49 protein-coding genes and 1 tRNA gene (2 of these 50 running past the window's edge) are annotated in these 57,554 nt (G+C 72.3%); 29 read left to right on the top strand and 21 right to left on the bottom strand.

Annotated elements, in window-relative coordinates; all coding sequences use genetic code 11:
* From ACFWV2_RS22055 to ACFWV2_RS22005, 11 genes are all read left to right on the top strand, one after another.
* A protein-coding gene (locus ACFWV2_RS22055) for a ubiquitin-like domain-containing protein (RefSeq protein WP_384406806.1) crosses the window boundary here: on the top strand, positions 1–816 show its 3' portion. The gene continues 459 nt to the left of window position 1, outside the view; 816 of the gene's 1,275 nt are visible here — the last part of the coding sequence; its start codon lies off the left edge, out of view; its stop codon occupies positions 814–816.
* A 28-nt stretch (positions 817–844) separates the two neighbouring features.
* Positions 845–1,717 carry a 16S rRNA (adenine(1518)-N(6)/adenine(1519)-N(6))-dimethyltransferase RsmA gene (gene rsmA, locus ACFWV2_RS22050; RefSeq protein WP_384406804.1) on the top strand — a complete coding sequence of 291 codons (873 nt, stop codon included), beginning with the start codon at positions 845–847 and terminating at the stop codon, positions 1,715–1,717.
* On the top strand, positions 1,714–2,625 hold the full coding sequence (locus tag ACFWV2_RS22045) for a 4-(cytidine 5'-diphospho)-2-C-methyl-D-erythritol kinase (RefSeq protein ID WP_384406802.1): 912 nt from the start codon (positions 1,714–1,716) through the stop codon (positions 2,623–2,625). The genes rsmA and ACFWV2_RS22045 overlap by 4 nt, the downstream gene beginning before the upstream one ends.
* 124 nt (positions 2,626–2,749) lie before the next feature.
* A complete protein-coding gene (locus ACFWV2_RS22040; RefSeq protein ID WP_384406800.1) occupies positions 2,750–4,555 on the top strand; it encodes an ABC-F family ATP-binding cassette domain-containing protein in 1,806 nt (601 codons plus the stop codon).
* A gap of 113 nt (positions 4,556–4,668) precedes the next feature.
* On the top strand, positions 4,669–6,504 hold the full coding sequence (locus tag ACFWV2_RS22035; RefSeq protein ID WP_384406798.1) for a PQQ-binding-like beta-propeller repeat protein: 1,836 nt from the start codon (positions 4,669–4,671) through the stop codon (positions 6,502–6,504).
* Between the two features lie 13 nt (positions 6,505–6,517).
* On the top strand, positions 6,518–8,338 hold the full coding sequence (locus tag ACFWV2_RS22030) for a PQQ-binding-like beta-propeller repeat protein (RefSeq protein WP_384406796.1): 1,821 nt from the start codon (positions 6,518–6,520) through the stop codon (positions 8,336–8,338).
* 216 nt (positions 8,339–8,554) lie between these two features.
* Positions 8,555–9,238, top strand: a complete 684-nt coding sequence (locus ACFWV2_RS22025) for a LuxR C-terminal-related transcriptional regulator (protein ID WP_360793571.1) — start codon at positions 8,555–8,557, stop codon at positions 9,236–9,238.
* A 121-nt stretch (positions 9,239–9,359) separates the two neighbouring features.
* Positions 9,360–10,406, top strand: a complete 1,047-nt coding sequence (galT, locus tag ACFWV2_RS22020) for a galactose-1-phosphate uridylyltransferase (RefSeq protein WP_384406794.1) — start codon at positions 9,360–9,362, stop codon at positions 10,404–10,406.
* Positions 10,403–11,383 (top strand): UDP-glucose 4-epimerase GalE, encoded by a 981-nt coding sequence (gene galE / locus ACFWV2_RS22015; RefSeq protein ID WP_384406792.1) that lies wholly within the window; start codon positions 10,403–10,405, stop codon positions 11,381–11,383. Before galT ends, galE begins: the two co-directional genes overlap by 4 nt.
* Positions 11,380–12,519: a galactokinase gene (galK, locus tag ACFWV2_RS22010; protein WP_384406790.1), complete on the top strand. Its 1,140-nt coding sequence runs from the start codon at positions 11,380–11,382 to the stop codon at positions 12,517–12,519. The genes galE and galK overlap by 4 nt, the downstream gene beginning before the upstream one ends.
* 242 nt (positions 12,520–12,761) lie before the next feature.
* The gene (locus ACFWV2_RS22005) at positions 12,762–13,541 is read left to right on the top strand and encodes a LuxR C-terminal-related transcriptional regulator (RefSeq protein WP_384406788.1); all 780 of its coding nucleotides are present in this window, start codon (positions 12,762–12,764) and stop codon (positions 13,539–13,541) included.
* Here ACFWV2_RS22005 and ACFWV2_RS22000 read toward each other — a convergent pair.
* Positions 13,500–13,997, bottom strand: coding sequence for a MarR family winged helix-turn-helix transcriptional regulator (locus tag ACFWV2_RS22000; RefSeq protein ID WP_017241145.1), 498 nt, complete (start codon positions 13,995–13,997; stop codon positions 13,500–13,502). The two genes, ACFWV2_RS22005 and ACFWV2_RS22000, sit on opposite strands and share 42 nt — an antisense overlap.
* A 163-nt stretch (positions 13,998–14,160) precedes the next feature.
* On the opposite strand from ACFWV2_RS22000, the gene ACFWV2_RS21995 reads away from it, so the two are divergent.
* The gene (locus ACFWV2_RS21995) at positions 14,161–14,994 is read left to right on the top strand and encodes a trans-aconitate 2-methyltransferase (protein ID WP_384406785.1); all 834 of its coding nucleotides are present in this window, start codon (positions 14,161–14,163) and stop codon (positions 14,992–14,994) included.
* Between the two features lie 75 nt (positions 14,995–15,069).
* On the opposite strand, the gene ACFWV2_RS21990 is transcribed toward ACFWV2_RS21995, so the two are convergent.
* The 3 genes from ACFWV2_RS21990 to ACFWV2_RS21980 form a co-directional block, all read right to left on the bottom strand.
* On the bottom strand, positions 15,070–16,782 hold the full coding sequence (locus ACFWV2_RS21990; protein ID WP_384406783.1) for an FG-GAP repeat domain-containing protein: 1,713 nt from the start codon (positions 16,780–16,782) through the stop codon (positions 15,070–15,072).
* A 220-nt stretch (positions 16,783–17,002) separates the two neighbouring features.
* A complete protein-coding gene (locus ACFWV2_RS21985) occupies positions 17,003–17,686 on the bottom strand; it encodes a TetR/AcrR family transcriptional regulator (protein WP_318210955.1) in 684 nt (227 codons plus the stop codon).
* Positions 17,686–18,669 (bottom strand): acyl-CoA desaturase, encoded by a 984-nt coding sequence (locus tag ACFWV2_RS21980; protein WP_384406781.1) that lies wholly within the window; start codon positions 18,667–18,669, stop codon positions 17,686–17,688. The genes ACFWV2_RS21985 and ACFWV2_RS21980 overlap by 1 nt, the downstream gene beginning before the upstream one ends.
* 236 nt (positions 18,670–18,905) lie before the next feature.
* Between ACFWV2_RS21980 and ppc the strand changes: the two genes are divergently transcribed.
* Positions 18,906–21,635, top strand: a complete 2,730-nt coding sequence (ppc, locus tag ACFWV2_RS21975) for a phosphoenolpyruvate carboxylase (RefSeq protein ID WP_384406779.1) — start codon at positions 18,906–18,908, stop codon at positions 21,633–21,635.
* A gap of 69 nt (positions 21,636–21,704) precedes the next feature.
* On the opposite strand, the gene ACFWV2_RS21970 is transcribed toward ppc, so the two are convergent.
* From ACFWV2_RS21970 to ACFWV2_RS21940, 7 genes are all read right to left on the bottom strand, one after another.
* Entirely contained in the window at positions 21,705–22,484 is a 780-nt protein-coding gene (locus ACFWV2_RS21970) for an LPXTG cell wall anchor domain-containing protein (RefSeq protein WP_384406777.1), read from the bottom strand.
* Between the two features lie 124 nt (positions 22,485–22,608).
* The gene (locus ACFWV2_RS21965) at positions 22,609–23,052 is read right to left on the bottom strand and encodes a hypothetical protein (protein WP_384406775.1); all 444 of its coding nucleotides are present in this window, start codon (positions 23,050–23,052) and stop codon (positions 22,609–22,611) included.
* 42 nt (positions 23,053–23,094) lie between these two features.
* On the bottom strand, positions 23,095–23,694 hold the full coding sequence (pth, locus tag ACFWV2_RS21960; RefSeq protein ID WP_384406773.1) for an aminoacyl-tRNA hydrolase: 600 nt from the start codon (positions 23,692–23,694) through the stop codon (positions 23,095–23,097).
* Between the two features lie 109 nt (positions 23,695–23,803).
* A complete protein-coding gene (locus ACFWV2_RS21955) occupies positions 23,804–24,391 on the bottom strand; it encodes a 50S ribosomal protein L25/general stress protein Ctc (protein ID WP_384406772.1) in 588 nt (195 codons plus the stop codon).
* A gap of 265 nt (positions 24,392–24,656) precedes the next feature.
* Positions 24,657–25,631 (bottom strand): ribose-phosphate diphosphokinase, encoded by a 975-nt coding sequence (locus ACFWV2_RS21950; protein WP_360793352.1) that lies wholly within the window; start codon positions 25,629–25,631, stop codon positions 24,657–24,659.
* A 121-nt stretch (positions 25,632–25,752) separates the two neighbouring features.
* Positions 25,753–27,183, bottom strand: coding sequence for a bifunctional UDP-N-acetylglucosamine diphosphorylase/glucosamine-1-phosphate N-acetyltransferase GlmU (gene glmU, locus ACFWV2_RS21945; protein WP_384406769.1), 1,431 nt, complete (start codon positions 27,181–27,183; stop codon positions 25,753–25,755).
* Positions 27,184–27,346: 163 nt separating this feature from the next.
* Positions 27,347–27,418 (bottom strand) — tRNA-Gln (locus ACFWV2_RS21940).
* A gap of 134 nt (positions 27,419–27,552) precedes the next feature.
* On the opposite strand from ACFWV2_RS21940, the gene ACFWV2_RS21935 reads away from it, so the two are divergent.
* On the top strand, positions 27,553–28,842 hold the full coding sequence (locus ACFWV2_RS21935) for a sensor histidine kinase (protein WP_384406767.1): 1,290 nt from the start codon (positions 27,553–27,555) through the stop codon (positions 28,840–28,842).
* 132 nt (positions 28,843–28,974) lie between these two features.
* Here ACFWV2_RS21935 and ACFWV2_RS21930 read toward each other — a convergent pair whose 3' ends face one another.
* Both ACFWV2_RS21930 and ACFWV2_RS21925 read right to left on the bottom strand, forming a co-directional pair.
* The gene (locus tag ACFWV2_RS21930) at positions 28,975–29,466 is read right to left on the bottom strand and encodes an SUKH-3 domain-containing protein (protein ID WP_360793358.1); all 492 of its coding nucleotides are present in this window, start codon (positions 29,464–29,466) and stop codon (positions 28,975–28,977) included.
* Between the two features lie 10 nt (positions 29,467–29,476).
* Positions 29,477–29,989 (bottom strand): YwqJ-related putative deaminase, encoded by a 513-nt coding sequence (locus tag ACFWV2_RS21925; protein WP_384406765.1) that lies wholly within the window; start codon positions 29,987–29,989, stop codon positions 29,477–29,479.
* Positions 29,990–30,256: 267 nt separating this feature from the next.
* On the opposite strand from ACFWV2_RS21925, the gene ACFWV2_RS21920 reads away from it, so the two are divergent.
* The 3 genes from ACFWV2_RS21920 (at position 30,257) to ACFWV2_RS21910 (ending at position 34,940) form a co-directional block, all read left to right on the top strand.
* The gene (locus ACFWV2_RS21920) at positions 30,257–31,255 is read left to right on the top strand and encodes an SMI1/KNR4 family protein (protein WP_384406763.1); all 999 of its coding nucleotides are present in this window, start codon (positions 30,257–30,259) and stop codon (positions 31,253–31,255) included.
* A 7-nt stretch (positions 31,256–31,262) separates the two neighbouring features.
* Positions 31,263–33,875, top strand: a complete 2,613-nt coding sequence (locus tag ACFWV2_RS21915; protein ID WP_384406761.1) for an SUKH-4 family immunity protein — start codon at positions 31,263–31,265, stop codon at positions 33,873–33,875.
* Positions 33,876–34,022: 147 nt separating this feature from the next.
* Positions 34,023–34,940 (top strand): cellulose-binding protein, encoded by a 918-nt coding sequence (locus ACFWV2_RS21910; RefSeq protein ID WP_384406759.1) that lies wholly within the window; start codon positions 34,023–34,025, stop codon positions 34,938–34,940.
* Between the two features lie 180 nt (positions 34,941–35,120).
* Here ACFWV2_RS21910 and ACFWV2_RS21905 read toward each other — a convergent pair whose 3' ends face one another.
* A complete protein-coding gene (locus ACFWV2_RS21905; protein WP_384406757.1) occupies positions 35,121–36,662 on the bottom strand; it encodes a glycoside hydrolase family 6 protein in 1,542 nt (513 codons plus the stop codon).
* Between the two features lie 31 nt (positions 36,663–36,693).
* A complete protein-coding gene (locus ACFWV2_RS21900; RefSeq protein ID WP_384406755.1) occupies positions 36,694–37,203 on the bottom strand; it encodes an ATP-binding protein in 510 nt (169 codons plus the stop codon).
* Between the two features lie 103 nt (positions 37,204–37,306).
* Between ACFWV2_RS21900 and ACFWV2_RS21895 the strand changes: the two genes are divergently transcribed.
* Together ACFWV2_RS21895 and ACFWV2_RS21890 are read left to right on the top strand one after the other, a co-directional pair.
* The gene (locus ACFWV2_RS21895) at positions 37,307–38,167 is read left to right on the top strand and encodes a helix-turn-helix domain-containing protein (RefSeq protein WP_384406753.1); all 861 of its coding nucleotides are present in this window, start codon (positions 37,307–37,309) and stop codon (positions 38,165–38,167) included.
* A complete protein-coding gene (locus ACFWV2_RS21890) occupies positions 38,164–38,352 on the top strand; it encodes a DUF397 domain-containing protein (RefSeq protein WP_384406751.1) in 189 nt (62 codons plus the stop codon). The genes ACFWV2_RS21895 and ACFWV2_RS21890 overlap by 4 nt, the downstream gene beginning before the upstream one ends.
* 65 nt (positions 38,353–38,417) lie before the next feature.
* Here ACFWV2_RS21890 and ACFWV2_RS21885 read toward each other — a convergent pair whose 3' ends face one another.
* Positions 38,418–39,641, bottom strand: a complete 1,224-nt coding sequence (locus ACFWV2_RS21885) for an erythromycin esterase family protein (RefSeq protein WP_384406749.1) — start codon at positions 39,639–39,641, stop codon at positions 38,418–38,420.
* A 72-nt stretch (positions 39,642–39,713) separates the two neighbouring features.
* Between ACFWV2_RS21885 and ACFWV2_RS21880 the strand changes: the two genes are divergently transcribed.
* Entirely contained in the window at positions 39,714–40,424 is a 711-nt protein-coding gene (locus ACFWV2_RS21880; protein ID WP_384406747.1) for a TioE family transcriptional regulator, read from the top strand.
* Between the two features lie 45 nt (positions 40,425–40,469).
* Here the strand turns inward: ACFWV2_RS21880 and ACFWV2_RS21875 are convergent, their stop codons facing one another.
* Positions 40,470–41,981, bottom strand: a complete 1,512-nt coding sequence (locus ACFWV2_RS21875) for an MFS transporter (protein ID WP_384406851.1) — start codon at positions 41,979–41,981, stop codon at positions 40,470–40,472.
* Positions 41,982–42,260: 279 nt separating this feature from the next.
* On the opposite strand from ACFWV2_RS21875, the gene ACFWV2_RS21870 reads away from it, so the two are divergent.
* Together ACFWV2_RS21870 and ACFWV2_RS21865 are read left to right on the top strand one after the other, a co-directional pair.
* Positions 42,261–43,049, top strand: a complete 789-nt coding sequence (locus tag ACFWV2_RS21870) for an ABC transporter ATP-binding protein (protein WP_360793376.1) — start codon at positions 42,261–42,263, stop codon at positions 43,047–43,049.
* On the top strand, positions 43,046–45,619 hold the full coding sequence (locus ACFWV2_RS21865; protein ID WP_384406745.1) for an ABC transporter permease: 2,574 nt from the start codon (positions 43,046–43,048) through the stop codon (positions 45,617–45,619). Before ACFWV2_RS21870 ends, ACFWV2_RS21865 begins: the two co-directional genes overlap by 4 nt.
* A gap of 59 nt (positions 45,620–45,678) precedes the next feature.
* Here the strand turns inward: ACFWV2_RS21865 and ACFWV2_RS21860 are convergent, their stop codons facing one another.
* Both ACFWV2_RS21860 and ACFWV2_RS21855 read right to left on the bottom strand, forming a co-directional pair.
* Positions 45,679–46,053 (bottom strand): type II toxin-antitoxin system VapC family toxin, encoded by a 375-nt coding sequence (locus ACFWV2_RS21860; RefSeq protein WP_384406743.1) that lies wholly within the window; start codon positions 46,051–46,053, stop codon positions 45,679–45,681.
* Positions 46,050–46,316: a type II toxin-antitoxin system Phd/YefM family antitoxin gene (locus ACFWV2_RS21855; protein ID WP_384406741.1), complete on the bottom strand. Its 267-nt coding sequence runs from the start codon at positions 46,314–46,316 to the stop codon at positions 46,050–46,052. Before ACFWV2_RS21855 ends, ACFWV2_RS21860 begins: the two co-directional genes overlap by 4 nt.
* 248 nt (positions 46,317–46,564) lie before the next feature.
* On the opposite strand from ACFWV2_RS21855, the gene mfd reads away from it, so the two are divergent.
* Positions 46,565–50,095 (top strand): transcription-repair coupling factor, encoded by a 3,531-nt coding sequence (gene mfd, locus ACFWV2_RS21850; RefSeq protein ID WP_384406739.1) that lies wholly within the window; start codon positions 46,565–46,567, stop codon positions 50,093–50,095.
* 75 nt (positions 50,096–50,170) lie between these two features.
* Here the strand turns inward: mfd and ACFWV2_RS21845 are convergent, their stop codons facing one another.
* Entirely contained in the window at positions 50,171–50,329 is a 159-nt protein-coding gene (locus ACFWV2_RS21845; protein WP_384406849.1) for an SGNH/GDSL hydrolase family protein, read from the bottom strand.
* Positions 50,330–50,344: 15 nt separating this feature from the next.
* Positions 50,345–50,923, bottom strand: a complete 579-nt coding sequence (locus tag ACFWV2_RS21840) for a TetR/AcrR family transcriptional regulator (RefSeq protein ID WP_384406737.1) — start codon at positions 50,921–50,923, stop codon at positions 50,345–50,347.
* 117 nt (positions 50,924–51,040) lie between these two features.
* Here ACFWV2_RS21840 and ACFWV2_RS21835 point away from each other — a divergent pair, with 117 nt between their 5' ends.
* The 6 genes from ACFWV2_RS21835 to ACFWV2_RS21810 form a co-directional block, all read left to right on the top strand.
* Positions 51,041–51,889, top strand: coding sequence for a hypothetical protein (locus tag ACFWV2_RS21835; protein WP_384406847.1), 849 nt, complete (start codon positions 51,041–51,043; stop codon positions 51,887–51,889).
* Between the two features lie 53 nt (positions 51,890–51,942).
* Entirely contained in the window at positions 51,943–52,629 is a 687-nt protein-coding gene (locus ACFWV2_RS21830) for an HNH endonuclease family protein (protein ID WP_384406735.1), read from the top strand.
* A gap of 300 nt (positions 52,630–52,929) precedes the next feature.
* A complete protein-coding gene (locus ACFWV2_RS21825) occupies positions 52,930–53,682 on the top strand; it encodes an N-acetyltransferase (RefSeq protein ID WP_384406733.1) in 753 nt (250 codons plus the stop codon).
* A gap of 116 nt (positions 53,683–53,798) precedes the next feature.
* On the top strand, positions 53,799–54,161 hold the full coding sequence (locus tag ACFWV2_RS21820; RefSeq protein WP_360793392.1) for a hypothetical protein: 363 nt from the start codon (positions 53,799–53,801) through the stop codon (positions 54,159–54,161).
* Positions 54,158–54,778: a BMP family ABC transporter substrate-binding protein gene (locus tag ACFWV2_RS21815; RefSeq protein WP_384406731.1), complete on the top strand. Its 621-nt coding sequence runs from the start codon at positions 54,158–54,160 to the stop codon at positions 54,776–54,778. The genes ACFWV2_RS21820 and ACFWV2_RS21815 overlap by 4 nt, the downstream gene beginning before the upstream one ends.
* Before the next feature lie 267 nt (positions 54,779–55,045).
* A protein-coding gene (locus ACFWV2_RS21810) for a LamG-like jellyroll fold domain-containing protein (protein ID WP_384406729.1) crosses the window boundary here: on the top strand, positions 55,046–57,554 show its 5' end (the start). Its footprint extends 8,120 nt past the window's final position; 2,509 of the gene's 10,629 nt are visible here — the first part of the coding sequence; its start codon is at positions 55,046–55,048; the stop codon falls past the right edge of the window.

Below are 57,554 nucleotides of genomic sequence, written 5' to 3'. Positions count from 1 at the left end.
GACGGGCAGCGCCGCCAGGTGTGGACGACCGCCCGCACCGTGGAGGGAGCCCTGCGTCAGCTCGGGGTCCGCGCCGAGGGCGCGTACCTGTCGGTCTCCCGGGGCGCCCCCATCTCGCGCCGGGGCCTCGCCCTCGACGTCCGCACCGAGCGGACCATCACCTTCCTCGCCGACGGGCGCGAGCGGACCGTCCGTACGAACGCCGCCACCGTCCGCGAAGCCCTCGCCGAGGCCGGGATCACCCTCTCCGGCCAGGACGCCACCTCCGTCACCCCCGACTCCTTCCCCCGCGACGGCCAGACCGTCGCGGTGCTGCGGATCACCGGCTCCCGGCAGGTTCGGGAGGAGGCCGTCCCGTACGCCGTCGAGAGGACCCGCGACCCCGACCTGTTCGCCGGCACCGAGGTCGTCGAACGGCAGGGCGTCACCGGCGTCCGCCGCGTCACGTACAGCATCCGCACCGTCAACGGAGTCCGGCAGAAGCCCCGGCGCACCGCCGAGGAGATCGTCCGCGAGCCGGTCAACCGCAAGGTGCGGGTCGGCACCCGCCGACTGCCCGCCTCCGTCGCGGGCGCCGACGGCCTCGACTGGGACGCGCTCGCCGCCTGCGAGTCCGGGGGCCGGCCGGGCGCCGTCGACCCGTCGGGGACGTACGGCGGGCTGTACCAGTTCGACCCCGGCACCTGGCGCTCCCTCGGCGGCAGCGGCGTCGCCCAGAACGCGCCCGCCGCCGAACAGACCTTCCGGGCCAAGAAGCTCTACGTGCAGCGGGGGGCGAGCCCGTGGCCCCACTGCGGCCGGCGGCTGTACCGATGAGCACCACGGGCGGCCGTAGGCTGTACCGGTGAGCACCACCACCGGCCCCGAAAGCCCCGACGCCCTCCTCGGCCCCGCCGACATCCGTGAGCTGGCCGCCGTCCTCGGCGTGCGCCCCACGAAGCAGAAGGGCCAGAACTTCGTCATCGACGCCAACACCGTCCGGCGGATCGTCCGCACGGCCGGGGTACGGCCCGACGACGTGGTCGTGGAGGTGGGGCCGGGACTCGGCTCCCTCACCCTGGCCCTCCTGGAGGCCGCGGACCGCGTGACGGCCGTCGAGATCGACGACGTCCTCGCCGCCGCGCTGCCCGCCACGATCACCGCCCGCATGCCGGCCCGCGCCGACCGCTTCGCGCTCGTCCACGCCGACGCCATGCAGGTCCAGGAGCTGCCGGGCCCGGCGCCGACCGCGCTCGTCGCCAACCTGCCGTACAACGTGGCCGTGCCGGTCCTGCTCCACATGCTGGAGCGGTTCCCGACCATCGAGCGGACCCTCGTCATGGTCCAGGCCGAGGTCGCCGACCGGCTGGCCGCCAAGCCGGGCAACAAGGTGTACGGCGTGCCGTCGGTGAAGGCGAACTGGTACGCGGAGGTCAAGCGGGCCGGGTCCATCGGCCGCAACGTCTTCTGGCCCGCGCCGAACGTCGACTCCGGCCTCGTCTCCCTGGTCCGCCGCACCGAGCCCCTCGTGACCACCGCCACCCGGCAGGAGGTCTTCGCGGTCGTCGACGCGGCCTTCGCGCAGCGCCGCAAGACCCTGCGCGCGGCCCTCGCGACCTGGGCGGGCTCTCCGGCGGCGGCCGAGGAGGCCCTGGTGAAGGCCGGGATCTCGCCGCAGGCGCGGGGCGAGGCCCTGACGGTGGAGGAGTTCGCGCGGATCGCGGAGGCGAAGGCGTGAGCACCCCCCGCCCGGTCACCGTCCGCGTCCCCGCCAAGGTCAACGTGCAGCTCGCGGTGGGCGCGGCCCGCCCCGACGGCTTCCACGACCTGGCCAACGTCTTCCTCGCGGTGTCGTTGCACGACGAGGTGACCGCCACGCCCGCCGCCGGGCTGACCGTCACGTGCGAGGGCCCGGACGCCGACAAGGTGCCGCTGGACCGCACGAACCTGGCCGCGCGGGCCGCCGAACTGCTCGCCGCGCGGCACGGCATCTCCCCGGACGTGCACCTGCACATCGCCAAGGACATCCCGGTCGCCGGCGGCATGGCGGGCGGCAGCGCGGACGGCGCGGGCGCCCTGCTCGCCTGCGACGCGCTGTGGGGCCTGGACTCGACCCGGGACGAGCTCCTGGAGATCTGCGCGGAGCTCGGCTCGGACGTGCCGTTCAGCCTGGTCGGCGGGGCGGCGCTCGGCACGGGGCGCGGTGAGCGGCTGACGGAGCTGCCGGTCGGCGGGACCTTCCACTGGGTGTTCGCCGTCGCGGACGGCGGGCTGTCGACGCCGACGGTGTTCGGCGAGTTCGACCGCCTCACCGAGGGCGTCGAGATCCCCGAGCCGGCCGCCTCCCCGGCCCTCCTGGACGCCCTGCGCACCGGCGACACCGCCGCGCTCGCGGGGGCCCTGGACAACGACCTCCAGGCCCCGGCGCTCTCCCTGCGCCCGTCCCTGGCCGCGACCCTGACGGCCGGCACCGAGGCGGGCGCGCTGGCCGCGCTGGTCTCCGGCTCGGGCCCGACGACGGCGTTCCTGGTGAAGGACGCGGAGACGGCGAAGACGGTGGCCGCCGCGCTGACGGCCTCGGGCACGTGCCGGACGGCCCGGGCGGCGACGTCCCCGGTGCCCGGCGCGGTCGTCCTGACGGCCTGACACCCACCCGGCGCGTTCGTCCGTCCGCGCCCCGGGCCCGGTCTTCGACGGGTGCCGCCCGTCCGGCGGGGGAGCGCGGCGACGTACCCTGGGATGTCGATCGATCCCCCGTACAGGAGTCAACGTGGCCGTCAACCTCGTCAATGTCGAGGCCGTCAGCAAGGTGTACGGCACCCGTGCCCTCCTCGACGGGGTCTCGCTCGGTGTCTCCGAAGGGGACCGGATCGGGGTCGTGGGCCGCAACGGCGACGGGAAGACCACCCTCATCCGGATGCTCGCCAAGCTGGAGGAGGCCGACACCGGCCGGGTCACCCACAGCGGGGGGCTGCGTCTCGGGGTGCTCACCCAGCACGACTCGCTCGACCCGAAGGCCACCATCCGGCACGAGGTCATCGGTGTCATGGCGGACCACGAGTGGGCCGGCAGCGCCAAGATCCGGGACGTGCTGACCGGGCTCTTCGGCGGGCTCGACCTGGCCGGCTTCGAGCACGGGCTCGACACCGTCATCGGCCCGCTCTCCGGCGGTGAGCGGCGGCGCATCGCGCTCGCCAAGCTCCTCATCGAGGACCAGGACCTGATCGTCCTCGACGAGCCCACCAACCACCTCGACGTCGAGGGCATCTCCTGGCTCGCCCAGCACCTCCAGAGCCGCCGCTCCGCGCTCGTCTGCGTCACCCACGACCGCTGGTTCCTCGACCAGGTCTGCACCCGCATGTGGGACGTGCAGCGCGGGGACGTCCACGAGTACGAGGGCGGCTACTCCGACTACGTCTTCGCGCGTGCCGAGCGCGAGCGCATCGCCGCCACCGAGGAGACGAAGCGGCAGAACCTGATGCGCAAGGAGCTGGCCTGGCTGCGGCGCGGCGCCCCCGCCCGTACGTCCAAGCCGCGCTACCGCATCGAGGCAGCCAACGAGCTGATCGCCGACGTGCCGCCGCCGCGCGACACCTCCGAGCTGATGAAGTTCGCCAACGCCCGCCTCGGCAAGACGGTCTTCGACCTGGAGGACGTGACCGTCACCGCCGGTCCCAAGACGCTGCTCACGCACCTCACCTGGCAGCTCGGACCCGGCGACCGCATCGGTCTCGTCGGCGTCAACGGCGCGGGCAAGACCTCACTCCTGCGGGCCCTCGCGGACGCCGCCGTCAGCCAGGGCGAGATCCAGCCCGCCGCCGGCTCCGTCACCGTCGGCAAGACCGTCCGGCTCGCCTACCTCTCCCAGGACGTCACCGAACTGCCCCCCGCCCTGCGGGTCCTGGAGGCCGTCCAGCAGATCCGCGACCGGGTCGACCTCGGCAAGGGCCGCGAGATGACGGCCGGTCAGCTCTGTGAGCAGTTCGGCTTCACCAAGGAGAAGCAGTGGACGCCCGTCGGCGACCTCTCCGGTGGTGAGCGCCGCCGCCTCCAGCTGCTCCGCCTGCTGATGGACGAGCCGAACGTCCTCTTCCTCGACGAGCCGACCAACGACCTCGACATCGAGACCCTGACCCAGCTGGAGGACCTCCTCGACGGCTGGCCCGGCTCCATGGTCGTCATCTCCCACGACCGGTTCTTCATCGAGCGGACCACCGACAAGACGCTCGCGCTGCTCGGCGACCAGACGCTGCGGATGCTGCCGCGCGGCATCGACGAGTACCTGGAGCGGCGCCGGAAGATGATCGAGGCGGCCGTCCCGACGCCCGCCGCCGCGCCCGCGCAGGCGAAGCCCGGGGTCTCCGCCGCGGACTCGCGCGCCGCCAAGAAGGAGCTGCAGAAGGTCGAGCGGCAGCTCGACAAGGTCTCCCAGAAGGAGGCCAGGCTGCACGCCCAGATCGCCGACGACGCCACCGACTTCGAGAAGGTGGCGAAGCTCGACGCGGAGCTGCGGGCACTCGTCGGTGAGCGCGAGGAACTGGAGATGCGCTGGCTCGAATTGGCCGAGGACGCATAACGAGGGCATCACAGGCCGGTCCTCCCTTGGGTACAAGGGGCGGACCGGTCGCTTTTGCGCCAGGGCGTGAGTGGTAGAAAGAAAACCCGTTCACGTCAAGGGGGAAACCGCTGATGACCCAGCCGCCCAGCAACCAGCCGCCGGGGGGCTTCGGAGCCCCTCAGGACCCGCACCAGGGCCCGCCGCACCACGGACCGAACCACGGTCAGGGCACGCCGCCCGTCCCGCCCGTCCCGCCGCAGGCACCGCAGAACCCGCCGCCCGCCGCGCCGCCGGCCGCGCCCGGCCCGTACGGCCAGCAGCCGCAGCCCGGTTACGGGTACCCGCAGCAGGCCCCGGGGCCGTACGGGCAGCAGCCGCCGCAGCAGCCGTACGGCTACCCCCAGCAGGGCCAGCCCGGCTATCCGCAGCAGCCGGGCCCGTACGGGCAGCAGCAGAACCCGTACGGCGGCTACCCCAGCCAGCCGGGATACCCGGGCGCCCCGACCCCGCCGCCGTCCGGCGGCGGCCTCAAGGGCCGGACCGGTGTCATCGCGGCCGTGGCCGCCGGGGCCGTCCTGGTGGCCGCCGTCACCACCTGGGCCGTCGTCGGCGGAGGCGACGAGAAGGACCCGGTCGCCGGTCCGACCGCCACCGCCACGTCCTCCTCCGGAGCCCCCGCGCCCACCGAGTCGGTGGACAAGGGCGACGGCTCGGGAGACGGGTCCAACGGCGAGGAGGACCTCAACGCCGGTCGCCAGGACGGCGAAGCCAAGATCAACTGGCTGCTCAAGAACAACATCGACCTGCCCCGCAACGGCGCCGACGTCTACGGCCCGTGGATCGTCGGCGACACCGTCGTCAAGGCCATGTACAAGAGCGTCTCCGGCTACAGCCTGAGCGACGGCTCCACCAAGTGGAACGTCGACCTGCCGTTCGAGCTGTGCGCGGCGCCGGCGAACCCGTCCGCGAACGGCGTCATGGTCTTCGGTTACGCCGAGAGCGCCAAGGACGGCGCCAAGTGCAACCAGCTGCAGATGCTGGACCTGAAGACCGGCAAGGCGGGCTGGAAGAAGGCCGTGCCCAAGCCCAAGGGCCTGTTCGCCTTCTCCGACAACACCCTGTCCATCAGCGGCAACACGGTGACCGTCGCCGGCACCAGCAGCGCCTACGGGTTCTCGCTGGCCGACGGCAAGCAGCTGTTCACCGGCCCCACCACCGGCTGCAAGCCGTTCGCGTACGCGGGTGGCAGCAAGCTGATCGCGGCCATGGACTGCCCCTCCGGCAGCACCTCCAAGAAGGTCCAGGCGGTCGGCCAGGTCGACCCGGCCACCGGCAAGCCCCTCTACACCTTCCAGCTGGAGGCGAACTGGGAGGTCGACAGGGTCTACTCGGTCGACCCGCTGGTCGTCTCCGCCACCCAGCGCGAGCAGAAGAAGTGGACCGTCTTCGCGCTCGACGCCAAGGGCAAGCTGCGCTCGCAGATCCAGGGCGGCAAGGACAAGTTCGCCCCGTCGTGCGGCGGCGGCTTCGTCATCTTCGGCCGCAACCTGGAGGGCTGCACCGGTGTCGCGGCCGACGCGAACACCTTCTACATGGCCACCGAGACCTCGTACGGCACGCCCAACGAGGTCGTCGCCTTCGACCTGCGGACCGGCAAGGCCAAGTGGCGCTCCAAGGCGCCGGGCGAGCAGTCGATGCTCCCGCTGCGCATGGAGGGCGGCCAGGTCCTGGTCTACGTCGACCCGTCGTACGACAAGGGCGGCGCCGTCGCGGCCATCGCCCCGACCGGCGGAGCGCCGAAGATCCTGCTCCAGCACCCGGCGTCCACGGCCCAGATCGAGAACAGCTTCTACAGCCCGGGCTACGCCTACGGCCAGGGGACGTTCGTGGTGGGGGCCGGGCGTGTGTCGGCCACCAACGACACGGCCGAGAAGCAGGTCAAGACCATGATGGCCTTCAGCAAGTGAGGTACACGGACCGATGACGCAGCCACCCCCGCCCCCGCCGAACCAGCCCCCGGACCCGCAGGGTGGCTTCGGCGCGCCGACGCCCTCGCCGCAGCAGCCCGAGCCGGGCTACGGCTACCCGCAGCAGCAGCCCGGTTACGGCTACCCGCAGCAGCCGGACCAGGGTTACGGCTATCCGCAGCAGCCGCCGGCGCCTCCGCAGCAGCCGTACGGCTACCCGACCGCGCCGCAGCAGCAGCCCTACGGCGGCCACCAGCAGCCGGCGCAGCCCCCGTACGGCTATCCGACCCAGCCCCAGCAGCCCGCCTACGGCGGTTACCAGCAGCCGGTTCCGGCCCCGGGGTCCGGCGGCGGGAAGCTGTCGGCGCAGCTCCAGATCATCATCGCGGCGGTCGTCGCCGTCGTCCTGATCGTCGGCGCCGGCATCTGGTACGCCAACTCCGGGAGCGGTGACGGCCCGGGTGAAGAGGCCAAGGGCACGGCCGGCACCTCGCAGGGCACCGGCGGCGGGTCCGCCGGCGGGTCCGGCGGCTCGAACGGTCTGGGCGGCGGCGGCAAGGAGAAGGCGCCGGCGGACACGCAGGCGAAGAAGACCTTCTCGGTCGACCCGCCGAAGGTCCCGGACCTCACCGACGTCTCCGGCTCCTGGATCACCGACAAGGCGTACGTGAAGACCGGGGTCACCTCGATCGTCGCCTACGACCTGGACAAGGGCACGGTCCTGTGGACCCTGCCGCTGACCGGTCAGGTCTGCGGCACCTCGCGGCACATGACCGCCGACCACAAGGTGCCGATCCTCTTCGAGGCGAAGAAGCGGGTGGCACCGCGCTACTACCAGACCTGCACCGAGGTCGGCATGGTCGACCTGAACGCCGGCAAGCTGCTCTGGTCCACCTCGGTCACCGGCGGCAGCGCGGGTGACGAGAAGGCCCGGTTCAGCGAGGTCACGCTCAGCGGGAAGACGGTCGCGGCCGGCGGCACCGACGGAGGCGCCGCCTTCGACATCGCCAACGGCAACCCGCGCTGGAAGCCGCAGCCCGACAAGCAGAGCTGCTACGACCTGGGGTACGGCGGCGGCGAGGGACTCGTCGCGGTCCGCAAGTGCGGTTCGTACAACAGCCAGTACGTGATGATCCAGAACCTCGACCCGATGACGGGCGCCCCGGTCTCGCAGTTCAAGATGCCGACCGGGGTGCAGTACGCGTCGGTGATCTCCACCAGGCCCCTGGTCGTCGCGGCCGACGTCGGCGACAGCGCCGGTGACGGCAGCGGCATCTCGGACTTCTTCTCGATCGACGAGAAGACCGGGAAACTGAAGGCGAAGATCACGGCGGACGCCGACCAGTACGCGGCCCGCTGCCGCTCGACCAGGGTCGAGTCCTGCTCGCAGGCCCTCGTCGGCAACGGCCGCCTCTACGTGCCGACCGAGGAGCACGAGGGCACGAGCGGCGAGTACGGCGAGGAGACGAACGAGATCATCGCGTTCGACCTCGCCACCGGGAAGACGGTGCCCGAGAAGGCGGACGCGGGCGACAAGTACACGCTGGTCCCGCTGCGCATGGACGGCGGCGATCTCATCGCGTACAAGGCGCCGCCGTACGACAAGGGCGGCCGGATCGTGTCGATCAACGGCGGCACGATGAAGGAGACGCTGCTCCTGGAGAACCCGGGCGACCGCTCGATCCGGGACGCCGAGACCAGCTTCAGCCTGAACGGCTCCGAACTCCTCTACGCCGACGGCCGCTTCTTCCTCTCGGCGACCATGGTGAGCAAGCAGGAGTCGACGTCCAGCTACAAGAGGTACCTGATCGTGTCCTTCGGCGTCGGGCGCTGACGGTCGGCAGGTGAAGGGGCCCCTCCGGAGACGACCGGAGGGGCCCCCTTCTTTTCGGGCCCTGAGCGGGGGACAGTTCGTCACCGGGAAGAGGGAATTCGGCGGCGAGGGCGGCCACCCGTCCCCGGTTCGGGCGATACCGGCCGGGGGAGCGTGTACCTTGCCGGGTCAGGCGTGCCGGGGGACGGCGGGCGCGGAGGATGGGGGATGACCGGGATGGGCGTACGCCTCGTGGTGGTGGACGAGCACCGCCTGCTCGCGGAGGCGCTGGCCTCGGCGCTGAAGCTGCGCGGGCACCGGGTGCTCGCGGCGGCCGCGCCGGTGGCCGGTGCGGCGGAGCTCGTGGTGAGCCGGGCGCCGGAGGTCTGTCTCCTGGGCACGGCCGCGCCCGCCGAGCCGGGGGCCTTCGACGTGGTGGCGCGGATCAAGCGGGAGCGGCCGCAGGTGGCGGTGGTGGTGCTGGGTCCCGTGCCCTCACCGCGTGGCATCGCGGCGGCGTTCGCGGCCGGGGCCTCGGGCTACGTCCGGCACGACGAGCGCATCGAGGGCGTCGAGCGGGCGCTCGTGAAGGCGAGGGCGGGGGAGTCGGCGGTGGCCCCGCAGCTGCTGAGGGCGGCGTTCGCGGAGCTGCTGCATCCCTCGGCGCAGCCGGACGACGAGGGGCTGCGGCTGCTGCGGCTGCTGACGCAGCGGGAGGTGGAGGTCCTCGTCCGGGTCGCGGAGGGGGAGGACACCCGGCTGATCGCCGCGGGGATGGGGATCGCGTCGAGCACGGCGCGGACGCATGTGCAGCGGGTCCTGATGAAGCTGGGGGTGGGGTCGCGCCTCGAAGCGGCGGCGCTCGCCGCCCGTACGGGGCTGCTCGACCGCGCGGTGCCGGGGCCGCGGAAGCCCTTCTGAGGTGAGGTGGTGCGACGTCCGGTCCGCCAGGGGGGCGGACCGGCGCCCGACCGTTGACGGAGGTGTTGGAATATGATTCCTTGTGCGTGGTTCTGTTTGATCCCGCCCGAAGGGCAACGCCGTGAAGAAGACCGTCACCACACTCGCCGACGGGCGCGAGCTGATCTACTACGACGCGCACGCCGACACCGTCCGCGCCGCCGTCGACACCCGCCCCCTCACCGCCGTCGTCTCCCGCTCCGAGATCCGGTACGACGCCCTCACCGGCGACCCCGTCGCCGTCGCCTCGCACCGGCAGGCCCGCACCTACCACCCGCCGGCCGACGCCTGCCCCCTCTGCCCCGCCCGCGACGGACACGAGAGCGAGATCCCCGAGGAGAGCTACGAGGTCGCGGTCTTCGAGAACCGCTTCCCCTCCCTCTCCGGCGGTGTCGGCCGCTGCGAGGTCGTCTGCTTCACCGACGACCACACGGCGTCCTTCGCCGACCTCACCGAGGAGCGGGTCGGCCTCGTCCTCGACGCCTGGACCGACCGCACCTCGGCGCTCGCCACGCTCCCCGGCGTCGAGCAGGTCTACTGCTTCGAGAACCGGGGCGCGGAGATCGGCGTCACCCTGCCCCACGCGCACGGCCAGATCTACGCCTTCCCCTACGTGTCCCCCCGTACGGCCGCCATGCGCCGCCGTCTCGACGAGCACCGCGCCGAGACCGGACGGAACCTCTTCGACGACGTCGTCGAGCGCGAGCGCGCCGACGGGGAGCGGATCGTCCTGGAGACCGAGCACTGGACCGCCTTCGTCCCGTACGCCGCCCACTGGCCGTACGAGGTGCACCTCCACCCCAGGCGCCGGGTGCCCGATCTCCTCGCCCTCGACGGCGCGGCGCGCACAGAGTGCGCACAGGTCTATCGGGAACTCTTGAGGCGCTTCGACCGGATCTTCGGCCCGGACGAGCCGCCGACCCCCTACATCGCCGCCTGGCACCAGGCGCCGTTCACGGACGCGCGGCGGGAGGACTTCGGACTGCACCTCGAGCTCTTCACCGTCCGGCGGGCCTCCGGCAAGCTGAAGTACCTCGCGGGCACCGAGTCCGGCATGGGCGCGTTCATGAACGACGTACGGCCGGAGGACGCGGCCCGACGACTGCGAGAGGTGGCGACCGGAGCATGAGCACGGACACGAAGAAGTACCTGGTGACGGGCGGGGCCGGATACGTGGGCAGCGTCGTCGCCGCCCACCTCCTGGAGCGGGGCCACCGCGTCACCGTCCTCGACGACCTCTCCACCGGCTTCGCCGACGCCGTCCCCGAGGGCGCCGAGTTCATCGAGGGCCGCATCCAGGACGCGGCCGGGTGGCTGGACGACGGTTACGACGGCGTCCTGCACTTCGCCGCCTTCTCCCAGGTCGGCGAATCCGTCGCCAAGCCCGAGAAGTACTGGGAGAACAACGTCGGCGGCACCCTGGCCCTGCTCGCCGCCATGCGCGCCGCGGACGTCCGCAAGCTGGTCTTCTCCTCCACCGCCGCCACCTACGGCGAGCCGGCGACCGTGCCGATCACCGAGTCCGCGCCGACCGCCCCCACCAGCCCCTACGGGGCGAGCAAGCTGGCCGTCGACCACATGATCGGCGCGGAGTGCGCCGCCCACGGACTCGCCGCCGTCTCGCTGCGCTACTTCAACGTGGCCGGGGCGTACGGCTCGCTCGGCGAGCGGCACGAACCCGAGTCGCACCTGATCCCGCTCGTCCTCCAGGTCGCCCTCGGCCGCCGCGAGGCGATCTCCGTGTACGGCGAGGACTACCCGACCCCGGACGGCACCTGCGTCCGCGACTACATCCACGTCGCCGACCTCGCCGAGGCCCACCTCCTCGCCCTCGACGCCATGACCACCGGCGAACACCTCGTCTGCAACCTGGGCAACGGCAACGGCTTCTCCGTCCGTGAGGTCGTCGAGACCGTACGGAAGGTCACGGGACACCCCGTCCCCGAGATCACCGCGCCGCGCCGCCCCGGCGACCCCGCGGTCCTCGTCGCCTCCGCCGAGACCGCCCGCGAGCGCCTCGGCTGGACGCCGTCCCGGCCCGACCTGGCGGCGGTCGTCGCCGACGCCTGGGCGTTCGCCCAGCAGCGGGAAGGAGCGCGGCCGTGAGCGTCGCCGCCGACTTCGAGGCGCTGTACGGCGCCGCCCCCGACGGTGTCTGGGCCGCCCCCGGGCGGGTCAACCTCATCGGTGAGTACACCGACTTCAACGACGGCTTCGTGCTGCCGCTCGCGCTGCCGCACACCACCGTCGCCGCCGTCTCCACCCGCGACGACGGCGTGCTGCGGCTGCACTCCGCCGACATCGACGGCGGCATCGTCCAGTTGGAGGTCGACGCACTCGAACCGCTCTCCGGCGGCGGCTGGGCGGCCTACCCGGCCGGGGTCGTCTGGGCCCTGCGGGAGGCCGGACACCCGGTGACGGGCGCGGACGTCCACCTCACCTCGACCGTGCCGACCGGCGCCGGACTGTCCTCGTCGGCGGCCCTGGAGGTCGTCACCGCGCTCGCCCTGAACGACCTGTTCGAGCTCGGCCTCTCCCGGCCCGAGCTGGCCCGGCTCGCCCAGCGCGCCGAGAACGGCTTCGTCGGCGTCCCCTGCGGGGTCATGGACCAGATGGCCTCCGCCTGCGCCGAGGAGGGCCACGCCCTCCATCTGGACACCAGGGACCTCTCGTACCGCCAGGTCCCCTTCGACCTGGCCCGCGAGGGCCTGCGGCTGCTCGTCGTCGACACCCGCGTGAAGCACGCGCTCGGGGACGGCGCGTACGCAGAGCGGCGCGCCGGTTGTGAAGCGGGTGCGCGGGCGCTCGGAGTGAAGGTCCTGCGCGACGTGAGCGCCGCGCAACTCCCCGAGGCGCTCGCGCGGCTCAGCGACGAGACGACCCTGCGGTACGTCCGGCACGTTGTCACCGACAACGCGCGCGTGGAGCGGACGATCGCGCTCCTCGACGCCGGGGACGCCCGGGCCGTCGGGCCCGTCCTCACCGAGGGCCACGCCTCCCTCCGGGACGACCTGCGCGTCTCCTGCCCCGAACTGGACCTCGTCGTCGAAGCGGCGAACGACGCCGGGGCGCTCGGCGCCCGGATGACCGGCGGCGGCTTCGGCGGCTCGGCCCTCGTCCTCGTCGACACCGACCGCGCCGAGGCGATCGCCGCCGCCGTCGTGGAGGCCTTCGCCGCGGCCGGACACGCGGCCCCCGGCGTCTTCCCCGCCGTGCCGTCGGCGGGTGCGCGCAGGCTCTGACCACCCCCCAGCTCCGGACGACTTCGGACAGTTCCGCGAATCGGCCCCCACCACGACGCCCCGCCCCTACTCTGAGGGGCAGCGCCGGTGGGGGCCGGTGCTGTTCAGGGGGCGAGACCCGGTCGGGTACGGCGCAGGAGAAGCGGGGTAACTGTCATCGCACGGCGGCGGCCGCGCGAGCGACGGACCCGCCCCCGGCGCCGTGCCCGCGTCGGTCCGTTCCTCGACCCTTGGGGGTGTCCGTGGCACGTATCCGTGTCCTGGTGGTGGACGACCACCGCGTCTTCGCCGAATCGCTTGCCGCCGCGCTCGCGGCGGAGCCCGACGTCGACGTCGCCGCCGCGGGAAGCGGCCCGGCCGCCCTGCGCTGCCTGGAGCGGGGTGCCGCGGAAGGGCGCAGGTTCGACGTGCTGCTCGTCGACGCCGAGCTGGGCGCGGGGCCCTCGGGGGCGCCCGTGGCCCGGGTGGTGCCGGACGACGCCGAGGGCGCCGTCGACGGGATCTCCCTGGTGGCAGGGGTGCGCCAGGTCCAGCCCTCGGTCCGTACCGTCGTCCTCGCCGAGAAGGACGACCCGCGCCGGGCCGCGCTCGCCCTCCAGGCGGGCGCTTCCGGCTGGGTGGCGAAGGACTGCTCGCTCCAGCGGCTCCTCGCCGTGGTCCGGGGCGTGCTCCGGGACGAGACCCACCTGCCGCCGGCGCTGCTCACCGGCGTGCTCCGGGAGCTGACGGCGGCCCGCAAGCACCGGACGGACAGCGAGCGGCTCGTGGAGTCGCTGACCCCGCGCGAGCGGGAGGTGCTGTGCTGCATGGTGGCGGGTCTCGGCCGCAAGGCGGTCGCCGAGCGCCTGTTCCTGTCGCCGCACACGGTCCGTACGCACATGCAGAACGTGCTGGGGAAGCTGGGCGTGCACTCGACCCTGGCGGCGGTGGCCCTCGCCCGTCGGGCCGGTGTGGGCCCGGCGCAGCTCGGCGAGGTCCCGCTAGCCCGGAATGTTGTCGAACGGGGCGGTCAGCCGGCGTAGCAGCGCGGCCAGTTCGCCGCGCTGGGCGCGGGAGAGCTGGGCCAGGATGGCGCGCTCCTGGGCGAGGAGCCCGGCGAGCGCCTCGTCGGCGCGGTCACGGCCCTCGGGGGTGAGGCGGACGAGGACGCCGCGGCGGTCGCTGGGGTCGGGGAGCCGCTCGACGAGGCCCTTCTTGGTGAGCCGGTCGATGCGGTTGGTCATGGTGCCGGAGGTGACCAGGGTCTGCGTCAGGAGCTGGCCGGGGGAGAGCTGGTAGGGCGCTCCGGCCCGGCGCAGGGAGGTGAGGACGTCGAACTCCCAGGGCTCCAGCTGGTGCTCGGAGAAGGCGAGCCGACGGGCACGGTCGAGGTGCCGGGCGAGACGGGAGACGCGGCTGAGCACCTCGAGCGGTTCCACGTCGAGGTCGGGGCGCTCGCGGCGCCATGCTGCGACCAGTCGGTCGACCTCGTCCTCCATGACGATCAGTGTAGAGGGTCTGTTGACATAAAGTCTCTTGTGGTCGAGTTTATCGATGTCAAGTATCTTGATGTCAAGAAATAGTCCGCTGGACTATGGGGAAGGGACCCGGCCGGAACGCCGTTCCATTTCGGCCACTCGCTCCAGCAAGGGGGCTTCGAACATGCATGCCGTCGCATCCACCGCACCCACGTGGGACCCGCAGCAGTACCTCCGTCACTCCGGCCACCGCACCCGTCCCTTCCTCGACCTGCTCGCCCGAATACCGGACCTGCCCGCCCACGACCGGCCCGCCCGGATCGCCGACCTGGGCTGCGGTCCCGGCAATGTGACGGCCCTCCTCGCCGAGCGGTGGCCCGACGCCCACATCACCGGCTTCGACCTCTCGCCCGAGATGCTGGAGCGGGCCGAGAAGGACTGGTCCGGTACCACCCGGGGCGGCGGCTGGCTCGATTTCAGGCCCGCCGACGCCGCCCACTGGACCCCCACCGAGCCCTACGACCTGATCGTCTCCAACGCGGCCCTCCAGTGGGTGCCCAACCACCCCGAGTCCTTCGCCCGATGGATCGCCGGACTGCGCCCCGGCGGCACCCTCGCCTTCCAGGTCCCCGGCAACTTCACCTCGCCCAGCCACGCCCTGCTCGGCGAACTCTGCGAGACCCCCGAGTGGCGCGGCCGGGTCGGCGACCAGGGCCGCCGCTTCGTCCACATCCTCGACGCCGCCGACTACCTCACCCGCCTCACCGACCTCGGCTGCGAGACGGACGTCTGGGAGACCACGTACTGCCAGCTGCTCCAGGGCGAGGACCCCGTCCTCGACTGGGTCAAGGGCACCGCCCTGCGGCCCGTCCTCACCGCGCTGGGCGACGACCAGGAGGCGGTCGACGCCTTCCTCGGCCAGTACCGCGCCCTCCTGCGCGAGGCCTACCCGCCGGGCCCCCACGGCACGGTCTTCCCCTTCCGCCGCGTCTTCGCCCTCGCCCGCACCCGCCCGTGAACGCGGGAACGCCCCGCACCGGAGGACCGGTGCGGGGCGTTCGCGGTGATGCGTGACGTGTGACGCGCGGTGCGACTAGTACAGGCCGTTGTAGGTCTGGTAGCCGGTGCCGATCGACACGCGGGACTTCAACGGCGTGCCCGCCTCACCGGTGCCCGAGTAGCGGAAGAGCTCGCCGCCCGCGTTCACCGCGAGCAGGTCCGCCTTGCCGTCACCGGTGATGTCACCGGGGGCGGCCAGCTTCGGGTACGCGTTCCAGCCGCCGCCGATCCTCACGCGGGGCTTGAACGCGTAGCCGCCCTGGCCCGCGCCCTGGTGCAGGTACAGGGTGCCGTCCTTGGCGCGGGCCACCAGGTCGTTCAGACCGTCGCCGCTGAAGTCGCCCGAGCCCACGATCCGGTCGTACGCGCCCCAGCCGGAGCCGACCTTGACGCGTGCGTGGAGCGCCGTGCCGTCGTAGTTGCTCCGGTACAGCCACAGGACGCCCGAGCGGTCACGGGCCACGAAGTCGGCGGTGCCGTCGCCGTTCAGGTCACCCGGTCCCGCGATGAGGTCGATGGCGCCCCAGCCGCCGCCGAAGTCGGTCTCGCCGCCGTACAGGCGCCCGTCGTAGATCTCCAGGGTGTCGGAGATCCCGTCCCGGCCCAGGGAGTTGACCTCGAAGATCGTGGAGCCGGCCCAGCCGCCGTCGCTGCTGACCTGGGAGCGGGGGAACAGCTTGCCCGTCCCCGTCGGGTTGTACCAGAAGAGCGTGCCCGCCTTGTCGCGGGCCAGCAGGCCCTCCTTGCCGTGCGCCGGGACGTTGCCCGCGCCGCCCAGCTGGGCCGCGCCCGCCCAGGCGCCACCGGTGCTCGCCTGGTGACGGGCCGTGAAGTGGCCGCCGCCGGTGCCGTAGTACACCCAGAGCGTGCCGTCGGAACCGCGCGCGATGACATCGCCGATGCCGTTGCCGTTGTCGTCGTCGATGCCGACGATCTGGTTGTAGACGCCCCAGCCGTGGCCGACCTGCTTGGCCGGCTTCATCGTGGCGGGGTTGCCGGTGCTGCCGTAGTAGAAGAGGGCCCCGGACGGCGTGCGGGCGAGGAGGTCACCCAGGCCGTCGCCGTCGCTGTCGCCCAGACCGATCAGCTGGTCGTAGACGTGCCAGCCCTTACCGATCTTCTTGGGGGCGTGGAACGGGGCGTGGTACGTGCCGGTCGACGCGTACACGTACAGCTCGCCGGCGGGCGTACGGGCCAGCACGTCCGCGCGGCCGTCACCGCTGATGTCGCCGGGCGAGAAGATCTTGTTGTAGATCTGCCAGCCGGCGCCGCTCCAGCGGTAGCTGCCGTAGGACGGCGTGGCGTCCCCGTACAGGCGCACCGTGCCGAACTTCGACAGCGTCAGGACCTCGGGGCCGCTGCCGTTCCCGTCCTGGTCACCGATCGGAATGACGTCCTTGACGAACTCGCCGGTCGAGGAGAACTCCGCGGGCTCGGCCGTGGTCGACACCGAGAACACCGAACCGTCGCCGGTCCGGTAGAGGACATCGCTGTGGCCGTCGCCGTCGAGGTCCGAGCGCGACGGGAGGCTTGCCGCCGTGGCACCTGCGGCACCGGCGGACCGGGAGCCGTCCTGCGGCAGGAACCGCTTCGACGGAGCCGCGGGGGCCGGAGCGGGCTTCTCGACCGCGGGACGCGGCGACGGCGAGTCGGCGGACGCCGGACCCGCGAGGAGCATGCCCGCGGAGAGAGCGAGAGCGGTGCAGGTGGCGACACGACGCGCACGCTTGGAGTGCAGGAAGAACAAAAAGATCCCCCCCAGGGAATCAGAGGTTCAAAGGGAACCAAGCGGGAGGGTTCGTACAGGCGTCGAACGGCGTCAGCGCATGACGGAAGCCACGCGGAGACGACCTCGTAGGACGGTCGGACACCCCCCCGGATGTTGAACACGAGTCTACTCACGGGGAAGCCGCACGCCAGAGGTTTACGCCGCGAATCCGACCGTCCGGTCAGTTCTCGCGGAGCCCTCAGCTCTTCCGGTGCCCTATCAACCGCGGCTTCGGCTCAAGACCGTCCAGACCGTGCCACGCCAGGTTCACCAGATGCGCCGCGACCTCCGCCTTCTTCGGCTTGCGGACGTCCAGCCACCACTGGCCCGTCAGCGCCACACTGCCCACCAGGGCCTGCGCGTACAGCGGTGCCAGCTTCGGGTCGAAACCGCGGGCCTTGAACTCCAGGCCCAGGATGTCCTCCACCTGCGTGGCGATGTCACTGATCAGCGACGCGAACGTACCCGTCGACTGCGCCACCGGAGAATCCCGGACGAGGATCCGGAAGCCGTCCGTGTAGTTCTCGATGTAGTCCAGCAGCGCGAACGCCGCCTGCTCCAGGAGCTCCCGGGGATGCCCGGCCGTCAGCGCGCCCGTCACCCCGTCGAGGAGCTGGCGCATCTCCCGGTCGACCACGACCGCGTACAGCCCCTCCTTCCCCCCGAAGTGCTCGTACACCACCGGCTTGGAGACCCCGGCCTTCGCCGCGATCTCCTCCACCGACGTGCCCTCGAAGCCCTTCTCGGCGAACAGCGTGCGGCCGATGTCGAGCAGCTGCTCGCGGCGCTCCGCGCCCGTCATCCGCACCCGGCGACCGCGCCGGGGCTTCTGCTCGCCGCTGCCGGTGCCACTGGTCCTGCCGTCGATCGCCACGTCTTCCATCATGCCGCGTCTGCGGACGCGGTCCGGCGGCGGGCGTCGACGCGGTCCTTCGCCGGCCAGCGCACGTCGTACGCCCAGCCCGCCTTCTCGAACCAGCGGATCAGCCGGGCGCTGGAGTCGACCTGGCCGCGCAGCACCCCGTGGCGGGCCGACGTCGGGTCCGCGTGGTGCAGGTTGTGCCAGGACTCGCCGCACGACAGCACCGCGAGCCACCACACGTTGCCCGAACGGTCCCGCGACTTGAACGGACGCTTGCCCACCGCGTGACAGATCGAGTTGATCGACCACGTCACATGGTGCAGCAGCGCGACCCGCACCAGGGAGCCCCAGAAGAACGCGGTGAACGCACCCCACCACGACATCGTCACCAGACCTCCCACCAGCGGCGGGATCGCGAGCGACAGGATCGTGAAGGAGAGGAAGTGGCGCGAGATCCCCCGGATCGCCGGGTCCCTGATCAGATCGGGCGCGTACTTGTGCTGCGGCGTCCGCTCCTCGTCGAACATCCAGCCGATGTGCGCCCACCACAGGCCCTTCATCAGCGCCGGGACCGTCTCGCCGTACCGCCACGGCGAGTGCGGGTCACCCTCGGCGTCCGAGAACTTGTGGTGCTTGCGGTGATCCGCCACCCAGCGCACCAGCGGCCCCTCCACGGCCAGCGACCCCATGACCGCGAGCGCGATCCGCAGCGGCCGCTTCGCCTTGAACGAACCATGCGTGAAGTACCGGTGGAAACCGATCGTGATCCCGTGACAGCCGATGTAGTACATCGCCACCATCAGCCCCAGATCCAGCCAGCTCACCCCCCAGCCCCAGGCCAGCGGCACCGCCCCGAGCAGCGCCACGAACGGCACCGCGATGAAGAGGAGCAGGGTGGCCTGCTCGATCGAACCCTTGCTGTCGCCGCCGAGCGTGGCCGAGGGCAGCGCCCCGGCCGCGTCCGGCGACTCCGACGGAGTGGTCACCTCTGGGCTTGTCGTCATGGGTGTCCCTTGGGGGTGAGGGGGAGGGAAAAGGGAAGAAAGTCCCGCTGAACGGGACCGGGGCTACGCCTCCGTAACCTACGGCGTCGTAAGTATGGCAGCGACGGGGCGCGCGGCAAGAGGGGCGAGGCCGCCGCCGAGAAGAGGGACACCTATCCTGGGTGCGTCGGACAGCGCGGTCCGCAAGCCTCCAGTACCCCTCCAGACGTGCTCAAACACTGCAAGGAGCCGCACCTGTGAGCAGTGCCGACCAGACCCCCACCGCCAGCACCGAGCTGCGCGCCGACATCCGCCGACTGGGCGATCTCCTCGGCGAGACCCTCGTCCGCCAGGAGGGCCACGAACTCCTCGACCTCGTCGAGCGGGTCCGCAGCCTCACCCGCGAGGACGGCGAGGCCGCCGCCGAGCTGCTCCGAGGCGTCGAACTGGAGACGGCCGCCAAGCTCGTGCGCGCCTTCTCCACCTACTTCCACCTCGCCAACGTCACCGAGCAGGTCCACCGCGGCCGCGAGATGCGCGAGAAGCGCGCCGCCGAGGGCAGCCTCCTCGCCCGCACCGTCGACATGCTCAAGGACGGCGACCCCGAGCACGTCCGCGAGACGGTCAAGAACCTCAACGTCCGGCCCGTCTTCACCGCGCACCCCACGGAAGCCGCCCGCCGCTCCGTCCTCAACAAGCTCCGCCGGATCGCCGCCCTCCTGGAGACCCCGGTCATCGAGGCCGACCGGCGCCGCCACGACCTGCGGCTCGCCGAGAACATCGACCTCATCTGGCAGACCGACGAACTCCGGGTCGTCCGCCCCGAGCCCGCCGACGAGGCCCGCAACGCCATCTACTACCTCGACGAGCTGCACGCGGGCGCCGTCGGCGACGTCCTGGAGGACCTCGCGGCCGAGCTGGAGCGCGTCGGCGTCGAACTGCCCTCCGGCACCCGCCCGCTCACCTTCGGCACCTGGATCGGCGGCGACCGCGACGGCAACCCCAACGTCACCCCGCAGGTGACCAGGGACATCCTGATCCTCCAGCACGAGCACGGCATCACCGACGCCCTCGAACTCGTCGACTACCTCCGCGGACTGCTCTCCAACTCCATCCGCTACGCCGGGGCCACCCAGGAACTCCTGGACTCCCTCCAGCGCGACCTGGACCTCCTCCCGGAGATCAGCCCCCGCTACAAGCGCCTCAACGCCGAGGAGCCCTACCGGCTCAAGGCCACCTGCATCCGGCAGAAGCTCGTCAACACCCGCGAGCGCCTCGCCGCCGGCACCCCCCACCAGGACGGCCGCGACTACCTCGGCACCGCCGAACTCGTCCACGACCTCACCCTGATCCAGACCTCGCTGCGCGAGCACCGCGGCGGCCTCTTCGCCGACGGCCGGATGGACCGCACCATCCGCACCCTGTCGGCCTTCGGCCTCCAGCTCGCCACCATGGACGTCCGCGAGCACGCCGACGCCCACCACCACGCGCTCGGCCAGCTCTTCGACCGCCTCGGCGAGGAGTCCTGGCGGTACGCCGACATGCCGCGCGACTACCGGCAGAAGCTCCTCGCCAAGGAGCTGCGCTCGCGCCGCCCGCTCGCCCCCACCCCGGCCCCGCTGGACGCCGCCGGCGAGAAGACCCTCGGTGTCTTCCACACCATCAAGGAAGCCTTCGAGCGCTTCGGCCCCGAGGTCATCGAGTCGTACATCATCTCGATGTGCCAGGGCGCCGACGACGTCTTCGCCGCCGCCGTCCTCGCCCGCGAGGCCGGCCTCATCGACCTGCACGGCGGCTGGGCCAAGATCGGCATCGTGCCGCTCCTGGAGACCACCGACGAGCTCAAGGCCGCCGACGTCATCCTCGACGGCATGCTGGCCGACCCCTCCTACCGGCGCCTCGTCTCGCTCCGCGGCGACGTCCAGGAGGTCATGCTCGGCTACTCGGACTCCTCCAAGTTCGGCGGCATCACGACGAGCCAGTGGGAGATCCACCGGGCGCAGCGCCGCCTCCGCGACGTCGCCCACCGCTACGGCGTACGGCTCCGCCTCTTCCACGGCCGCGGCGGCACCGTCGGCCGCGGCGGCGGCCCCTCGCACGACGCGATCCTCGCCCAGCCCTGGGGCACCCTGGAGGGCGAGATCAAGGTGACCGAGCAGGGCGAGGTCATCTCCGACAAGTACCTGATCCCGTCGCTCGCCCGCGAGAACCTCGAACTGACCGTCGCCGCCACGCTGCAGGCATCCGCCCTGCACACCGCGCCGCGCCAGTCCGACGAGGCGCTCGCCCGCTGGGACGCGGCCATGGACACCGTCTCCGACGCCGCCCACACCGCGTACCGCAAGCTCGTCGAGGACCCGGACCTGCCGACGTACTTCCTCGCCTCGACCCCGGTCGACCAGCTCGCCGACCTGCACCTGGGCTCCCGGCCCTCCCGCCGCCCCGGCTCGGGCGTCTCGCTCGACGGACTCCGCGCCATCCCGTGGGTGTTCGGCTGGACCCAGTCCCGGCAGATCGTCCCCGGCTGGTTCGGCGTCGGCTCCGGCCTCAAGGCGCTGCGCGAGGCCGGGCTCGACCCGGTCCTCGGCGAGATGTACGAGCACTGGCACTTCTTCCGCAACTTCCTCGCCAACGTCGAGATGACGCTCGCGAAGACGGACCTGCGGATCGCCCGCCACTACGTCGACACCCTGGTCCCCGACGACCTCAAGCACGTCTTCGCCACCATCGAGGCCGAGCACGCGCTGACCGTCGCCGAGGTCCTCAAGGTCACCGGCGGCGAGGAGCTCCTGGACTCCAACCCGGTCCTCCAGCAGACCTTCGCCATCCGCGACGCCTACCTGGACCCGATCTCCTACCTCCAGGTCGCCCTGCTCGACCGCCAGCGCGGCGCCGCGGAGCGGGGCGAGGACCCGGACCCGCTGCTCGCGCGGGCCCTGCTCCTCACCGTGAACGGCGTGGCGGCGGGCCTGCGCAACACCGGCTGACGCCCGCCCGCCGACATGACGGTGCCCCCGTGGAGGTTCTCCACGGGGGCACCGTCATGACGGGGTGCGTCAGCCCTGCTGGGCGGCCTTGCGGCGGCGGGTCACCAGGAACGCGCCGGCGCCCGCGAGGGCCACGGCCGCGGCGGCGAGAACGCCGACGGGCGCGCTCGAACCGGTCTCGGCCAGGTCACCACCGGTACCGCCGGTGCCACCGGTCCCACCCGCGGGGGCGGTCGCGGACGGCGACTCGGTACCACCGGGGGTCTCCGAGGCGCCGGGGGTCCCGGAGGGGGACACGGACGCACTCGGCGTACCCGAGGGGGTGCCGGACGGGGTGCCCGAGGTGGTCTCGGACGGCGTCCCGGACGGGGTGCCGGACGGCGTCCCCGAGGGGGTGCCGGAGGGGGTGCCGGTCGGGGTCGAGGTGCTCGCCGCGCAGGTGTGCGACAGGTTGAACCAGCCCTGCTTGACCTCGCCGGAGACCTCGGCCGAGGCCGAGACCAGCTTCGCGCCCGGCTCCGAGATCGCGTACGCGTGCTTGTCGCTCGGCGGACCGAACGTCGTGATGGTCTGGGTACCACCCGGCTCGAACTCCACCGTCAGCTTGGTGAAGACGGCGTCGTCACCCTTGCCGCTGCCGGGCAGCACGAAGTGCCAGCCGTCCTTGTCGCTGGGGACCGGCGGGCAGTCGCCGTCGCCGCCGAACTCCTCGGCGGTCAGCGGAAGGTCCTCGACCTGGTGCAGGGGAAGCGGCTTGGGACCCACCGAGGCGGAGGCCACGGGCGCCAGGACGAGGGAGCCCGCCATGGCCGCGACGAGCGCGGCGGCGGGGAGGAGGGAGCGTCGCATGTGCAGTCGTCCATCTGTAAATGAGGGATGCCGTGGGGGGTGGCAGGAGGGCAGCCTATCCGTCGCCTTAAGTCACCTTTAAGCCAGAGCTCATAACGATCGGGCCCTACCGGCGCGGAACCTCTCAGAGCGCGAAGAACGCCGCCACCAGCAGCGCACCGCCCAACCCCGCCGCCGACCACGCCACCCTCGGCAGCCGCATCCCGCCACCGATCAGCGGCGCCGCGAGCAACAGCGCCCCGCCGAGCGGCAGCCACGCGTGCAGACCGCCGCCCCAGCCCGTCCGTACGCCCTCGTCCGTCCCCGGCTTCACCACCACCGGGATCGTCGACCCCTGCTCCGCCGCGACCGACCGCGCGATCGTCAGCGACCGGCGGGGCGAGGCCGGGTCCTCGGGGGCGTACCGGCCGCTGCACGTCTCCTCGCCGCAGCCGGTGACCGTCATCGTCCCGTGCTCCCGCCCCTTGGAGAGCAGGACGTGCTGGGCCGAGTCCCAGGACGCCCAGGCGCCCGCGACGAGCAGCAGAAGGGCGACGATGACCATGGCGGCGTTACGGACGTGCGTCATGACCCGCGATCGTACAGTCGTACGGGCCCGGGGCCGGGGGCCCTACGCGTTGTACGCCGACTGGGCCCGTTCCAGGCCCTCCGCCACCAGGCACTCCACCGAGTCCGCCGCCCGGTCCACGAACCAGTCGAGATCCTTGCGCTCCGCCGACGAGAAGTCCTTCAGGACGAAGTCCGCGACCTGCATCCGGCCCGGCGGACGCCCGATCCCGCACCGCACCCGGTGGTACTCGGCGCCCATGGCCTTCGTCATCGACTTCAGACCGTTGTGCCCGTTGTCGCCGCCGCCGATCTTCAGCCGCAGCACCCCGTAGTCGACGTCCAGCTCGTCATGGACCGCCACCACACGCGCCGTCGGCACCTTGTAGAAGTCGCGCAGCGCCGTCACCGGACCGCCCGACAGGTTCATGTACGACATCGGCTTCACGAGGACCACCCGGCGGCTGTCCGGCCCGGGAGGACCCATCCGGCCCTCCACGACCTGCGCCTGCGCCTTCTGCGCCCGCTTGAACGAGCCGCGCATCCGGTCGGCGAGCAGGTCCACCACCATGAAGCCGATGTTGTGGCGGTTGGCCGCGTACTCCGGTCCCGGGTTGCCGAGGCCGACGATCAGCCAGGGGGCGTTCACGTCGTCGTCCGTCATGTGACTCAGATCTCCTCGTATCCGTCCGTACAAGAGAAACGGGGTGACGGGCCGTACGGCCCGTCACCCCGTCACGCCAGGCAGAAGCCTGTCAGGCAGAGCCGAAGGCTCAGGCCTCGGCACCCTCGGTCTCGGTGCCCTCGGCGGCCGGCTCCTCGGCCTGGGCGGCCAGGATCTGGATGACGACGGCGTCGGGGTCGGTCACCAGGGTGGTGCCGGAGGGCAGCTCGATGTCCTTGGCGAGGATGGAGTTACCGGCCTCCAGGCCCTCGATGGAGACGGTGACCGAGGTCGGGATGTGCGTGGCCTCGGTCTCGACGGAGAGCGTGTTCAGCACGTTCTCGACCAGGAAGCTGCCCGGGGCCAGGTCGCCCTCGGTCTCCACGACGACCTCGACCGTGACCTTCTCGCCACGACGCACGAGGAGCAGGTCGACGTGGACGAGGAAGCCCTTGATGGCGTCACGCTGGACGGCCTTCGGGATCGCGAGCTCGGACTTGCCGTCGACGTCCAGGGCGAGCAGGACGTTCGGCGTACGCAGCGCCAGGGCGAGGTCGTGGGCCGGAAGGGTCACGTGCGCCGGCTCGGCACCGTGGCCGTAGACGACGGCGGGGACGCGGCCGTCGCGGCGGACCGCACGGGCGGCGCCCTTGCCGAACTCGGTACGGACGGCAGCGGCGAGCTTGATCTCGGACATGGTGCGCTCCTCGTAGGAAGGTGACGAAAAAGGTGGTCACCCGGCCACGACTGGCGATGGCCTGCTACGAAGAGCGCGTCGATAACGGACCGCCGTGACCCTGTACGTCCGTACGGGTACGGCCTCCCTCGCCGAGCAACTTCGGCAGTCTACCGGCCGTCCCCCCTACCACCCAATTCGATCACCGAAACGCGGCGGAGGGCCGCTCCCCCGAACGGGGAAACGGCCCTCACGCGCACTGCCGGGGGAGTCGGTGCTCCTCGGCTCAGTGCTCCTCGAAGAGGCTCGTCACCGAGCCGTCCTCGAACACCTCGCGCACCGCGCGCGCGATCGTCGGCGCGATCGACAGCACCGTGATCTTGTCGAGTTCGAGCCCGCCCGGCACCGGCAGCGTGTCCGTGAACACGAACTCGCTCACCTTCGAGTTCTTCAGCCGGTCCGCGGCCGGGCCCGACAGGATGCCGTGCGTGGCCGTGACGATGACGTCCTCCGCGCCGTGCGCGAACAGCGCGTCCGCCGCGGCGCAGATGGTGCCGCCCGTGTCGACCATGTCGTCCACCAGGACACAGACACGGCCCTTCACGTCACCGACGACCTCGTGCACGGTCACCTGGTTGGCGACGTCCTTGTCGCGACGCTTGTGCACGATCGCGAGGGGAGCGTCCAGACGGTCGCACCAGCGGTCGGCGACCCGCACGCGGCCCGCGTCCGGGGAGACGATCGTCAGCTTCGCCCGGTCGACCTTCGCACCCACGTAGTCCGCGAGCACCGGCAGCGCCGACAGGTGGTCCACCGGGCCGTCGAAGAAGCCCTGGATCTGGTCCGTGTGCAGGTCCACGGTCAGGATCCGGTCCGCGCCCGCCGTCTCCAGCAGGTCCGCCACCAGACGCGCCGAGATCGGCTCGCGGCCGCGGTGCTTCTTGTCCTGACGGGCGTAGCCGTACGAGGGGATGATCACCGTGATGCTCCGGGCCGAAGCCCGCTTCAGGGCATCGACCATGATCAACTGCTCCATGATCCACTTGTTGATCGGAGCCGTGTGGCTCTGGATCAGGAAGCAGTCCGCACCGCGGGCCGACTCCTGGAAGCGGACGTAGATCTCACCGTTGGCGAAGTCGAACGCCTTGGTGGGAACGAGGCCGACACCCAGCTGGTGCGCGACCTCCTCGGCCAGCTCGGGGTGGGCGCGGCCGGAGAAGAGCATCAGCTTCTTCTCGCCGGTCGTCTTGATCCCGGTCACAGCACTGTCTCCTCAGACGTGTTGTCTGGTCGCGTTCCACGAGCTGTCGTGCGCGTGTGCGAGCCAGCCGAATTTGTGTGCACGTATCACGGTACGCCGAGTTCGACGCACCCGTTTCCGGTCAGCTTTCGCCGGCGGAGTCCTCGGCCGCGGCCTGAGCGGCCTGCGCGGCAGCGCTGCCGGGCCGCTTCCGAGCCACCCAGCCCTCGATATTCCGCTGCTGGCCCCGGGCGACGGCGAGCGACCCGGCCGGCACGTCCTTCGTGATCACGGACCCGGCCGCGGTGTAGGCCCCGTCCCCGATCGTGATGGGAGCCACAAACATGTTGTCCGAGCCGGTCCGGCAGTGCGAGCCGATCGTGGTGTGGTGCTTCGTCTCGCCGTCGTAGTTCACGAAGACGCTGGCCGCGCCGATGTTCGTGTACTCGCCGATCGTGGCGTCGCCCACGTACGACAGGTGCGGGACCTTGGTGCCCTCGCCGACCGTCGCGTTCTTCATCTCGACGTACGAACCGGCCTTGGACCTCGCGCCCAGGTTCGTGCCCGGACGCAGGTACGCGTAGGGCCCCACGGAGGCGCCGGCACCGATGACGGCCGAGTCCGCCACCGTGTTGTCCACCCGGGCGCCCCGGCCGACGGTGGTGTCCTTCAGGCGTGTGTTCGGCCCGACCTCGGCGTCCTCGCCGATGTGCGTGGCACCCAGCAGCTGCGTACCCGGCAGGATCACCGCGTCCGGCTCGAAGGTCACGGTCACGTCGACGAACACCGACGCGGGGTCGACGACGGTCACACCGGCCAGCATGGCGCGCTCGACCAGCCGCCGGTTCAGCAGGGAACGGGCCTCCGCGAGCTGCACCCGGTTGTTGATCCCGAGGATCTCGCGGTGGTCACCCGCGACCGACGCGCCGACCCGGTGGCCGGCCTCGCGCAGGATCGACAGCACGTCGGTGAGGTACTCCTCGCCCTGGCTGTTGTCCGTCCGCACCTTGCCGAGAGCGTCCGCGAGCAGCTGCCCGTCGAACGCGAACACGCCGGAGTTGATCTCGCGGATCGCGAGCTGCTCGGCGGAGGCGTCCTTGTGCTCGACGATCTCCGTCACGGCGCCGGACGCGTCCCGCACGATCCGGCCGTAGCCGGTCGAGTCCGGAACCTCGGCGCTCAGCACGGTGACCGCGTTGCCGTCGGCCGCGTGGGTGTCCGCCAGCGCCCGCAGGGTCTCCCCGGACAGCAGCGGAGTGTCACCGCAGACCACGACCACGGTCCCCTCGGGCGCCCCCCCGAGCTCCTCCAGGGCCATCCGCACCGCGTGTCCGGTGCCGTTCTGCTCCTCCTGGACGGCGGTGCGGGTCCCGGCGTACAGCTCGTCCAGGTGCCCCTTCACCTGCTCCCGGGCGTGCCCGACGACCACGACGAGGTGCTCGGGCTCCAACTCCCGGGCGGCGGACACGACATGCCCGACGAGCGACCGCCCGGCGATCTCGTGCAGGACCTTGGGGGTCTTCGACTTCATGCGGGTGCCCTCGCCCGCCGCGAGGACGACGACGGCTGCCAAGGGGGTCCCCCCTGTTCGAGCGAAGCCGAGAACTTGGGGGAGATTGGCGCTCACGGGAATGCCCTTCGGCTTTGGGTGGTGGACGCACGAAGGATACCGGGGGGCCGGGGGCCGGACATGAGCGCGGGTCCTGACCGTGATGGTCAGGACCCGGATGAAGAAGCTCCCCCGCCAGGACTCGAACCCGGACATAAGGCACCAAAAGCCTCAGTGCTGCCAATTACACCACAGGGGATGGCGTTTAGGGCTAATGCGGACATGTTGTCAGTCGTGTGCCCCGGCGGCCTCCACTATGCCGTACCAGGCACCTTCCACGCGACGGTACAGCGCCGCTCCGTCGTCGTCGCGGCTCGGCTTTAGGGTGGTGGCATGACCACAACGGGGGCGGAGCGGGGCGCCGGGGGCGTCGGGGGCTGGTGGTGGTGGGGGAGACGCAGGAGCGTCGTCCTCGACGGGGGGCTCGCGGCCGTGTCCGCGCTGGAGTGCGCGGTCGAGGGCGTGGCGTTCGCCGAGGAGGCCGCGCTGCCCGTGCCCGTGGGGGTGCTGTTCGGGCTGGTCGTCGGGTCCGTGCTGCTCGTGCGGCGCCGGTGGCCCGTCGGCGTCGTCCTCGTCTCCATCGCCGTCGCGCCCGCCGAGATGGGCTTCCTCATGGGGATCGTCGGGCTGTACACGCTCGCCGCCTCCGAGGTGCCCCGCCGGATCACCGCCGTACTGGCCGGGATGTCGACGGTCGCCGTGTTCGTCGTGACCGGGGTCCGGCTGCGGCAGGACATGGAGCCGAGTGGCTGGTACGTGCCGGTCGTCTCGCTCTTCATGACCCTCGGCCTCAACGCCCCGCCCGTGCTCCTCGGCCTCTACACAGGGGCCCGCCGCCGGCTCATGGAGAGTCTCCGGGAGCGGGCCGACAGCCTGGAGCAGGAACTGTCGCTGCTCGCGGACCGGGCGGAGCAGCGGGCGCAGTGGGCGCGGCAGGAGGAGCGGACGCGGATCGCGCGGGAGATGCACGACGTGGTGGCGCACCGGGTGTCGCTGATGGTGGTGCACGCGGCGGCGTTGCAGGCGGTGGCGTTGAAGGATCCGCAGAAGGCCGTGAAGAACGCGGCGCTCGTGGGGGACATGGGACGCCAGGCGTTGACCGAGCTGCGGGAGATGCTGGGAGTACTGCGGGAGGGCGCCGCTCCGGCTGCCCCTGCCGTGGTGCCGTTGGCCGCCGTCGGGCGGGCCGCCGCCGCCGCGGCCGAGGCGGCGGCCGAGGGGGACGGGCCGTGCCTGGACGCTCTGGAGGCGCTGTGCGAGCAGTCGCGGATGGCGGGGGCGACGGTGGAGTTCGTGGTGCTCGGGGAGGTGCGGGCGTATCCGCCGGAGGTGGAGCGGACGGCGTACCGGGTGGTGCAGGAGGCGCTGACCAACGTCCACAAGCACGCGGCGGGTGCGAAGGTCGTGGTCCGTCTGGCGCACCGGGAGGCCGAGATCGCCATGCAGGTGGAGAACGGCCCGTGTCCTTCGGACGCCGGTGTCGCGGACGTACGGCTGCCGAGCGGCGGGAACGGGCTCGTGGGGATGCGGGAGCGGGTGTCGCGGCTCGGGGGCGTGTTCGTGTCGGGGGCGACGGAGGCGGGCGGCTTCAAGGTGTCGGCGGTGCTGCCCGTCGGGGGTTAGTCCGGCGGGCCGGTCGTGCTGCCTGCCCGTCGGGGGCTGGTCCGGCGGGCCGGTCGTCGCGCGCCGGGGCTCGGTCCGGCCGGGGTGGTCGTGTTCTCGTCCGTCCGGGACGCGGTCGTGCGGTTCGGGTGGTCAGCCGGTCGTCAGGCGGGGGGGTTGGGCGCCCGTGACCAGGGTCGAGAGTGCCGCGTCGATGTCCTTGCCGAGGTACCAGTCGCCCGCGTGGTCGAGGCTGTAGACCCGGCCTTCCATGTCCATGGCGAGGATCGCCTGGTGGTCGCCCTCCTCGCCGAGCGGGGCGAGTTCCGTGTCCAGGGCGCGGCCGAGGTCGGCGAGGGTGCGGGAGAGGTGGAGTCCGGCGAGGGGGTCGAAGCGTACGGCGGCGGGCGCTATCTGCCGGCCGTGTCCGGGCGCGGTGATCCGCAGGCCGCCGAACTCCGCCCAGGCCTCGACGACGGCGGGGAAGACGCTGTGCCGGTGGCCGGCGGGGGAGACGTGGCCGCGGAGGGCGTCGGCCCACTCCTCGGCGAGCTTGATGTCCCAGCGGCCGGGCTGCCAGCCGGCCTCGCGGAGGGCGGCGTCGACGTTGACGGGGAAGCGCGTGGTGCTGAGGTGGTCGGGCATGGGTGTGCGGTCAGCCGTTCTCGACAGGCGTGGTGGGGTCGACGGTGCGGACGCCGAAGTGGGCGAGCATCGCCGTACAGGAGCGGCAGGGGGCGGCGTAGCTTCCGTGCAGCGGGTCGCCGTCCTCGCGGATGCGCCGCGCGGTGAGCTTGGCGTGTTTGAGGGAGCGGCGGGCCTCGCCGTGGGTGAGCGGTTTGCGCTGGGCCCGCTTGGAGCGCCCGTTCTCGGTGGCGGTGAGGTGGCGGGAGAGCAGGATCGCCTCGGGGCAGCGGCCGGTGAAGCGCTCCCGCTGGCTGCTGGTGAGGGTGTCCAGGAAGTCCTGGACGAGGGCGTGCAGGACGGGCGGCCGGTCGCCTCGGCCGGCCGTGCACGTGAGGGTCTCGCCGCGTACGGAGAGCGCGGCCCCGACGGTGGGGAGGATCCCGTCGCGGCGGTGCAGCAGTAAGGGCGCACGGGTGGCGTCCGCGCTGCTGCTCCAGTTGAGGCGTGGGTCACCCTGTGTGGGTGTCGGTGCTGCGTGCATGGTGCTGGTCTTCCCCTCCTGCAATCCCCCGAGTTGCGTGGACAGCCTGCCAAATAGGGAGCCATATGGGGAAGCTGGGGCGGCGAAACGTGGCTTCGGTGTGTCGGAATCATGGTGCACCTGTCATGGCGTCGTGACACGTCGTGACCGTCGGATCGGGCCGGTTCGGGCTCTTGTGGCAGCGCATAGGCTGTGCGGCATCAGTCAGCAGCAGCCAGCGGCTGCGGGTAGTAGCAGGCAGCGACGCCAGTGCAGGGGGCAACCGCCATGACGACAGGTCGGCTCGGGCAGGACACCGCGCCACCGAACGCGGCCTACGCCGGGCAGGTCGTGCACTTCCCGGATCCGGTCCGCGCCTCCCGTCACCCGAGAGGGGTGCGGGTGGACGAGTACGGTCACCCGGACTTCTCGCCGTACGCGCGTGCGGCGGCGGAGATCGCCGACCCCCCGGAGGGTTTCGGGGTGGACGAGCTGCGGCTCACGGACTACGTGTCGGCGAACGCGGCGATGGCGGCGACCGGCCATGAGCTGTGGGACACGATCCCGGCGGTGGCGACGCCGCACGGCTGGACGTGGCACCACGTGGCGCGCAGTCGCCGGATGGAGCTGGTCCCGGTCGAGGTGAAGGCCCTGCTGCGGCATCACGGCGGGGTGGCGACGGCCGCCGTGGACCATGCGAAGCGGGGCACGCGGCCGCTGCAGGAGACCCGGCCGGCGCACTTCGGGCTGCCGAAGCGTCTGGTGTCGGTGTCGGAGCAGCAGCTCCAGGGCGTCGAGGAGGACCTCGGTTACCGGCTGCCCGGTGCGTACCGCTCGTTCCTGAAGGCGGCGGGCGGCTGCGCACCGGTGGGTGCGGCGCTCGACGCGGAGCTGGGGCTCCTGGTCGACCAGCCGTTCTTCACGGTGCGGGAGGAGGCGGGGGTCAACGACCTCGTCTACGTCAACAAGTGTCTTCGAGACCATCTGACCAAGGACTATCTGGGCGTGGCCTTCGTCCAGGGCGGTCTGATCGCGCTGAAGGTGCGGGGTGAGGGGGTCGGTTCGGTGTGGTTCTGCGCGTACGACGACGCCCGGGACTCCGGCGAGGTGGCGGCGGGCTGGACGGTGGGCGAGCGGGTGGAGCGGCTGCTGCTGCCCTGTGGTGCGGACTTCGACGCGTTTCTGCAGCGGCTCGCGGGCAATCCGCCGGAGCTGGAGACGGTGGCGAACCTGATGGTGGACGGTGGCTTCGCGCGTGCGGTGCCCGTCGTCCCGGTGGGGGAGTGAGTGGGCTGTGGTGACCTTCGCGCAGGCGCAGGAGCGCGCCGAGGAGTGGATCAACGGCGAGCTGCCGTCGTACCAGCACCGTGAGGTGCGGGTCCGGGAGTTCGAGCTGGGTTTCGTGGTGTGGGCGGAGGACCGCGAGGGCGGGCCGACGTCGGACGGCGGGCGTCAGCGGCTCGTGATCGCCCGGGACAGCGGTGAGGCGACGCTGTGGCCGGGGCTGCCGGTGGGTGAGGTGATCCGGCGCTACGAGGAGGAGTACGGGGCGGCGGACGAGGTTCCGGCCCAGGCGGCGGTGCCTGCGGCGCGGATCGATCTGAACCAGACGTCGTTCCTGCTGAGTCCGCCGGAGTGGCTGCAGGACGCGGCGGACCGGATCGGACTGCCGAAGCAGCCGAACGTGTCGCAGGAGACCGGGAGTTCTTCGGTGCCGGCGGACGACGTGTCGGACCCGGTGGGCGCGGCGGGGCCTTCGGCTTCGGTGGCGTCGTCGGGTTTCCCCTCGTCGGGGTCGTCGGTGTTGTCGCAGGAGGCGGGGGCGGGCTCGTCCACGTCCCCGGCGTCGCCGTCGGCGGATTCGTCCGCGCCAGGCTCGTCGTCGTCGTCGGTGGCGGGCTCGTCCGCGCCTGGCTCACCGTCTCCGTCCGCGGACGCGTCCGCGTCTGGCTCGCCGTCTCCGTCGCCGTCCGCGGCCTCGGGGGCCGTCGCGTACGAGCCGACGGCGATGGACGGGGTCCCGGCGGAGACACCGGCGGCCGTGCCCGCCGCGCCCCTGCCCCCGGTCGCGCCGGTGGGCGGCCCGTGGGTCGACGCCAACGCGAGTTCCGGTGGAGTGGACGGGGCGGTGCCGCTGCCCGCGACCGTCTTCGCGCCGCCCTTGTCGGGGGCGGACGACGAGGACGCCCCGCCGCCGCAGGTCGGCGCCGACGCGCCGACCGCGCTCATGCACGGCGGCAGTGCGCTGCCCCCGACCGCCGTGGCGCCCCGGCTCGACCCGGCCGCACCGCCGCCGGCCGGTGTCCGCCCGGCCCCGCCCGGCCCGCCCGCGCCTCCCGTGCCGGGTCCTTCGCCGCTGCCGCCGCAGGCCGGTCCGGGAACGCCGCCGCCCGCGCCTCCCGTACCGGGTGCCGGGGACATCGCGGACGCCGCGACCAGCAAGGCCACGCTGCCGCCGAAGGCCGGGCGCGGCCCGTCGACGCCTCCGCCGCCGCCGGGCGCCCCGGGGGTGCCGGGAGCCTCGTCGGGTGCCGGTGCGTACATCCCCACGCAACTGGTGTCGCAGCTCGGGCCCGACGGGATCCAGCCGCCCGCGCCGCCCGCCCGGCCGGGCCCGCCCGGTCCGCCGCCCGCTCCTGCGCCGCCCGGTCCGCCGACGCCGCCGCAGCCGGTGCACCACGCCGCGACGATGCTCGCGCACCCGGGCCAGAGCGGGCCCGGCGCGCCTCCGCCGCCCCCGCCGCCGCCGGGCGTGCCCGGTACGCCCGCGGGCGGGGTCGCGCACGCCGCGACGATGCTCGCGCATCCGGGGCCCGGTGGCCCTTCGGCGCCGCAGCCTCCGGGGCCTCCGGCTCCGCCGCCGCCGCTGCACGGCGGGCACACGCCGCCGCCCATGCCCGTACCCCCGGCGTACGGCTATCCGCAGCCGGCGGGTCAGCCGACGGTCGGCCCCGGCTACCAGGCGGTGCTGCGCTATCGCGCGCCGGACGGTTCCGAGGCGCAGATCATCCGGCGTTCGGCGCCGGGCACCCCGCATCCGGAGTGGCAGATCCTGCACGAGCTGCGGGCGATGAACGTGCCGCCGCAGCAGGTCCTCGAGCTGCACACGGAGCTGGAGTCCTGTGAGCTGCCGGGCGGCTACTGCGCGCGGATGATCCGGGAGACCTGGCCGCAGGCGCGGATCACCAGCATCGCCCCGTACGGCCGTGATCACACGGGCCGTCAGCAGGGCATGCGTCAACTCCTGACGCACCAGGGCGAGTTGCACCAGGTCGCGGACGGTCCCGCGCGCCCCGCCCCGGTGCGGGCGCCGCTGCCGCCGGCACAGCCCGCGCCGCCGGTTCCGCCGGAGGCGATCGCGCAGGAGCTGGCCGGGGCGTTCGGTCCCGGCGTCCTCCGCTTCGACCAGCGCGCGGTGTCCCGTCAGGGGGTGCCCGAGCTGGTGGCGCGCACGCTGGTGTGGGCGGGGCTTCCGGCGGACTTCGGGCCGTTCTTCTGGGCGCAGCCGGCCGTGCCGGTGGTGCCGACACTGGCCGAGCTGGCGGCGCAGCGGCAGGTCCAGGCCGCGCCGGACGCCAGTTCGTACCTGGTGCTCGGTTCGGACTTCGGGCGGGCGCTGTGCGTCCAGTACGGGACCGCGCACATCGTGGCGGTGCCGGTGGAGGCCGGTCCCGGCGGGCAGGCGGTGCCGCCGCAGTTCGTCAACACGGGGCTGCCCGAGTTCACCCGTTCGATGGCGCTGCTCGGTCGGATGTGGCGGCTGAGGTTCGGGCTGAACCCGGAGCAGGCGGGCCGCTGGACGGTCGACTTCCAGGCGCAGCTGCTGATGCTCGACCCGGCGGCGCTGGCGTCGCCGGACACCTGGTGGTCGGTGCTGCTCGAACAGATGTGGGACGGCCTCCTGTAGGGGCCGGGTTTCCCGCTGACGCCGCTGGACAGAATGCGCTGAGCGGAATGTGATGAAGGGCGCTTGACGTGTGTGCACGTTGGGCGCCTTTTGTCCGTTCTGATGCAGCATCCTGGACGTTCGGGTCACACGGAAGGGGCGTCAAGGATGAGTTTCACCGTCGGACGAGGGCGCGGCTACCGGCCCGAGCAGGTCGACCGTCATCTGGCCGCACTCGCCGAGGACCGCGACAGGGCGTGGGAGCGGGCAGCGCGGCTCACCGTCCTCGTGAAGGAGATGGAGACCGAGGCCGTCCGGCTGCGCGAGGCCGTCGAGGCGCTCCCGCCGCAGCGGTACGAGTCCCTCGGCGACCGGGCGCAGAAGATCCTGGAGCTCGCCGAGCTGGAGGACGAGACGCTCGTACGGACGGCCGAGGCGGAGGCGCAGGCCCTCGCGGAAGCGGCGGAGACGGCGGCCCGCCGGGCGGCGGAGGCGGCGCGGACGTACGCGGAGGGCGTCCGGGCGGCGGCCGAGGCGGCGGCCCGCGCGACCCTGGAGGCGGCCCGCGCACGGGCCGAGGAGCTCACGGCGAACGCGACCCGCGAGGCGGACGAGCTGCTGGGCGCGGCGCGGGAGGTCTTCGAGGACACCGAGCGGCGCACGGCGGAACTCCTGGCGAAGCAGCGCGCGGACCAGCAGGCGGTACGGGACGAGGCCGAGCGCGTGGCGGCGGGCGAGGCGGCCGACCTGCACGCCCGCCACGAGGAGCTGATCGCCCACGCGGAGGGCGGGCTGGCGGAGGCGCGGAGACTGCTCGCGAAGACGGAGGAGGAGGCCCGGCACGGCCAGGAGGACGCGGAGGCGCGAGCGGGCGAGCTGCTCGCCGGGGCGCGCCTGAAGGCGGAACGGACCGAGCGCGAGACGGAACGGGTGCTGCGCGAGCACGAGGAGGCGCGGGACGAGATCCACGCGCACATGGAGCACATCCGCAACGCGCTGGCGGCGCTGACGGGGAGGGTGACGGGCCCGGACCCGGACACGAAGCCGGACCCGGACACGAAGCCGGACCCGACCCCCGGCTCCTGACGGGACCCGACCCCGGGTTCCTGACGGGACCCGGGGCCCAGACCCGGCCCCGGACCCCGCCCCCGGCTCCTGACGGGACCCGGAGCCGCAGCCGGAGCCGGAGCCGGGGGAGAGCCGGGGGAGACCCGGAGGGGGCAGGCCGGGACCCGGCGCCGCCCCCGAGAGGGACCGGCTTCGGTCTCAGCTGCCGTCGATGAGCCGTACCGCGAACTCCGGTGAGAAAGCACCCGCCTTGTACTGCGGGCCCTCCGCCGAGCAGCGCTCGTCGTCCGCGTGTCGGCCGTCCGAGTCGCCGGGGTTCTTGATCCACAGGTAGTACGCGGCACCGCCCTCGCCGACCCGGGACGCCGAGCCCAGCTTGCGCAGCGGCGGGTTGCAGAAGCCGACCTGTCCGCTGGTCGCGTCGCCGGGGATCTTGTAGGCGCCGTTGCCGTTGCGGGAGGTGTCCACGACCCAGGTCGTGTCGACGCCCAGCCGCTCCTTGACCCGTACGGCCAGTCGGCGGCCGTAGTCGTTGGAGATGTCGGTGGAGTGGTAGTTGGCCACGTTCACCGCGACGCCGTCGGCGAGGTAGATCCCGGAGCGGCCCAGCATGTCGGCCATGTCGCTCAGGCCGATCCCCTTGTCCGCCGGGTTGTCCTCACGGCGAGCGCCGAGCGTCCAGGTCGCGTTGCCCGCGTCGATGTACGTCTTCACGTACGGGCCCTGCGCGTCGAGGTGCTGGTTGGCGTACCAGAGCATGTCGAAGCGTGCCTCCCGCTTCTCCGGCGTCAGGCAGTTGCCCTCCACGTCGGCCTGGGCCACCGCGTCCGGCTCCAGGACGACGAGCGCCGGGCGCCCGGCGATGCCCGCGACGAAGCCGTCCATCCACTTCTTGTACGCCTCGGCGTCGGCCGCGCCGCCACCGGAGGCGCCGCCGCAGTCACGGCCGGGGATGTTGTAGGCGACGAGCGTCGGCAGCTGACCTGCGGCCGTGGCCTTGTCGATGTAGCTGTCGACGTCCGTCTGCACGTCGGTGTTCCAGCCGCCGAACCACTTGACCGTGGTCCGGTCGGCGATCTGGCTGCGGATCTTGGCGGCACGGCCGTCGACCGGGTGGGGTTCGGAGTGGGCATCCACCCACGTGCGCGCGTTGGAGCCGGGGTCGACGAAGAAACCCTCGCGTGCCGTCGACGTCGTCAGCGAGACGTTGTCGAAGGTGAAGTCCGTGGCGGCCTTCTGCCCGCCGAGCTGGAACGTGATCTGGGCGCCCGCACCGGCCGCCGTGTCGATCGTGGAACGGAAGGTCCACTGGTACCGCTTGCTCACGGGGTCCAGGGTGACGTCCTGCGCGAGGGGCGCCTCGTACGCGCCGCTGGACCGCTGCACGGTCGCCCGGAAGGAGGCCGCGACCGAGGAACGGGCGTCGAAGGACAGCGTGTAGAGCGCCCCCGCGCGCAACGCGACGCCGTTGCGCCCCACCTGCGCGTCCCACCGGTTGACCGTTCCGGCCTTCACGGAGGCCTTGAGGGCGCCACCCGTGTAGTCGGGAGCGCTCCCCGTGGACGACCACCAGGTGCCGGCCGGCGGCACGGTGGTGAACGCGCCCTCCGGGGCGAGTTCGCCGTACAGCAGCGGGGCGGGCGCCTCGGGCGCCGCAAGCGCGGTGGAGGCCGGCAGCGCCAGGGATGCGGCCAGCAGGGGTATCGCGACGCCCGCGTACAGCAGGGGTGTGGTTCTCATCTGTCGTGGTGTCCAATGTTCGGGGCCGTGGTCAAGGGGCGAACTCGGCTTTCGTGAAAGGGTCCCACTCCGCCCACACCGTCTTTCCCGGCGCCCCCGGCCTCGGGCACCAGCCCCAACGGTCCGCCAGCGACTCGACGAGCAGCAACCCCCGTCCTCCGTCCGTCAGTTCCCTCCCGGGACCGGTGAGCCGACCGGGCCGGGGCGGTACGCGCTCGGCGCGGGTGTCGCTCACCTCGACCCGTGTGACGCCACGGGGCCCGTCCGCGACCCGCAGCAACAGGTGGAAGTCCCGTCCCGGCACATGCCCGTGCCGCACCGCGTTCGCCGTCAGCTCGGCGGCGACCAGGACGACGGCCTCGTGCGCCTCGCTCCCGTACGGGACACCCCACTCGTCCAGCCGCACCGCGACGAGCCGCCGCGCGAGCCGCGCGCCCCGAGCGGTCGACGTGAACCGCAGGGCGAAGGCCCGGCCGCCCCAGTAAGGCGAGATGCCGCTGAGTTGGCTGGTGCCGGTGGGGCTGTGGTTGTTGCTCGTCATGCCTCCCAAGGTCCTCTTGGTGGCGTAGCGTGACCAGTGGTGACGCACCGACGCGATGACCTTGTACGTGGTGTGTCGGTGCACGTACGAGAGGCGGGGTGCGATGGCGGAAGAGCAGGCGGAGCCTGAGGCCGACGAGGTGGATGGCACCCAGGCGGCGGACAAGTCCGCGCAGGGCGTGGTGGCGGCGTTCGGGCAGAGCCTGAAGACGTTGCGGACACGGGCGGGGATGGAACGGGAGGAGTTCGGCAAGCGGCTGGGCTACTCGGCGTCGACCATCGCCTCTTTCGAGCAAGGAAGGAGGATCCCGCCGCCGCGCGCGATCGATCGGTCGGACGAGGTGCTGGACGCGGGCGGGTTGTTGACCGTCTGGAAGGACCAGTTGGAGAAGGCGCAGTACCCGGCGTTCTTCCAGGGGATGGCGCAGTTGGAGAAGCGGGCGATAGAGCTGCTGTCGTATGACACGTTGGTGGTCAATGGCCTGCTCCAGACCGAAAAGTTCATGCGGGCGTTGGTGAGCAACCACTGCCCGCCGGTCGACGCGGAGACCATCGAGCAGCGGGTGACCGCCCGGCTGGCTCGGCAGGCGATTTTCGAGCGAAGGCCCGCGCCGCTGCTGAGCTTCGTCATGTGTGAGTCGGTGCTGCGGCGGAAGGTCGGCGGCGGAGACGTGCTGCGCGGGCAGCTGGAACAGCTTCTTCTCATCGGACAGCGGCGGAACGTCGAGATTCAGGTCATGCCGCTTGCCAGTGAGGACAACGCCGGTCTGGAAGGGCCGTTCACCTTTATCACCCGTGACGACGGCAAGAGGTTCGTCTACGTTGAGGCGCAGGGCACCAGCACTCTGGAGACCGACCCCAAGCAGGCCGTTCTCGCCGCAGCTCGCTATGGGATCATCCGGTCACAGGCTTTCACGCCGCGAGAGTCGCTGAAGTTCATCGAGAAGTTGCTAGGAGAGCTATGAACAGCACGGAGTCCCTGGCCTGGTTCAAGAGCAGCTACAGCGGTGGTGACGGCGGCCAGTGCGTCGAGATCGCGACCCGCGCGGGCGCCGTGCACGTCCGTGACTCCAAGGACGTGGCCCGGCCGGGCCTCCGAGTCTCGCAGGACGCGTGGGCCGGGTTCGTCGGGCTCGCCACGGCGGAGTAGTACAGCCCGCCTCTGTACGCGGAGGAGCCCTGCCCGTCCGAGCCGGACCGGCAGGGCTCCTTCCGTCACTCCTCGGTCCGCCGGACGTCCTTGACGAACACCAGCCCGTCGACGGCCGTCAGGTGCGCCGGGTCGAAGGAGGCGTAGCCGAACCACGGGGACTCGCGGACGGCGGGGAGCCCGTCGCCGAGGGAGGCGGCCAGGCGTCGGGCGTCGGCGAGGTGACGGTCCTCGGGGAGCGCGTACAGGAGTCCTTCGACGGTGTCCGGCGGCGGCGCGTCCACTCCCCGGTGCCGGATCGTGCCGAGGGCCGTGGCCAGGAACGCGTACTCCTCGCCCAGTTCGGCGCTCACCAGCGCACCCGCGCCCCACCACTCCACCGGCCCCTGCCACATCCGCGTCGTGCTCTTCGGCCGCTGGAGGTGGGAGTTGTGGGCGTGGACGAGGACGGGGCCCCGGGCGGCGACGGCGAGGAGGTTGTGGGCCATCATCTGGTCCCGTACGGCGAGGATCCGCGCCATGCGGGCCGGCGAGGGGTCCGCCATCGCGTGGTGGTAGCGCAGCAGGCCGAGGGCGGTACGGCCGTACAGGCGGGCCCGGTCCCGGTCGTCCCGCGAGGTCGCAGTGAGCAGGTGCGGGGTCTGTGTGTCGAGCAGGGCGACCAGTTCGTCGGCGAGGAGCCTCAACTCGGCTGCCTCGGCCGACCGTCCCACGGACCGGGACGGGTCCATCATCGCGTCGGGCTCGGTCCAGCGGTCGTCGGCGCCGAGCAGTCGGTCGAGGGCCTCCCGGGTGCAGGGCAACAGCTCAGCGTCGACGTGGGCCGCGAGGTGGGCGTGGAGTGCGGTGAGGGTGTGGCGGGGGCTTTCGGCGGCGGCGATCTCCAGCGGGCCGTCGAAGCCGGCGAAGCGGAGCCGGTCCGACACGGGGCGGCCGTCCTCGTCGGCGCGGACGTTGAAAGCACGCATCCAGCGCACGAGTTCGCGGTTGGCGGCGGAGGCGCCCCAGTCGTGGCTGAACCCGTGCTCCATGACCTCGTCGAGCGTGCCCGTACCCGAGGTGACGTGGTCGTCCACGGTCAGGCCGCGTACGCAGTCGCTCTCGATCGCGATCGTGCGGTAGCCCTCCTGCTCGACGAGCTGCCGGAAGAGGTCGTTGCGCAGGTGGAGGAGTTCGTCCTCCCCGTGGGTGGGCTCGCCCAGGGCGAGCAGCCGGGGCCGGACGGGGAGCAGCCCCATGACGGAGGCGGCGTCGACGGCATGAGTGGTGTCCTTGATGTCAGCGGCCATGGATTCAACGGTATCGTTGAACCTTCGGTGGAGACTTAGGGTGCGACAACCGCTTGTTTCGGGGGTTTCAGGGTGCGGAACCTTCAAAGCAGCGTTCGGCTGAGGCCGGTCGATCTGGCGCGCGGGCACGGTCTGTCCACGCAGGCGGTCAGGAACTACGAGGACGCCGGCATCCTCCCGGCCGCCGATCGCACCCCCGCCGGTCACCGCGCCTACACGCTGTTGCACGCGGCGGCCCTGCGCGCGTTCCTCGCCCTGGTGCCCGGCCACGGGCACCGGACGGCGGCGACGATCATGCGGGCCGTGAACGAGGGCGCGGTCGACGACGCGTTCCGCGCCGTCGACGAGAGCCACGCCCAGCTCCTCGACGACCGGCGCACCCTCCTGGCCGTGGAGAGCGCCCTCCGGGACCTGGAACCCCCCGTGGCGTCCGAGCCCGGGGACACGTTCGTCGGACCGCTGGCGGAGAGGCTCGGCATCCGGCCCGCGACGCTGCGGAAGTGGGAACGCGCCGGGCTCGTGCGGCCTCGCCGCGACCCCCGGACCGGGTACCGCGTGTACGACGCGGCGGACGTACGGGACGCCCGGCTGGTCCACCAGCTCAGACGGGGTGGCCACCTCCTTGAGCAGATCGCCCCGCTGATCGCGCAGGTACGGGCGGCCGGCGGGCTCGGGCCGCTGGAGGCGGCCCTCGGCGACTGGCACGGGCGGCTGGCCGCACGGGGGAGGGCGATGCTGGCGGGGGCGGCGGAGCTGGACGCGTACCTGCGCGAGCGGGGCTGAGACCTCCGTACGGCCGCGTTCGGCCCCACCGGACCTTGGCAGTGGTCAGTTCCGCTCTCCCTCCTCCGCGAGGACCGGGAAGCGGCGCGGGGCCAGGGTCAGCAGGGCCAGGAGGGCGAGGGCGGCGGCCGCCGCCGCGCCCAGGTACACGTAGTCCACCGCCGCGTCGACCGCCCGCCGCAGGTGGTCCGTGGTCTCGGCCGTGAGGGAGCCGGGGTCGTCCAGGGAGCGGGCCAGGGCGTCCAGGTCGCCGCTGCCGCCGAGGCGGGCGGCGAGGACGCCGTTGGCGACGGCGCCGAACAGGGCCGCGCCGACGCTCTGGCCGACCTGGCGGCAGAAGAGGACCGAGGCGGTGGTGGTGCCGCGTTCCTCGTACGGGACGGTCGACTGCACGCCGACGATCAGGGGCAGTTGGAAGAGGCCGAGGGCCCCGCCGAGCAGCAGCATCAGGAGCGCGGGCTGCCAGGGTTCCCCGGGGAACGGCAGGAACGGGAACGCGAGCAGGAGGACCAGCGCGAGCGAGATGCCGAGGACGGCGGTGAGCCGGAAGCCGATGCGGGTGTAGACCCGGTTGGAGAGGGCGGCCGCGATGGGCCAGCTGAGGGTCCATGAGGAGAGCACGAACCCGGCGGCGATCGGCCCGAGGCCCAGGACGGACTGGGCGTACGTGGGCAGGAAGACGGTCGGGGCGACCATGAGCAGGCCGAGGGCGCCGAGGGCGAGGTTGACGGCGGCGATGGTCCGGCGGCGCCAGACCCAGCCGGGGATGATGGGCTCGGCCGCGCGCCGCTCGATGGCGACGGTCAGGGCGGCGAGGGCGGCGGCCCCGCCGAGGAGGCCGAGGGACGGGGCGGAGAGCCAGGGCCAGGCGACCCCGCCCTGGACGAGCGCGGTGAGCAGCAGTGCTCCGGTGGCGAAGACGGCGAGGGCCCCGGCCCAGTCGATCCGCACGCGCGCGCGGGGCGGGGTGCGGTCCGCCTGCGGTCCGCCCGCCCCCCGTACGGCCTCCTTCGCTTCCGGTCCGGCCGCCCGGTCTCGGGGCGGTTCCGCGAGGTGGCGGGTGATCAGCCAGAGGGCGAGCAGGCCGACGGGCAGGTTGATCAGGAAGATCCAGCGCCAGTCGGCGTAGCCGGCGAGGAGGCCGCCGACGGCGGGTCCCGCGACCGAGGAGGCGGCCCAGACCGAGGACAGCCGCGCCTGGATCCTGGGGCGTTCCTTGAGCGGGTACAGGTCGGCGGCGATGGTCTGCACCGTGCCCTGGAGGGCGCCGCCGCCGAGGCCCTGGACGACCCGGAAGGCGATCAGGGAGGCCATGTCCCAGGCGGCGGCGCACAGCAGGGAGCCGACGAGGAACAGGGCGGTCCCGGCGACGAGGACCGGTTTGCGGCCGAAGGTGTCGCTGAGCTTCCCGTACACGGGCAGGGTGACCGTCACGGCGAGCAGATAGCCGGAGAACAGCCAGGAGAAGACGGACAGTCCGCCGAGGTCGCCGACGATCTGGGGGACGGCGGTGGACACGATCGTGCCGTCGAGGGCGGCCAGGCCCATGGCGAGCATGAGCGCGAGGACGACGGGCCGGCGGCGGTCGGAGGAGGTCGCGGGAGCCGGATCGGCCCCCGCTCGGGTGGTCGACGGCTCCGGCACCGCGCAGTTCCTTTCCTCGTACACCTAAATGGGCGCGGCCAGGGTCTCACCCGTACCCAGGACGGAGGAACCCCTAGGGGCCTCTCCCCCATACGGGCCAGGGGTCGTTCGTCCCGACGGAGGACGAGAAGGGGGTGCCCCGGGTTCTTAACTTGACCTTACAAACCGACCCACTGCTCCAAGGAGAAAACCGTGACCACGGCTGTGACCATCCCCAGGCACGGGGGTACTGGAGGAAGCACGGCCGTGGCCGCGCGGGCCCGTCAGGTCGTCAAGGCGTACGGCTCGGGGGAGACCCGGGTCGTCGCGCTCGACTCCGTCGACGTCGACATCGCCCGGGGACAGTTCACCGCGATCATGGGGCCCTCCGGCTCCGGCAAGTCGACGCTGATGCACTGCCTCGCCGGGCTGGACACCGTCACCAGCGGCGAGATCTTCCTCGACGACACCGAGATCACCGGGCTCAAGGACAAGAAGCTCACACAGTTGCGCCGGGACCGGATCGGGTTCATCTTCCAGGCGTTCAACCTGCTGCCCACCCTGAACGCCATCGAGAACATCACCCTCCCGATGGACATCGCCGGCCGCAAGCCGGACGCCGAGTGGCTGCGCCGGGTCGTCGACACCGTCGGGCTCTCCGACCGGCTCAAGCACCGGCCGAACCAGCTGTCCGGCGGGCAGCAGCAGCGCGTCGCCGTCGCCCGCGCGCTCGCCGCCCGGCCCGAGATCATCTTCGGGGACGAGCCGACCGGAAACCTCGACTCCCGGGCCGGCGCCGAGGTGCTCGGCTTCCTCCGCACCTCCGTCGACGAGCTGGGCCAGACCATGGTCATGGTCACCCACGACCCGGTCGCCGCGTCCTACGCCGACCGCGTGCTCTACCTCGCCGACGGACGGATCGTCGACGAGATGGAGCGGCCCACCGCCGAGGCCGTCCTCGACCGGATGAAGGACTTCGACGCGCGCGGGCGGACCTCATGAGCGTCCTCAAGACCTCCCTGCGCAACTTCTTCGCGCACAAGGGCCGGATGGCGCTGTCCGCCGTCGCCGTCCTCCTCTCCGTCGCCTTCGTCTCCGGGACCCTGGTCTTCACGGACACGATGAACACGACGTTCGACAAGCTCTTCGCCTCGACCGCCTCCGACGTCACCCTCAGCGCGAAGAACGGCGACGCGGGCGACGAGGCCCCGGACACCGGCCGCCCCGAGGCGTTCCCCGCCTCCGTCGTCGCCGAGGTCCGCAAGGCCGAGGGCGTCCAGGACGCGCAGGGTTCCGTCGTCTCGACGTCCGTCACCGTCGTCGACGCGGACGACAAGAACGTCGGTCCCACCAGCGGCGCCCCGACCATCGCAGTCAACTGGAGCCCCAACGAGCTCCGTTCGGTGGAGATCACCTCCGGCCACGAGCCGCGCGGCCCCACCGACGTGGTCGTCGACGGCGCCACCGCCGAGAAGCACGGCCTGAAGGCCGGCGACGAGCTGCGGACGATCTCCGTCACCGGTGACTTCACCGCGAAGATCTCCGGCATCGTCGACTTCAAGGTCACCAATCCGGGCGCCACCCTCGTCTACTTCGACACGGCCACCGCCCAGCGCGAACTCCTCGGCAAGGAGGGCCTGTTCACCCAGGTCCTGGTCGACGCCGAGCCCGGTGTCTCCGACGACGCCCTCAAGGCGAACATCGCCGCCGCCGTCGGCGACGGCTACACGCTCCAGACCGCCGCCGAGGCCGCCGACGCAGGCCGCGAGGACGTCGCCGGCTTCCTCGACGTCATGAAGTACGCCATGCTCGGCTTCGCCGGGATCGCCTTCCTCGTCGGCATCTTCCTCATCGTCAACACCTTCTCCATGCTGGTCGCCCAGCGCACGCGCGAGATCGGCCTCATGCGCGCCATCGGATCGAGCCGCCGCCAGGTGAACCGTTCCGTCCTCGTCGAAGCCGTGCTCCTCGGCGTCGTCGGCTCGGTCGCCGGTGTCGCGGCGGGTGTCGGGCTCGCCGTCGGGCTCATGGAACTCATGTCCTCCATGGGCATGGAGCTCTCCACCCGCGACCTCACCGTCAAGTGGACGACCCCCGCCGTCGGCCTCGCCCTCGGCATCGTCGTCACCGTCCTCGCCGCCTACGTCCCGGCCCGCCGTGCCGGGAAGGTCTCCCCGATGGCCGCCCTCCGCGACGCGGGAACGCCCGCCGACGGCAAGGCCGGCCGCGTACGGGGCGGGATCGGCCTCGCCCTCACCGCCGCCGGAGCGGCCGCCCTGGTCGGCGCCGCCCGCGCCGACGAGGCCGGCCCCGGTTCCCTCTGGCTCGGCGTCGGCGTCGTCCTCACCCTCCTCGGGTTCGTCGTCATCGGTCCGCTCCTCGCCGGCGCGGTCGTCCGCGCCCTGGGCGTCGTCGTCCTGCGCGTCTTCGGCCCCGTCGGCCGGATGGCCGAACGCAACGCCCTGCGCAACCCGCGCCGCACCGGCGCCACCGCCGCCGCCCTGATGATCGGCCTCGCGCTCGTCGCCTGTCTGTCGGTCGTCGGGTCCTCGATGGTCGCCTCGGCCACCGAGGAACTCGACCGGTCCGTCGGCGCCGACTTCATCGTGCAGTCCGGCACCGGTCAGCCGATCGTGCCGCAGGCCCAGGCCGCCCTGGAGAAGGCCCCGGGCCTCGACCACGTCACCGAGTACAGGTGGGCCGACGCCACCGTCACCGACCCGCGCGGAAAGGGCATGGAGACCGGCCTGGCCGCCACCGAACCGACGTACATGGAGGACCTGCGGCGGGAGACCACCGCGGGCACCCTCGCCGACGCGTACGGTCCGGGCGCCATGTCCGTCGGCAGTGACTACGCCGCCGAGCACGGGGTCAAGGTCGGCGACGTCCTGACCGTCGCCTTCAAGGGCGGCGAGACGGCGAAGCTCAGGGTCGCGGCGATCACCGCGGACACCGGCGGCGTCGACAACGGCGCCATGTACATCAACGCCACCACCCTCGCCGAGCACGTCCCCGCCGAACGCCTGCCGCACAGCCTGCTCCTCCTCGCCAGCGCGAAGGACGGCCAGGAGACGCAGACGTACCAGGCCCTCAAGGACGCCCTCGCGCCCTACCCGCAGTACAAGGTCAGCAACCAGGCCGACTACAAGGAGGAGCTGAAGGACCAGGTCGGGCAGCTGCTCAACATCGTGTACGGGCTCCTCGCCCTGGCGATCGTCGTCGCCGTCCTCGGGGTGGTGAACACCCTGGCCCTCTCGGTCGTCGAGCGGACCCGCGAGATCGGCCTCATGCGGGCCATCGGCCTCTCCCGCCGGCAGCTGCGCCGCATGATCCGCCTGGAGTCGGTGGTCATCGCGCTCTTCGGCGCCCTGCTCGGCCTCGGCCTCGGCATGGGCTGGGGCACGGCGGCCCAGAAGCTCCTGGCCCTCGAGGGCCTCGGCGTCCTGGAGATCCCGTGGCCGACGATCCTCACGGTCTTCGTGGCCTCGGCGTTCGTGGGCCTCTTCGCGGCCCTGGTCCCGGCGTTCCGGGCGGGCCGGATGAACGTCCTGAACGCGATCGGGAGCGAGTAGCGGTAGATGTTCCCCCGTACGGCCCCGACGCGCGCGACGCACCGGGGCCGTACGGCTGCTCAGACGGTCAGCACCGGCACGTCGTAGAGCGGGATGTGCTTGTCGCGGGTGACGAGGGTGAGCCCCTCGGTCTGCGCCTGGGCGATCAGTATCCGGTCGAAGGGGTCGCGGTGGTGGGGCGGGAGCTGTCCGGCGCGAATGCCGTGTTCGGCGACGATCGGCAGGGACTTGAGCTGGCAGTCGCGCGCCCGCTCGGGCAGGTCGGCCGGTCCGTCGAGCTTGCCGAGGGCTTGCTTGACGGAGAGTTCCCAGGGCGTGACGGCGCTGACGTACGCGTGCTCCTCCATGTCGAGCAGATCCTTGACGTCGCCGGAGAGCTGGGGGGAGTCGAGCAGCCACCAGATGACGACGTGCGTGTCGATCAGCAGTTTCACTCCGCGGGGCCTTCCTCGCCGAGCCCGAAGGCCTCGGCGAAGCCGGGGTCGTCGGAGAGGTCGTCGAAGTCCTCGTGGAAGACGACGGGCGCGGTGAGGGACCCCCGGGCCGTGCGCCGGACCTTCCCTCGGAGCGGGATCACCTTCGCGACCGGTTCGCCGGCCTTGCTGATGATCACCTCCTGGCCGGTGGCGACCGCCTCCAGGATCTTGGAGAAGTGGGTCTTCGCCTCGTGGACGTTGTACTGCCGGGCTGCTTCCATCGCGGCCTCTTCACAGCTGGGCGGAGCAAGGTGGACTAAGCGCAAGACTAAGGTTAGTCGTACGAGCGGTCCGGGTACCAGCCGCTTCACCCTCCCGAGTGGCCCACGTCCTTCGCGCGAGTGACAGTGGCTCGTCGTAGGCTGGGGGCTCGCCGGGCCGTACGCGTCCGGGAGCAACCCGGCCCGTGTCACGTGTCGGGCTGTTCGCGTTGCCCGCCCCCGTCGTCCGAACCCGGGATGGAAGCTCCATGAGCCTGCACGGCCTGCTCGATGTAGTCGTCAAAGACGCCGCCCTCGCGGAGGCGGTGAAGGCCGCCGCCGACGGGAACCGTCCGCACCTGGACCTGGTCGGGCCCGCCGCCGCCCGGCCCTTCGCCGTCGCCGCGCTCGCCCGGGACTCGGGGCGGCCCGTCCTCGCGGTGACCGCGACCGGGCGGGAGGCCGAGGACCTCGCCGCCGCACTGCGGTCGCTCCTCGACCCGGACACGGTCGTCGAGTACCCCTCCTGGGAGACCCTGCCGCACGAGCGCCTCTCGCCCCGCTCCGACACCGTCGGCCGCCGCCTCGCCGTCCTGCGCCGACTGGCCCACCCCCGCGACGACGACCCGGCCGCGGGACCCGTCAGCGTGGTCGTCGCGCCCATCCGCTCCGTGCTCCAGCCGCAGGTCAAAGGCCTCGGCGACCTGGAGCCCGTGAGCCTGCGCAGCGGACAGACGGCGGACCTGAACGAGATCGTGGAGGGCCTGGCGGCCGCCGCGTACTCACGGGTGGAGCTGGTCGAGAAGCGCGGCGAGTTCGCCGTGCGCGGCGGCATCCTGGACGTCTTCCCGCCGACCGAGGAGCACCCCCTCCGGATCGAGTTCTGGGGCGACGACGTCGAGGAGATCCGCTACTTCAAGGTCGCCGACCAGCGGTCCCTGGAAGTGGCCGAGCACGGGCTGTGGGCGCCGCCCTGCCGCGAACTGCTCCTCACGGCGGACGTACGGGAGCGGGCGCGGGTGCTCGCCGAGGAGCACCCCGAACTGGGCGAACTGCTCAACAAGATCGCCGAGGGCATCGCGGTGGAGGGCATGGAATCCCTCGCCCCCGTCCTCGTCGACGACATGGAGCTGCTGCTCGACGTGCTGCCCGAGGGGTCCATGGCCGTCGTCTGCGACCCGGAGCGGGTGCGGACCCGGGCCTCGGACCTCGTCGCCACGAGCCAGGAGTTCCTCCAGGCCTCGTGGGCGGCGACCGCCGGCGGCGGCGAGGCCCCGATCGACGTCGGCGCGGCCTCCCTGTGGGGGATCGCGGACGTCCGGGACCGGGCGCGCGAGCTGGGCATGGCGTGGTGGTCGGTGTCGCCGTTCGCGGCGGACGAAACCGTCGAGGGGGACGTCCTCACCCTCGGCATGCGCGCCCCCGAGTCGTACCGCGGCGACACCGCCCGCGCGCTCGCCGACACCAAGGGGTGGCTGGCCGACGGCTGGCGCACGGTGTACGTGACGGAGGCCCACGGCCCGGCGGCGCGCACGGTCGAGGTCCTCGGCGGCGAGGGCATCGCGGCCCGGCTCGACTCCGACCTCACCGAGATCGCGCCCTCGGTCGTCCATGTGGCCTGCGGCTCCATCGACTACGGCTTCGTCGACGCGGGGCTCAGGCTCGCCGTGCTCACCGAGACCGACCTGTCCGGTCAGAAGGCGGCCGGCAAGGACGGCCAGCGGATGCCGGCGAAGCGCCGGAAGACGATCGACCCGCTGACCCTGGAGGTCGGCGACTACATCGTGCACGAGCAGCACGGTGTCGGCCGGTACGTGGAGATGGTCCAGCGGACCGTGCAGGGCGCGACCCGCGAGTACCTCCTCGTCGAGTACGCGCCCGCGAAGCGCGGCCAGCCCGGTGACCGGCTGTACATCCCGACCGACCAGCTGGAGCAGGTCACCAAGTACGTGGGCGGCGAGGCGCCGACCCTGCACCGGCTCGGCGGCGCGGACTGGACGAAGACGAAGGCCCGCGCGAAGAAGGCCGTCAAGGAGATCGCGGCCGACCTGATCAAGCTGTACTCGGCGCGGATGGCGGCGCCCGGTCACGCCTTCGGCCCGGACACGCCGTGGCAGCGGGAGCTGGAGGACGCGTTCCCGTACGTGGAGACGCCGGACCAGCTGTCCACCATCGCCGAGGTGAAGGAGGACATGGAGAAGACGGTCCCCATGGACCGGCTGATCTGCGGTGACGTCGGTTACGGCAAGACGGAGATCGCGGTGAGGGCGGCCTTCAAGGCGGTCCAGGACGGCAAGCAGGTCGCGGTCCTCGTCCCGACGACGCTGCTCGTGCAGCAGCACTTCGGCACGTTCAGCGAGCGCTACTCGCAGTTCCCGGTGAAGGTGCGGGCGCTGTCCCGTTTCCAGTCGGAGACCGAGTCGAAGGCGACTCTGGAGGGGCTGCGGGACGGCTCGGTCGACATCGTCATCGGCACCCACCGCCTCTTCTCCTCGGAGACGAGGTTCAAGGACCTGGGCCTGGTCATCGTCGACGAGGAGCAGCGGTTCGGCGTCGAGCACAAGGAGCAGCTGAAGAAGCTCCGTGCCAACGTCGACGTCCTCACCATGTCGGCCACGCCCATCCCCCGTACGCTCGAGATGGCGGTCACCGGCATCCGCGAGATGTCGACGATCACCACCCCGCCGGAGGAGCGGCACCCGGTCCTCACCTTCGTCGGCCCGTACGAGGAGAAGCAGATCGGCGCCGCGGTCCGGCGTGAACTCCTGCGCGAGGGGCAGGTCTTCTACATCCACAACCGGGTCGACTCGATCGACCGCGCGGCCGCCCGCCTCCGGGAGATCGTCCCCGAGGCGCGGATCGCGACCGCGCACGGTCAGATGGGCGAGAGCGCCCTCGAACAGGTCGTCGTCGACTTCTGGGAGAAGAAGTTCGACGTCCTCGTCTCCACGACGATCGTGGAGTCCGGCATCGACATCTCCAACGCCAACACCCTGATCGTGGAGCGCGGCGACAACTTCGGTCTGTCGCAGCTCCACCAGCTGCGCGGCCGGGTCGGCCGCGGCCGCGAGCGGGGCTACGCCTACTTCCTGTACCCGCCGGAGAAGCCGCTGACGGAGACCGCGCACGAGCGGCTCGCGACGATCGCCCAGCACACGGAGATGGGCGCCGGCATGTACGTGGCGATGAAGGACCTGGAGATCCGCGGCGCGGGCAACCTGCTCGGCGGCGAGCAGTCGGGTCACATCGCGGGTGTCGGCTTCGACCTGTACGTACGGATGGTCGGCGAGGCGGTCGCGGACTACCGGGCGCAGATGGAGGGCGGCGCGGAGGAGGAGGCACCGCTGGAGGTCAAGATCGAGCTTCCGGTCGACGCCCACATGCCGCACGAGTACGCGCCGGGGGAGCGGCTGCGGCTCCAGGCGTACCGCTCGATCGCCTCGGCGAACTCGGAGGAGGACATCAGGGCCGTACGGGAGGAGCTCACCGACCGTTACGGCAAGCTTCCCGAGCCCGTCGAGAACCTCCTCCTGGTGGCGGGCCTGCGGATGCTGGCCCGCGCGTGCGGGGTGGGCGAGATCGTCCTCCAGGGCCCCAACATCCGCTTCGCGCCGGTGGAGCTGCGTGAGTCGCAGGAGCTGCGCCTGAAGCGGCTGCACCCGCGCACGGTGATCAAGCCGGCCGTCCACCAGATCCTGGTCCCGCGCCCGACGACGGGCAAGATCGGCGGCAAGCCGGTGGTGGGCCGTGAACTCCTGGCGTGGACGGGGGAGTTCCTGACGACGATCCTCGGGTCGTGACTCCCGGCTCGTGATCCTCGCGTCGTGACGCCGTGCCCCGGCCGGTCGGGGGAGACCGTCCGGGGCACGCCGCTGTCAGAGCTCGTCAAGGTCCAGTGCCTCGGCCATCGCCGTGTAGCCCGCGTCGTTCGGGTGGAGGCCGTCGCCCGAGCCGTACGCCGGGAGGATGCGGTCCGGGTCCGCGACCGCACGGTCGAAGTCGTCGACCGCGTCGTACGCGCCGGACGTGCGGATCCAGGCTGACGCCGCCTATTCCCCTTCTCCCGGCGGGAGTCGGCCAGTGAAGAGCAGTCCCGTGAGGGTGCGGAAGTACTCCTCGGGGTCCCGGTCGCCCAGCGCGTCCCGCACGTTGTGGGTGAGGAGCAGGGTCGCGAAGCCGTGGGCGAGGGACCAGGCGGCGATGCCCGCCGTGCGGGCGTCGGGGACGTCCCGGAGCTCCGCGACGCCCGTGCGGAGGCCCGCCGACGCGCGTTCCTTGGCGGCGAGGAGGTCCGGGTCGTCGGTGCGCAGCAGTTCCGGCTGGAACATGACCTGGAAGTGGGCGGGGTGCTCGACCGCGAAGCGCACGTACCGCACTCCGCGTTCCCGCAGGTCGGGCGCGGCGGCGAGGGCGTCGGCGAGGAGGCCGTAGCCCTGGGTGGCGAGGGCGGTGAGGAGTCCGGTGCGGTCCTTGAAGTGGTGGGCGGGCGCGGCGTGGGAGACGCCCGCGCGGCGTGCGAGGTCGCGCAGGCTCAGGGCCGCGGGTCCCTCGGCGGTGATGACGTCGAGGGCGGCGGTGAGGACGGCCTGTCGCAGGTCGCCGTGGTGGTAGGTGCTCCGGATCGTCATGGCAGCAGCGTAACCCCCATCTAGTCATTGACAAGTTCAGAGCCGGAGGAGCACTATCTTGTCAGTGACAAGATGCGGTGAAGGGAGCACGTCGTGGAATCCGGACGCGTACGTCAGATGTGGCACCTGCTCGAACCCCTGCACGCCCTGCTCTACTACGCCCCCGAGGCCCTCGACGAGGCCGCCGCCCTCGGCTACGACACCGGCGAACGCTGGCCCTCCTACTTCGCCTGGCGCGCCGCGCCCCTCGGCGCCGCCGGCCACGACCGGGTGACCTCCGCCTTCCACAGCTTCAGCCCCGCCATGGTCGCCCAGTACGTCCCCGCCGTCTGGGTCACCGCCGACCCGGCCGACGTCCTCGCCGCCCGGCTCCGGGCCGTCGACCGCACCTACCGGACCGTCCTGGGCGGCGACGCCGTCGAGGGACCCGCCCTCGCCGAGGCCGCCGCCCTCGCCCGGCGCGCCGCCGAAGCCGCCGTACGCCCCTGCCCGGCGGACCGCCCGCTCGCCGCGGCCAACGCCGCACTGCCCTGGCCCAAGGCCCCCCACCTCGCGCTCTGGCAGGCCGCGACGATCCTGCGCGAACACCGCGGCGACGGACACCTCGCCGCCCTGACCGCCGCCGGCCTCGACCCGGTCGAGACACTCGTCTCCTTCGCCGCGATCGGCGCCGCCCCCGAGCCCGTCTTCGAGAGCCGTGGCTGGACCCCGGCCCAGTGGTCCGCCGCCCGCGACCGACTGGCAGCCCGGGGACTCCTGCACCCGGACGGCACGGCCACGGAGACCGGCCGGGCCCTGCGCGCGGACATCGAACGGCGTACGGACGAAGGGGCCGCCGCCCCCTGGACCGCCCTCGGCCCGGCCGGCACCACGCGCCTCGCCGACCTGCTCGGCGCCCCCTGGCTCGCCGCGATCGGCTCCGGCCTGCTGCCCGCCGAGAACACCCTCGGCATCGGCAAGGTGTGAGGGTTCGCGGGAGGGACGAGGGAGAGCGCGCCCACGCGACTTAGCCTTTCAGGGTGCTGACGTATCGAAGGACCCTCACCGCCTCCGCGCTCGCCGCCGCCGCGCTCCTCACCACCGCCTGCTCACCGGGGGCCGACATCCCGGGAGCCGAAGGCGGCGGCGCCGGGAAACCCGCCGCGCGGGGCACCGCCCTCGCCGCCGTGGACAGCCTCACCGTCAAGGGCCGCGCCCCGAAGACCGGGTACGAGCGGGAGAAGTTCGGCCGCGCCTGGGCGGACGTCGACGGCAACGGATGCGGCACCCGCGACGACATACTCAAGCGCGACCTCACCGGCGTCCGCTTCACCGACGGCCGCTGCAAGGTCGCCTCCGGCACCCTCACCGACGACCCGTACACCGGCACCGACGTCACCTACGTCCGCGGCCGCAGCAAGGTCGACATCGACCACGTCGTCGCCCTCTCCGACGCCTGGCAGAAGGGCGCGGGCAAGTGGGACGACGGGACCCGGCGCCGCTTCGCCAACGACCCCCTCAACCTGCTCGCCGTCGACGCGGTCACCAACCGCCGCAAGTCCGACGCCGACGCGGCGACCTGGCTGCCGCCGAACAAGGCGTACCGCTGCGCGTACGTCGCCCGGCAGGTCGCGGTGAAGAAGAAGTACGGGGTGTGGGTCACGGCCGGCGAGCGGGACGCGATGAAGCGGGTCCTGCGGACCTGCCCGCAGCAGAAGCTCCCGTAACGGGGCGCGCGCGTCGCAGAGGCACCGGCCGGAGGGGCGTGCGCGGGCGGATGCTCCTGGCGCGGGGGCCCGCGCGGGAGGAGGTCCTGGCGTGACGGCTCGCACGGGAGGAGTCCTGGCGTAGTAGCGCGCGGCGGATGCTCCTGGCACGGCGGCCCGCGCGGCGTGAACTCCTGGCATGACGGCTCGCGCAGCAGAAGCTCCTGGCATGGCGGCCCGTGCGGCAGGAACTCCCGCGGGAGAGGCCCCCGTGGCGGAAAACCGTTTGGGCGGCGCGGGGACGATCTTTACCCTGCCCCCATGGACCTCGACATATCGACCCTCGCCCAACGCCCCGAGCTGGAAGGGCCGATGTGGGACATGCTCGACCTCTGGCCCGAGTTCATGATGTACGACCCGGTGGGCTGGGCGAACATCGGCCGGATCGTGCGTGAGCTGCCGGAGTACGTCCTCATCGCCACCGACGCCGACGGCAAGGTCGTCGCCCGGGGGTTCAGCGTCCCCTTCCGTCTCGACCTGGACGGCCGCCGCGAGCTGCCCGCCCGGGGCTGGGACGAGGTGCTGCTCTGGGCGTTCTCCGACCTGAAGCACGGCCGGGAGGCCGACACCGTCAGCGCCATCGAGATCACGGTCGACACCAGCGCCCTCGGCAAGGGCGTCTCGCACCGGATGCTGGCCGCCATGCGGGCCAACGTCGCCGCGCGCGGCTTCTCCGACCTCGTCGCCCCCGTCCGACCCAACGGCAAGCACCTGGAGGTCGGCGCCTCCATCCACGAGTACGCCTTCCGCACCCGCGAGGCCGACGGACTGCCGCAGGACCCCTGGCTCCGTGTCCATGTGCGGGCCGGCGGCGCGATCGAGGCGGTGGCCCCGGCCTCCATGACCGTCTCCGGATCCGTCGAGCAGTGGCGGAAGTGGACCGGCCTCCCGTTCGACACCGACGGTCCCGTCGAGGTCGACGGCGCTCTCGTCCCCGTCCACTGCGAGGCCTCGCGCGGCTACGCGGTCTACGTCGAGCCCAATGTGTGGGTCCGGCACCGCGTCACCGCCTGAGCCGGGGCCACCCGGGGCCCGGAGGGTGACCTTCCCGGCGGGGGATGTACCGTACGGCGTCCCCTGCCGTACACCCGTGCGCCCCGGCGCGCGCATCCGCGAGAGGTCCCACGATCGTGAACGAGGCCGTCCACTGGGAGAAGGGCGCGGAACTCCCGCACCCCGAGGGCGCGGAGCCCCCGCGTACCGAGGAGCTGCCGGGCCGGTGGGCCCGGGCGGGCCTCGCGCTCGTACCGCCGCTGAGCCTCGGCGTCCTCGGATTCGTTCCGTCGCTCACGCTCGCCCTGCGCCGGGGGACGCGCGGGGACTGGCTGGCTGCGCTGCTGTTCACCGCGGTCTCGGTCGGCTGGTGCTTCCAGATCGCGCTGACCCCCGAGGAGACGCACGGCCTCCCGTACCTCCTCGACCTGGTGCTGCTCGCGACCTCCACCGTCGGCGCGGCGGCGCACTGCCTCTTCGCCAGGGAGACCGGCCGATGAAGACCCGTCGTGCCTGGCGCGAGACGGAGCGGCAGGCGGCCAGGAAGGACGCGGCGGAGTCCGGGGTCCGGGTCTCCGGGCTGCTCGCCACCACGGCGGGGGCGCTGCGCGGCCGGATCGGCTGGGCCCTGGGGTCCGTCCTGGTCCTGGTCCTCGGGCTCCTGGGGGCCCGGATGTTCGCCGCGTCGGAGAACGGGGGCACCCCGCCCGACCCTCGCGCCCGCGCCTACAAGGACTACGACGCCTGTCTGCTCACCGACGAGCGGGGCATCGTGTCGGGCGCGCCGGCGGCCCCGGTGTGGGAGGGCATGCAGACGGCGGGCTCGGACGGCCGCATCCGGGTGACGTTCGTGCCCGTGATGGGGGAGCAGTCGGTGGCGAACGCCCGCCCGTTCCTCAACGGCCTGGTGCAGCGGAACTGCGAGATCGTCGTCGCCTCGGGCGCCCCGCAGGTGGCGGCCGCCGAGGCCGCGGTGGCGAAGAACCCGGAGATCCGGTTCGTGACGGTCGCCCAGGAGGGCGGCGCCGCCCACGACAACCTTGTGCGGGTGGCGCCCGGCTTGTCGCTGAAGGGCGACATCACGGCGACGTTGAGGCGGCTGGCCGACAAGGGCTGACGGCTCCGGCCCCCGGGAGTAGCCCGGGGCGGGGACATTCCGGAAGAGTTCCCTCCCCCGGGCAAAGGGAAGGTAAAAACCCCTACCCTGGTGCGAACTGGTGATCCGTCATCGGGCAGGCTCGCGAAGCTTTGTAAGCATCGCGTTAGTAAAGGCTGGCCCATGCGTATACGCCGGGTCCGTAGCCCTCGCCTGTTCCCACCGGGTCGCACCGGCAGACGCAGGCTGAGGGCTACGGCTCTTTCCGTACTCATCTCCTTCTTCCTCATGCTCACCACCGAATCGGCGGTCGCCGCGGGCGTCACGCTCGAACCGGTGCGCATGCCCCAGATGTCCCTCTCGGGCCTCTGGAAGTGGCTCCACGAGAACCCGCTCGACACCCCCGACCAGCAGGGCGGCACGGCCCGTGGCAAGAGCCACCACGCCTCCGCCGACGCCACGAGCCTCGAAGGCGAGGCCGGGCGCAAGCCGGGCAAGGGCAAGGGTGAACTCGACCCGTTCGAGCGGGAGACCGACCGTCCCGGCACGTCGAAGACCGGCGTCGCCCGGGGCGACGCCAAGAGCTTCGACGCCCGCACCAGCAAGCGGGACGCGAACAGGTCGACGGCGACCTCGGACTTCTACGTCAACGCCGACGGCTCCACCACCGTGCGCCACTTCGCCGGCCGCACCAACTTCAAGGGCGCCGACGGCTCGTGGAAGCCGATCGACACCCGGCTGACCGAGGACACCGACGGCCGGCTCCAGCAGCGCGCGAACTCGCTCGACGTGGAGTTCGCGCCGGACGCCGCCGACGAGCAGCTCGCCTCCGTCGACTTCGGCGCGGGCCGCTCGCTGGCGTACGCGCTGAAGGACGCCGCGAAGTCCGAGCCCACCGTCGCGGCCAACGGCACCGTCACCTACCCGGGCGTCCTGCCCGAGACCGACGTGCAGCTCGTGCCGCTGGCGGAGGGCTTCAAGGAGAACATCGTCCTGCGCTCGCCGCAGGCGGCTAACTCCTGGACGTTCCCGCTCGCGGTGAAGGGCCTCACGCCCCGGATAGCCGCCGACGGCGACGTGGAGTTCACCGACGCGAACGGCAAGGTCGTCGCGACCATCCCGCACGCGTTCATGGAGGACTCCAAGATCGACCCGCGCTCGGGCGACCCCGCCCAGTCGCGGGCCGTGACCTACGACCTGGTCACCGTCGACGGTGAGCAGGCGCTGCGGATGACCGCGGACCGCGCGTGGCTCGACGACCCGGCCCGCGTCTACCCGGTGACCGTCGACCCGACGGTGACCGCGTCGAACTCCACGTACACGCAGAACACCATCGGCGGTGACCACTCCACCGAGACGCAGATCAAGGTCGGCTCGTACGACTCGGGCACCAACAAGACGAACTCGTTCCTGCAGTTCTCGTCGCTCGGCACGACGCTCGCGGGGAAGCGGGTCACCGCCGCCACCCTGAACGTCTACGCCCTCTGGTCCTCGACCTGCGCCGCCCAGTCGTTCTCGGTGCACCCCGTCACCCAGGCCTGGACCCCGTCCGGGGTCACCAGCTACCCCGGGCCCGCCTTCGGCGCGGCCATGGGCTCGGCGACGCCCGCGCCCGGAGCCTCCTGCTCCAACACCGCGAACTCGGCGAGCGTCGGCGTGAAGATGCCGGTGGCCCTGAACACGACCTGGTTCAACCAGGTCGCCGGCGGTGCCGCGAACCACGGTCTGGCGCTGACCGCGCCGACCAACGACATGCTGCACTGGAAGAAGTTCCACTCCGACAACTCGGCGACCGCCGGCTTCCGCCCGGCCCTCGACCTGACGTACACGGCCAACACCGCGCCGCAGGTCAACGCCTCGTACCCGCCGGAGAACTTCCAGGCCAATTCCCTCCAGCCGGAGCTGCTCGTCTACGCGAGCGACGCCGACAAGGGCCCGAGCCCGCTGTCGTACACCTTCGAGGTCTACGACGGCGAGACCAACGCCTTCGTGGTCGGCTCCGCCGCCCAGACCAAGAGCAACTGGAAGATCCCGGCCGGCAAGCTCAAGTGGTCGAAGAACTACGACTGGCTCGTCGGCGTCAGCGACGGCACGACGGAGATCGTCCACTCCAGCCGCTTCACGACCACGGTGCCGCAGCCGCCGGTCACCTCGGGCCTCGCGCAGAACACCGACGGCCACGAGTTCGACCCGTCGGACGGCAACTACACGACCGAGGACACCGACGCCGACGTCCCCGTCATCGGCCCGTCCCTGGAGATCGACCGCTCGTACAACAGCCTCGACCCGCGGATCGACGGCGCCTTCGGCGCGGGCTGGTCGACGATCGCCGACATGAAGGCCACCGAGGTCAAGGACGGCGCGGGCACGGTCACCAGCGTGGTGATCACCTACCCCGGCGGTGAGCAGGTCGCCTTCGGCCGCAACACCGACGGCACGTTCGTGCCCCCGCTCGGCCGTTACGCCCGGCTGGCACCCGCCGTCTCCCCGGCGGTCGGCTTCACGCTGACGGACAAGGACTTCACGGAGTACGCCCTCACCCAGGCGACCGCGAAGGCCGGAACGTACGCGATCAAGGCGATCAAGGACTTCGCCGGTCGCACCGAGACGTTCACGTACGACACGAACAAGCGCCTGACGAAGATCACCAACGACACGTCGAAGCGGTCGCTCGGCCTCACCTGGTTCACCCCGGCCGGCGCCACCGTGCCGCACGTGGAGACGGTGTTCACCGACCCGGCGACGGCGGGCGACGCCACCACGGCCCAGACCTGGCAGTACGGCTACACCGGTGACC

Origin of the sequence: Streptomyces sp. NPDC058671 (assembly GCF_042716475.1) — a bacterium.
Classification (GTDB): Bacteria; Actinomycetota; Actinomycetes; order Streptomycetales; family Streptomycetaceae; genus Streptomyces.
The sequence above is the reverse complement of the archived record's forward strand: the minus strand, read 5'-3'. Positions and strand labels throughout refer to the sequence as shown.

Coding starts and splice junctions, on each gene's coding strand:
- ACFWV2_RS22035 (WP_384406798.1), top strand. CDS start 4,669: ATGACCCAGCCGCCCAGCAACCAGCCGCCGGGGGGCTTCGGAGCCCCT.
- ACFWV2_RS22030 (WP_384406796.1), top strand. CDS start 6,518: ATGACGCAGCCACCCCCGCCCCCGCCGAACCAGCCCCCGGACCCGCAG.
- ACFWV2_RS22025 (WP_360793571.1), top strand. CDS start 8,555: ATGGGCGTACGCCTCGTGGTGGTGGACGAGCACCGCCTGCTCGCGGAG.
- galE (WP_384406792.1), top strand. CDS start 10,403: ATGAGCACGGACACGAAGAAGTACCTGGTGACGGGCGGGGCCGGATAC.
- ACFWV2_RS22000 (WP_017241145.1), bottom strand. CDS start 13,997: ATGGAGGACGAGGTCGACCGACTGGTCGCAGCATGGCGCCGCGAGCGC.
- ACFWV2_RS21995 (WP_384406785.1), top strand. CDS start 14,161: ATGCATGCCGTCGCATCCACCGCACCCACGTGGGACCCGCAGCAGTAC.
- ACFWV2_RS21985 (WP_318210955.1), bottom strand. CDS start 17,686: ATGGAAGACGTGGCGATCGACGGCAGGACCAGTGGCACCGGCAGCGGC.
- ACFWV2_RS21980 (WP_384406781.1), bottom strand. CDS start 18,669: ATGACGACAAGCCCAGAGGTGACCACTCCGTCGGAGTCGCCGGACGCG.
- ACFWV2_RS21970 (WP_384406777.1), bottom strand. CDS start 22,484: ATGCGACGCTCCCTCCTCCCCGCCGCCGCGCTCGTCGCGGCCATGGCG.
- ACFWV2_RS21965 (WP_384406775.1), bottom strand. CDS start 23,052: ATGACGCACGTCCGTAACGCCGCCATGGTCATCGTCGCCCTTCTGCTG.
- pth (WP_384406773.1), bottom strand. CDS start 23,694: ATGACGGACGACGACGTGAACGCCCCCTGGCTGATCGTCGGCCTCGGC.
- ACFWV2_RS21955 (WP_384406772.1), bottom strand. CDS start 24,391: ATGTCCGAGATCAAGCTCGCCGCTGCCGTCCGTACCGAGTTCGGCAAG.
- ACFWV2_RS21935 (WP_384406767.1), top strand. CDS start 27,553: ATGACCACAACGGGGGCGGAGCGGGGCGCCGGGGGCGTCGGGGGCTGG.
- ACFWV2_RS21930 (WP_360793358.1), bottom strand. CDS start 29,466: ATGCCCGACCACCTCAGCACCACGCGCTTCCCCGTCAACGTCGACGCC.
- ACFWV2_RS21925 (WP_384406765.1), bottom strand. CDS start 29,989: ATGCACGCAGCACCGACACCCACACAGGGTGACCCACGCCTCAACTGG.
- ACFWV2_RS21920 (WP_384406763.1), top strand. CDS start 30,257: ATGACGACAGGTCGGCTCGGGCAGGACACCGCGCCACCGAACGCGGCC.
- ACFWV2_RS21910 (WP_384406759.1), top strand. CDS start 34,023: ATGAGTTTCACCGTCGGACGAGGGCGCGGCTACCGGCCCGAGCAGGTC.
- ACFWV2_RS21905 (WP_384406757.1), bottom strand. CDS start 36,662: ATGAGAACCACACCCCTGCTGTACGCGGGCGTCGCGATACCCCTGCTG.
- ACFWV2_RS21900 (WP_384406755.1), bottom strand. CDS start 37,203: ATGACGAGCAACAACCACAGCCCCACCGGCACCAGCCAACTCAGCGGC.
- ACFWV2_RS21895 (WP_384406753.1), top strand. CDS start 37,307: ATGGCGGAAGAGCAGGCGGAGCCTGAGGCCGACGAGGTGGATGGCACC.
- ACFWV2_RS21890 (WP_384406751.1), top strand. CDS start 38,164: ATGAACAGCACGGAGTCCCTGGCCTGGTTCAAGAGCAGCTACAGCGGT.
- ACFWV2_RS21885 (WP_384406749.1), bottom strand. CDS start 39,641: ATGGCCGCTGACATCAAGGACACCACTCATGCCGTCGACGCCGCCTCC.
- ACFWV2_RS21875 (WP_384406851.1), bottom strand. CDS start 41,981: ATGCTCGCCATGGGCCTGGCCGCCCTCGACGGCACGATCGTGTCCACC.
- ACFWV2_RS21865 (WP_384406745.1), top strand. CDS start 43,046: ATGAGCGTCCTCAAGACCTCCCTGCGCAACTTCTTCGCGCACAAGGGC.
- ACFWV2_RS21855 (WP_384406741.1), bottom strand. CDS start 46,316: ATGGAAGCAGCCCGGCAGTACAACGTCCACGAGGCGAAGACCCACTTC.
- mfd (WP_384406739.1), top strand. CDS start 46,565: ATGAGCCTGCACGGCCTGCTCGATGTAGTCGTCAAAGACGCCGCCCTC.
- ACFWV2_RS21840 (WP_384406737.1), bottom strand. CDS start 50,923: ATGACGATCCGGAGCACCTACCACCACGGCGACCTGCGACAGGCCGTC.
- ACFWV2_RS21835 (WP_384406847.1), top strand. CDS start 51,041: ATGTGGCACCTGCTCGAACCCCTGCACGCCCTGCTCTACTACGCCCCC.
- ACFWV2_RS21825 (WP_384406733.1), top strand. CDS start 52,930: ATGGACCTCGACATATCGACCCTCGCCCAACGCCCCGAGCTGGAAGGG.
- ACFWV2_RS21815 (WP_384406731.1), top strand. CDS start 54,158: ATGAAGACCCGTCGTGCCTGGCGCGAGACGGAGCGGCAGGCGGCCAGG.